Source organism: Pseudomonas sp. GW821-FHT02A11, from assembly GCF_059421985.1.
The window spans coordinates 1-55,905 of the sequence record NZ_JBWKWB010000030.1 but is presented as its reverse complement, the minus strand read 5'-3'; the positions used below and the strand labels follow the sequence as shown (position 1 = coordinate 55,905).

The window sequence follows — 55,905 nt, the reverse complement described above, 5'->3', positions numbered from 1 at the left end:
TGGTGCGATCAACCACGGTCAGGCTCAGCTCGCCGTTACCCTCCTGGGCCGACCAGGCCACGCAGCGGAACGGTTCGAAAGCGTGACCGGCAATCAGCAAAGCATCGTTAAAGCGCAAAGGGGCGTTCATGGAAAGTCCTCAAGTGCCCGTATCAGTTCAGTCCCCGCCGGCGGGCTTCCCGTGCGGTTGGATACTTGTACTGATGACCTGCGGCGGGGGAGAAGTCACAAGAGATTTCAACTTTTTTCAAGTTATTTACAGATACCCGAGCTTTGGTTTCACTCCAAAAGCGACATTTCTTGACGCAAACAGGTGTTTCAACATTGATTCAGTCGGCTGATGACCCGTTTGCTGCTTATTTGCCATCTTTAAGCACGTTTCGATCTTAGGCTTATAGTTAAACGGTCCAAGCGCGTGTCAAATATTTGCTAATGTAACAATCGTGGTCGCCAAGACACTGTTTCTTAATGTTTTTTCCTGCGGAATATCTTTCGAATCCTGGCGCCAAGGAAATCCTTATGCATGAACCGGCATCAATCCGCCGCCTGTTAATTGTCGAGCCGTGCGAAGAATGTCTTCGTTTGATCCCGGGCCTGCGCATCGCCGGCTGGGAGGTTGATACCTGCGCGCTGGAATCGGCAGTGTCTCGCCCGTGTGACGTTGGCCTGATCCGCCTGATGCCGCAGCATTTCGAGCAGCCGCAACTGATCAAGGACCTGATCACCCGCAGCCACACCGAATGGATTGCGGTGCTGACTGCCGATGACCTGCGCAGGGAGTTGATCGGCGATTTCGTCTGTGAATGGTTTTTCGACTTTCATACCTTGCCGTTCGACGTCGCTCGCGTGCAGGTCACCCTGGGGCGTGCCTATGGCATGGCGAGGTTGCGGTCCCAAGGGGCGACCTACGGCAACGGGCCTGAACATGAAATGCTCGGGGAAAGCCGGCCGATCCGCGAGCTGCGTCGTCTGCTGACCAAACTGGCGCCCACCGAATCCCCGGTATTGATCCGTGGCGAAACCGGCACCGGCAAAGAGTTGGTGGCGCGCACGCTGCATCAGCAATCCCAGCGCCGCAATCAGCCGTTCGTGTCGATCAATTGCAGCGCCATCCCCGAGCAACGCCTGCAGGCCGAACTGTTCGGCGAAGCCGACGATTCGCTCACTGGCAGTCATGAGCGCAAGCCCGGGTGCATTGAAACGGCCCATGGCGGTACGTTGTTTCTCGATGAAATTGGCGATCTGCCGCTGGATGTGCAGGCCAACCTGCTGCGCTTTCTGCAAGAGCGCCATATTGAAACCCCGCAAGGGCGTATCGCGGTGGATGTGCGCATTCTGGCGGCGACCCATGTTGACCTTGAGGCAGCGATTCGCAAGAAACACTTTCGCGAAGATCTCTATTACCGCCTCAACGTGTTGCAGGTGGGCACGGCGCCGCTGCGTGAACGGCATGGGGACCTGGCCTTGCTGGCCAATCATTTCGCGCATTTCTACAGTCAGGAAACGGGCAGGCGGGTGCGCAATTTCAGTCAGGACGCACTGGTTGCGATGGGCAAGCACGACTGGCCGGGTAACGTGCGCGAGCTGGAGAACCGTGTACGCAGAGGGCTGGTGCTGGCCGAGGGCAGGCAAATCGAGGCGTTCGATCTGGGGCTGCTGGGCGAGGAAGAAATCAGTTCGAGCATGGGCACGCTGGATGACTACAAATGCCGCGCCGAGCGTCAGGCGTTGTGCGATGTACTGACCCGTCACAGCGACAATCTCAGCGTGGCGGCCAAGGTGCTGGGCATCTCCAGGCCGACGTTTTACCGGTTATTGCACAAGCATCAGATCAGATAGTGAGACGAATCTTGCAGGCTTGCACCACCCTGTGGGAACGATCGCCAACTCAATCCGTCAACAACCGCTCCACCGCCTCAAACGCTCGATCCCTGCGGTAGCTCCAACTGCCTTCGATCACTTCATACCGCTGACCATTGGCCTTGAGCCAGCCCAGACTCGCGTCGAAGAATGCCTGACGCTCGGCCAGCAGGGGCTGGCAGCGCTGGCCATCGCTCACCCATTCCACGCCTTGGGGCGACAGCAGCAGATGCAGGTCGTAGTGGCGGGCAAGCAGTTCCTGATTGAGCCACGCCGGGCAGTCGCCGAACAAGGTGCGGCTCCAGAGGATGTTGCTCAGCAAATGGGTATCGAGAATCAGCAGCTCAGGGGCGCGTGCGCGGGCGGCGTCTTCCCAGGCCAGTTGCCCGCGGGCGATGGCGGGGATGTCGGCGTAGCAGGTGTCACGCTGCTGCTCATCAATGAAATGCCGAACGTATTCGCCCACCAGCTCGCCGCCGAAGCGCTGCTGGATCTGCTCGGCCAGCCAGCTTTTGCCGCTGGATTCAGGGCCCGCCAGAACAAGAACGTTCATCGGGCTTCAACGCGCCAGCGCGGGGTCAGCACGCCAGTCGCGCCATCCCTGCACGGCCAGCAAGGTGAACAATGCATACAAGGCCGCTGTCAGGTACAGCGCTTTATAAAGGAAGAGACCGACGAAAATGACGTCCAGGACAATCCACAACGGCCAGCACTGCAAGCGTTTTTGCGCCATCCACACTTGCGCCACCAGGCTGAAACCGGTCAGCGCCGCGTCGAGCCAGGGTTGTGCGGCATCGGTGAAATGGGCCATCGCCGCCCCCAGCGCCAGGCTGATCACCACGCCTATGGCAAGGCTCAGCGTCAGGGCGCCGCCGCCCAGCGATGTCACTTCGCGGCCGTCGACCCTTGCGCCACGCCGGGTCCATTGCCACCAGCCATACAACTGCAACAAGGCATAGACAACCTGCAGCAGCATGTCCGAGTAGAGCTTCACGTCGTAGAAAATCCAGGTGTAGAGCAGCACCATCACCAGGCCGATCGGCCAGCACCACGGGTTTTGTTTGACCGTCAGCCAGACGGCAATGACGCCCAGTGCTGCGGCGAACAGTTCAAGCCCGGACATGATGACTCCTGCGCAGGGAAGCGAATAAGGGCGGCGATTGTATGCGCTTTGCGGGCGATTGTGGCGAGCAGATTCGTCTGTTCTTGCACACCGGCGCCCTGGCGAACACCTGCCTGAAACGCGCTACAGATCCAGGCCAACGTGCTGCTGTGTGGGGGGCTAGAGCGTTCGTCGCACAGGTCTGGTAGCATCGCGCCGCGTGCGCGTTTGAGCGCAATGTCTTGACTGTTCATGCGTTTTTTACATTCAACGGTTTATCGTGCGCCGGACAGTGCTCGAACCATATCAAGAGGGCCTCGCCACGAGCGGGCCCCATTCTGGGGGAATGATGGATTTTTGGACCGCCACACAGGCGTTGATACTTGGTGTCGTGGAAGGGTTGACGGAGTTCTTGCCGATCTCAAGCACGGGCCACCAGATCATTGTTGCCGATGTCATCGGCTTTGGCGGCGAACGGGCCATGGCGTTCAACATCATCATTCAGCTGGGGGCGATCCTGGCGGTGATGTGGGAATTCCGGCGCAAGATCTTCGAGGTCGTCACGGGGCTGCCGACCCAACCCAAGGCCAGACGCTTCACGGTGAACCTGATCATCGGCGTGCTGCCGGCGGTGGTGCTGGGGGTGATGTTCTCCGACCTGATTCACGAATACCTGTTCAACCCGATCACGGTGGCGGCTGCGCTGGTCGTCGGCGGTTTCATCATGCTCTGGGCCGAGCGCCGCGAGCATGAGGTGCATGCCCAGACCGTCGACGAGATGACCTGGGCCGATGCCTTGAAAGTCGGCTTCGCGCAGTGCCTGGCAATGATCCCCGGCACCTCGCGTTCGGGCTCGACGATCATTGGCGGCCTGCTGTTCGGCCTGTCGCGCAAGACAGCGACCGAGTTCTCGTTCTTCCTGGCCATGCCGACCATGATCGCCGCTTCGCTGTACTCCGGTTACAAGTACCGCAACCTGTTTCAGCCTGACGATTTTGCCGTGTTCGCCGTGGGCTTCATCACCTCGTTCATCTTCGCGATGATTGCGGTGCGCGCGTTGCTCAAGTTCATCGCAACCCACAGTTACGCTGTGTTCGCCTGGTATCGCATCGCCTTCGGCCTGTTGATCCTCGCCACCTGGGTGTTCGGTTGGGTGGACTGGACCAGCGTGCAGGGATGAATCAGCGCTTCAGAGCCCCGCCTGAGCGCTGCGCCGAGAGGTCCCCGGTGCGGCTGCTCACTTTCAAGCTGGCGATGCTCGTCCTCTTGTGTGCCTTGCCGCTGTACGGCGTGATCGCTATCGGCCTGCGCGGCGGGTCATGGCTGGCGCTGGCGGTGTATGCGCTGCCGAGCCTCGCGGTGTTCGTGCTGTACGGCTACGACAAGAAGCAGGCACGGAATCAGGGGCAGCGGGTATCGGAGAACGTCCTGCATGCCGTCGAAATGGCGGGCGGCTGGCCCGGTGCGCTGGTCGCTCAGCAAGTGTTCAGGCACAAGACCCGCAAGGTGTCCTATCAGCTGGTGTTCTGGCTGATCGTGGCCGGGCACCAGTTGTTCTGGATCGACCGCGTGCTGCTGGGCGGCAATTTCATTGCCCGGCATTTGTACTGATCCGCAGGTGGCGCTCAGAGCTTGAGTGCCACTTGGCGGATCTTCGGCAGTTTGCTCACCACCTGTTGATGGGAGCGGGTCAGCAGGTCGCGCAGTTCTTCATCGCCCATGGCGAATGGGTAGGTAAGGGTGATCCAGTGCGCGCGAGCCAGATACGGGGCAGGGCGCACGCCAGGGCGATCGACATAACCCAGAAACAGCTCGGGCCCGACCTTGAATGAGAGGTCGTTGCCCGCCAACCCCATCACCGCGAACATCTTGGTCTCGGCGATGGAGAACACCCGCACGCCTCCCCATTTGTAATCCTCCCTCGCGCCCGGCAGCGTCAGGCAAAAAGCGGCAACGTCCTCGATATCCATGGGGCTTCCTGTTGAAAATGGCGACTGGCGGGTGAGACGTTTTAACAGAAATGCGTGGCCCACTCCCGCGTGCGCTTAGCGCTTTTGAGTTCGTTCAAATGAATGAATCAGACCTCTGGTTTTTAATTTCAGGGCTGTACAGGCGCGAATTCCGCTGCAACGTGATCGATCCACGCCCGCACCGCAGGCAATGTGCCGCGCCGCTGGGTGTAGGCCGCCTGCAAGTTGCCGCTGGGCATTGACCAGTCTGGCAGCACGCGCACCAGGCTGCCGTCGGCCAGTGCATCGCGGCAGTTCATGATCGGCAGCATGGTAATGCCCAGGCCGGCGATCGCCGCCGCTCTGCGGATAGGAAAGTCATCGATGGCCAACCGGGCGTCGAAGATCACTTCCTGACGTCGCCCATCTTTGTGCACCAACTGGTAATGCACCTTGCGATCCGCTTCGATGGCGCCCAGTACCGGCAACCCGCCGAGATCTTCCGGGCGGCGAATGTCCTTGTCGGCGATCAGCGCGGGAGACGCCACCAGGACGGCTTCGGCCGGCGACAGGTGCCGCACGATCAGGCTCGGGTCTTCATCGCCGATATCACGCACGCGTAGCGCGACATCGATGCCCTCGTTGACCAGATCCACCCGTCGGTTCACCAGCACCAGCTCCAGCTGCACCTGGGGATAGCGCACCAGAAACTGCGTCACCACATCGCTCAGGTTCCAATGCGTCATGCCCAGTGGGCAGGACACCCGCAAGCGCCCGCGAGGCTCGGCGGAGAGCGACGCCACGGCCTCATCGGCCATCTCTGCTTCCAGCAGCATCGCCTGGCAGTGCTGCAGATAACGTTCGCCCACCGCCGTCAGCGCCAGTTTGCGCGTGGTGCGCTGCAAGAGGCTGGCGTTCAGGCGCGTTTCCAGCTCGGCTATCCGCCGCGACAGGCGTGATTTGGGAATGCCGAGCGCTCGGCCTGCCGCCGCGAAACCGCCCCATTCGACAACTTGGGCGAAGTAATACAGGTCGGACAGGTGTCGCGGGTCACCGATGGGCACGTGTGCAAAGGCCTTTGGATCAGAAGGTGGAGGGCGAAACATTATGTGACCTGACTCGCCTTGGGTATAGCGCTTGCCGCGCAGGTCCACGGCAGGCTATAGCTATAGCCAAAGGCTTACACGTTGTAGCGCAAAGTCGCCGTATACACCCCGGCGCGCAAGTCGTAGATTGGATCCATCGACTGAAGCGCTGGATGCGCTTCAGAGATCAAGGATGATCTGCCATTGGCCAAGAGCGCCGCCGACAGGATGTTGGAATGGTGTTGATAGCAAAGAACCCGCTCAGGCGGGTTTTTTATTGCCTGATGGTTTTGATTCCCTTCGCAGGCTAACGGGATGTTTGATGGGGGCAACCTTCGCTGGATCAGCCGCCCGCATAGTTGCTATGCGCGACCCAAGCGGCTGTGGCAGGCGCTGGATGCTACAGTCTGCGTTTCCGGATTTCCAGGAGCCTCCCGTGCACCTCATCAAACGTTCCGCTCTCGCATTGTCTTGTCTGCTCCCGCTCATGGCTTTGGCCGACACGCCAGCGCCCGAGGCAGGTTATGGCCAGGAGTTGCAAGGCTTCGCGTACCCGTATCCCGTGCAGCGGTTCCCGTTCGACTCCCAGGGCAAGTCCCTGCAGATGGGCTACATGGACGTCAAACCCACCGGCAAGGCCAATGGCCGCACGGCTGTGCTGATGCATGGCAAGAATTTCTGCGGCGCGACCTGGGAGGACAGCATCAAGGCGCTGAGCGCGGCGGGGTATCGCGTTGTGGTGCCGGATCAGGTGGGATTCTGTACCTCCACCAAGCCCGACAGCTATCAGTACAGCTTCCAGCAACTCGCCACCAACACCCATGCGCTGCTGGCCAGCCTTGGCGTCACCCGCGCCGACATCATCGGCCATTCCACGGGCGGCATGCTCGCGACCCGTTATGCGCTGCTGTTCCCCGAGCAGACTGGCAAGTTGGTACTGGTCAACCCCATTGGCCTGGAAGACTGGAAAGCCCTGGGCGTGCCATGGCGCAGCGTCGATCAATGGTACGAGCGTGAGCTCAAGCTGAATGCCGACGGCATCCGCAAATACGAGCAGAGCACCTATTACGCCGGGCGCTGGAAGCCGGAGTACGATCGCTGGGTCGACATGCTGGCCGGGCTCAACCAGGGGCCGGGGCACCAGGTCGTCGCGTGGAACTCGGCGCTGATCTACGACATGATTTTCACCCAGCCGGTGTTCTACGAATTGCCGAAACTCAAGGTGCCGACGCTGTTGCTCATCGGTGACGCCGACACCACCGCCATTGGCAGCGACATTGCTCCGCCAGACGTGAAAGCCAGGATCGGTCATTACAACGTGCTCGGTAAACAGGCGGCGGCTTTGATTCCAGGCGCCAAACTGATCGAATTCCCCGGCAAGGGGCACGCACCACAGATGGAGGACCCGGCGGGGTTCAACAAGGTGTTGGTCGAGGAGTTGAATCGCAGCTGATTCGCGGGCCACGGCCTACCCTGAATCTGCGATTGTCCTGTTAATAGAACGAACAATCGCATTTTTGCTGACTAATCAGCGATTCGGTTGCAGGGTAGGATGATCCCATCTTGTCGCCTAAGGGCGACGCTCACTTGGGAAGCCCCTCATGAAACTTCTGCACATCGATTCCAGCATCCTCGGCGATCACTCCGCTTCGCGCCAACTGAGCCGCAGCGTCGTTCAATCCTTCACCGCGACCCAGCCGGGGACTGAAGTGGTTTACCGCGACCTGGCCAACGATGCGCTGAACCACTTCTCCGGCGCCACCCTGGCTGCTGCGGGCACTCCGGCTGAAGGTCGCGATGCGGCGCAGAAACTGGAAGTGGAAACCAACGAAGCCACGCTGCAGGAATTCCTGTCGTCGGACGTCGTGGTCATCGGCGCCCCGATGTACAACTTCACCATTCCAAGCCAGCTCAAGGCCTGGATCGACCGCATCACCGTTGCCGGTCGCACCTTCCGCTACACCGAAACCGGCCCTGAAGGCCTGTGCAAGGGCAAGAAAGTGATCATCGTTTCCACCGCCGGTGGCTTGCATGTCGGCCAGCCCACCAGCGTCGGTCACGAAGACCTGCTCAAGGTGCTGTTCGGTTTCATTGGCGTCACCGACCTGCAGTTCGTCTTCGCTCATGGCCTGGCCTATGGTGACGAGCCGCGCGCCAACGCTCTGACCGCAGCGCAGAAGCAGATCGACGAAACCCTGTTCGCCTGATTGCCTGCAATGCGCCGTTGATCGGCGCGTTTGTCGCGAACCGTGACACTGAAAGCCCCGTAACCCCAAGCGTTGAGCCGAAGGGTGACGGGGCTTTCGTCTTGCTGGGGGCGTTTACAGACAAGCGTTCAGCCACCCGACAGCCTTTGCGATTTCTTTGCGGGTAACCTGACGATCAACACAGTAAAATAGCCGCACATTCGGCCAACCCTGCGTGATGTCCGGCCAATGCCCTGGAATTTTTCGAGTTTGGCCCGTCTTGTGCACTATTGATCTAAGAACCTTGCTGAATGTTATCGAGACTCTCCTGTCAGATAACTACAGCCGACGGTTTACAAGGAATTCAGGCCGTATTGGCCTGAATCGGATGACACGGATCGAATGGGTGAGGGGCATTGCAATGATGCGTCTTTGTGCAGTGATGGTAATCAGCCTTCTTGGCAGCCTGTTTTCGGTGCAGGCCAGTGAACGGCACAACTGGAGCGTGGGCTTTCACGAGCTGACCTTCCTCGATCCGCTGGATTCGCAGCCCATGCACGCCTACGCCTTTTATCCTTCCACGGACCCGGACAAAGTCACCCGCGTTCAGGGCTACCCCATTGAAGCCAGCGAAGACGCCGCCATCGCCATGGGCCGCTTCCCGCTGCTGATGCTTTCCCACGGCAATTACGGCACGCCACTGGCCCAGCACGACCTGGCGACATCCTTGGCGCGCAGGGGGTTTGTCGTCGTCGCGGTGTTCCATCCTGGTGACAACTACCTGGACCACAGTCGCCTCGGCAGCCTGAGCAACCTGTACGGCCGACCGTTGCAGATTTCCGAAGCCATCAGCGCGGCATTGCTCGATCCGATGCTGTCGCCTTACATCAGCGCCAAACGCGTGGGTGTCATCGGTTACTCGGCGGGCGGTGAGACGGCGCTGATTCTGGCGGGCGCCCAGCCTGACCTGCAACGCTTGCGCAATTACTGCCTGCAACGGCCTCAGGACATCGACGCCTGCAAGACCCAAGGCGAGCTGCTGGCCGATCGCGACGATCTGCATGCCCAGGCTGACCCGCGCGTGGGCGCGCTGATGCTCATGGCACCGTTGGGCCTGATGTTTGGCCGCAACACCTTGTCGGACGTCCACGTGCCCGTGCTGCTCTACAGCGGCGATGGTGATGAGCTGCTGGCCATCGACAAAAACGCCGAAGCCCTGGCGCGCAAGCTCCCGGAAGTCGCGGATTTCAAACTGCTGGCCGGTGCCGGGCACTTCGTGTTCATGGCACCTTGCGATGACATGCAACGCGCGACCCAACCGGGCCTGTGTACCGATGCCATCGGGGTGGACCGCGAAGACATCCATCGCAACCTGAGCAACGAAGCGGTGGAATTTTTCGGCAGTGCATTGGGCACGCCGATGAACACGGCTGGCATGCAGACGGCCATTCATCAGCAGTGATTGATTAGCAGCTATTCAGTAGCAACAACGCGCTTCGCGTTAGCCGCGAATCACCTTGCCTCGACGCTCGGCAATCTGCCGGGCTTGCCCATCCCGTTGCTTGCCGGTGCGCGCTTCACTGATGAGCGCCGGAATCAACGGGCCTTCGGGCAGATTTTTCCAGAACCGCGTCGGCAGATGCCCCTGCATCACTTTGGGGTTGAGCCGCGCCGGGTTGAAGATATGACTGTAGTAAGTCAACCAAAGCTCGCCGTGAGGGTCGTCGGCGTTACGCGCCAACGATTCCCACGCTGCAGGGCATTGGCGCTTGTGAATCAGCTGCTGACCGTCATAGAACACGGCGTCCTTGGGGGTGGCGATCATCCAGCGATGACGCCCCAGTCGGCCGATGAAATGCTCGCTGGCGGTGTGCAGAATGTCGTGGGCCGGTTCATGCCAGGCCACGTATTCGGGCAGTGTCTGCATCTCCAGCAATGCAGCCTTGACGGCCAGGTCCTTGGGTGCCGGGTCGGCGGGCAGGGCGATGAAGCGCAAAAAGGCATGCAGGTGATGGGCTTCGCGGCTGACCTGTTTGAGCCGTCGATGCAGCTCGCTGCCCAGTTTGTCACCGGCCAGCATCACCGTGCGATCGCCATGACTGACCCGCCACAGCACTTCATACAGCAGGCTCCAGCGTTGCTCGCCGCGATATTGCGCCGCGTTTTGCAGCAATGTCAGCAACTCCAGCGGCACCCGCGCCTGAAACGGCCCGAGGTTTTCCGGGTAATGCGTGTCGCTGGCGAACAGGTCGGCGTCCTCGCGCACGCTCCAGCTCACCTGATCGGGATTGATCTGGTGGCTCAACAGCCAGCGGGCCTGCTGGCGCCAGGTGTCGAACAGATCGTCGCAATCGAGAATGATCATGCCCACAGTGCCATTTGTTGCGGCTGCGGACGGTCGCGCAATTGCTCGCGCAGCAGCACGCTGGTGCTCTCGGCCTGACGCGGGTGGTAATCGCTGGTGATGATGAACGGTTTGGCCTTGGCCAGCACGCAGCGCAGGCGCATCAGGTCTTCATAACGAATGCGCCGCTGGCGACGCAGCTCCACCAACCGTTGCGTGGTGCGAATGCCAATACCGGGAATGCGCGCGATCATCGCCGGTTCCGCGCGGTTCAGGTCCAGCGGAAAGACATCCCGATGCTCCAGCGCCCAGGCCAGTTTCGGGTCGATGTCCAGGGCCAGATCGCCAGGACCTGAAAGCAGTTCGGTGGCTTTGTAACCATAGCTGCGCAGGAGAAAATCAGCCTGATACAGGCGATGTTCGCGCAGCAGCGGCGGGGCAGCCAGCGGCACGCTTTTCGGGCTGTTGGGGATAGGGCTGAACGCTGAGTAATAGACGCGCTTGAGGCGAAAATCGCCATACAGCGATTCGGCAGTGTGCAGCAGGGTGCTGTCGTCGGTTGCATCGGCGCCAACGATCATCTGCGTGCTTTGCCCGGCGGGGGTGAAGCGCGGCGCTCTGGGTTCGTTGAGCACGGTCTGCTGGCCGGTGTAGATGGTGTTCATGGCCTGTTTGATGGAACCCATTTCCTTTTCCGGGGCCAGGGTCTGCAGGCCGATCTGAGTGGGCAGTTCGATGTTCACGCTCAGGCGATCGGCATAACGCCCGGCTTCTTCGATCAAAGCCGGGTCGGCTTCGGGGATGGTCTTGAGGTGGATGTAACCCCTGAACTCATGCTCTTCGCGCAACAGCTTGGCCACCCTGACCAGCTGTTCCATGGTGTAGTCGGCCGAGCGAATAATGCCGGAGCTAAGAAACAGCCCGCTGACGCAATTGCGGCGGTAGAAATCCAGGGTCAGGGTGACGACTTCTTCAGGGCTGAAACGTGCGCGAGGCACATCGCTGGAGCGGCGGTTGACGCAATACTGGCAGTCGTAGAGACAGAAGTTGGTAAGCAGCACCTTGAGCAACGAAACGCAGCGCCCATCTGGCGTGTAGCTGTGGCAAATACCCATGCCGGTGCTGGAGCCAATGCCGGATTTGCCTTCGGAGCTGCGTTTGGGGGCTGCACTGCTGGCGCAGGAAGCGTCGTACTTGGCCGCGTCGGCGAGGATGCTCAGCTTGTCGATCAGCTGCATGACATTTCTCGATACTGTTTTTATATACAGTATCGAGTTCAGTCGTCACGAACAAGGGCCAAGTGAGTGGATGGCGCAGTGATTAACTGATGCGCTGTACCAATTCTTTCAGTTCGCCGAAGTTTTTCACCGGATGGAAGTTGGCGTGGTCAATGAAGTCCGAGAAATCGGTATCACCATAACCGGCTACCTGCGCGCCCGCACCCAGGCCCGCCTGCACACCCGGGATGCTGTCTTCCACCAACAGGCATTCTTCAGGTTTGAGGCCCAGCAGGTCGGCGGCGTGTTCAATGAGGATCGGTGAAGGTTTCCAGGCGTCGACTTCATAGGCGCTGACAATCAGCCCATGAAAAACGTCCAGCAAACCGACGGTGCTCAGGCACGTTTCGATCTTGCTGCGCGGGCCGTTGGAGGCCACGCATTTGGGCAGGTCGAGGCCACGAACGAACTCCACGGCGCCGGGCATTTCTTCGAGTTCGGCCTGTAGCAAGGGCAGGGTACGGGCCCTGAAGCTGTTGACGATCTCGATATTGGGCAACCAGGGGAAGTCCCGGCACAGGCCCTCCATGCACAGCGCGAACTGCACGCCGCGAAAGCGCGCGAGGACTTCATCGACGCTCAGCAAGACCTGATGTTCCTGCAAGATGTCGCGCAGCAAACCGGCAGCCAGACGTTCGCTGTCCACCAGAGTGCCGTCGCAATCGAAAATAACACCAGCAATGTTCAAACAGGATTCTCCCGGGTTCGTGTTCGGGGCGATTGGACCGGCATTATCCAGAAAAGTTGGCGGGCGGGGGTGAAGACTGACCTACGGTCGCTGTTGGCAGACGCAAAACCGTAGCAGCAGGGCGTGCCAGCGGGAGGCAATTTCAAGAGCGCCGCCGCCTTGCCTTCCCGTTTCAGGGAGGCGTGAAAAGATGTCGCGGGCGAGCGAGGGCCTTTCGGCATGCGGTTGTTGTCTCATGACATCGCAAGCTTTGGCGCGGGTGAAGCAGCGTGGCGTTTTCCCGGAAGGCGCGGTCAGCGGCCTTGGGAGTACTCAGGAGGAGGCGCAAGTGCTCAGGTGTGAATCCAAGGCCGTGGGTCGTGTGTGTGAAGCTGATCCGCTATTACGGTCCGGCTGCGCGGCAATGACGATGCTGATATCGCCATCATCGGCCAGCCGGGGGCAGCGCAGGGAGGGTTAATCGAGGAATGTATGGGTTGAGATGACCTCGGCGTAGGCGAAACCGAGCGCCGACATGAATGCCGCATGCACGTGCGCGGCAGGCACTGTGCTGCCGTTGAACTGCAGATCGCGGCTGGCGCAGGCGTCGTGGATCACTTTGACGCTGTAGCCCAAATCCTTCGCCGCGCGGGTGGTGGCATCAATGCACATGTGGCTCATGGAGCCGATGACCACCAGATTGTCTATCCCTTGCTCATGCAGCAGCTGCTTCAATCCGGTCTCGCGGAATGAGTTGGGAAAGTGCTTGAGGATGACGGCTTCCTTATCCTGGTTGATCACCTTGGGGTGCAGCTTCGCGCCCTCGGAGCCTGCGACGAAAAACGGCGCATCGGGGCTGGTGAATTCGTGACGGATGTGCACCACCGGATCGCCTGCCTGGCGGAAGGCTTGGATAATCTTCGCGGCATTGTCGGCGGCGGCATCGGCGCCAACCAAAGGCCATTTGCCGCCAGGGAAGTAGTCGTTCTGGATATCGACTACGATGAGCGCTGTTTTGGACATGTCTGCTTCCTCAGGTGTGTGATGGGGGGCGATGGGTTCAGTATCGATCCGGTCGCGGCTTGCGGGGATTGGCTGCACCGACATTAAGCGAGGGAAAACTGACAATGAGCGTTGAACGGGCAGTCGCCGAGATCGGCCTGCTGATCTACCCCGGCGCGCAGACCGCTGCGGTTCATGGGTTGACCGATCTGTTCGAGGTTGCCAACCGCATGGCCGATGAGCAGCAATCCACGCAGCTGCCGCGCTTGCGGGTCAGTCATTGGCAGGTCGACAGCCGCTGCGAGCCCCAGCGGGTCTTCGACAGTCTGGCTGGTGGCGACAGCGGGCCGTTGGCCGCGGTGCTGATTCCGCCGTCGATCATGGGGCTGCCCGGCACCGAGGCGATGGACGGGTTGTCTCGTTGGGTTTTGGCGCAACACGGCGCGGGCGCGACCATTGGTACGGTGTGTCTGGGGGCGTTCGTGCTGGCGCAAACCGGTCTGCTCGACGGCCGCTCGGCCACCACCCACTGGACCCAGGCCGCGCCTTTGAGCGAGCGCTTTCCCAGGATCAAAGTTCACGCCGACAAGCCGATCATCGACGAAGGCGACATCATCACCACGGCGGGGCTGATGGCGTGGTCGGAACTGGGCCTGCGCTTGGTGGATCGCCTGATGGGCCCGAGCATCGCCACCCGCACCGCGCGTTTTCTGGTCATCGAACACAGCGCCAGCGCCGCGTCCTGCGGTAGCAATTTCGCGCCGATCCTCGGCCATGGCGATGCGGCTGTGCTCAAGGTTCAACACTGGCTGCAGAGCGTTGGGGCTGTGGACGTGTCGATAGCCGAGATGGCACAACGGGCAGGATTGGAGGAGCGCACGCTTCTGCGACGGTTTCGCGCCGCGACCGGCCTCAAACCCACCGAGTACTGTCAGCACCTGAGGGTGGGCAAGGCGCGGGAGATGCTCGAATTCACCCAAAGCACGGTGGATCACATTGCCTGGACAGTGGGATACCAGGACCCGGCCGCCTTTCGCGCAACCTTCAAAAAAATTACCGGCCTTGCCCCCAGCGAATACCGCAACAAATTTGGCGTCGGCGCGCCTGTCGCAGCAGCGCGGGGTTAACGGGTGAGTCACTTGAACGGCCACGTGGTCCAAGCTGGCAGCCCCTTTGTTGAAGATCGAGCGCCCATGCCCGTTAGCGGACTCATTCGCCACACCCGTTCTGCCGTTAGCCTGATGTTGATCACGCTCTTGGCCGCCTGTAGCGCCCAGCGCAATCAGACGCCGCCACCGCCGCCGGATCTGGTGCGCAGCGAAATCGTGCGTCTGTTGCCAGCCAGTGTCAGCGATCGTCAGGGTTGGGCGACCGACATCTATACCGCGTTCGAAAGCCAGAAGATCGACCCTAGCGTGCAGAACCTGTGTTCGGTGCTGGCGGTCACCGAGCAGGAATCCAGCTACCAGGTCGACCCCGCCGTGCCCGGCATGGGCAAGATCGCCCAGGATGAAATCGATCGCCGTGCCAGCAAGGCACATATCCCCAACCTGTTGGTGCGCAGCGCGCTGGATATTCGCTCGCCCACGGGCAAAACCTACAACGAGCGCCTGAGCGCGGCCCGCACCGAGAAGGACCTGAGCCTGATTTTCGATGACTTCATCGGCATGGTGCCGCTGGGCCGCACGCTGTTCGGCAACTTCAACCCGGTGCACACCGCAGGGCCGATGCAGGTCAGCATCGAGTTTGCCGAAAAACAGGCGCGGGATTACCCATACCCGGTTGAACGCTCTATTCGCCACGAGGTGTTCTCCCGTCGTGGCGGCATGTATTTCGGCATCGCCCATCTGCTCGGCTACCCGGTGAGCTACGACAGACCGATCTACCGCTTCGCCGACTTCAACGCTGGCTGGTACGCCAGTCGCAATGCGGCCTTTCAGAGCGCGGTCGCGCGTTTGTCAGGCAGGCGCCTGGCAATGGACGGGGATCTGATCAATTACGGCTTCGGCCCGTCGCTGGGGCAGACGGAACTGGCGGTGCGCAGCCTGCATACGCAGTTGGGCATGCGCAATCCGACCATCCGTAGCGCGCTGGAGAAGGGCGAAACCCAGGAATTCGAAGACACCGATCTTTACAAGCAGGTCTTCACCCTGGCCGACAAGGCCGCGGGCAAGCCACTGCCTCGGGCCATTCTTCCCGGCATCGTGCTGCAAAGCCCGAAGATCACCCGCAAGCTGACCACTGCCTGGTTCGCCCAGCGCGTGGAAGAGCGCCGGGTGCGCTGCATGTCGAGGGCGTCGGGCCAACTGAAGTAGAGCGTTGCGCAACCGCTGGTCATGTTCACGGCACGCTCGCTAGGCTTACGCCTCTAAGCGATATCGCTCGCACTTGTCGGGCCCTGTCGTGAAGAGGCGGTTTTGAACCCTGACCCTGTGACACCTTCGATTATCACCAGCAGTTCGCCGATATCCGAAACGCAGACGGCAGACTCGCTGCTGTTTGGCACCCCCAAGGACCGGCTGGATTTCTATCGCAAGGAAATTCAGTACGAGACGGCTATTCTGTCCAACCGTACCAACGCCTATTTGTCTGCGCAGTCGTTTCTGGTGATTGCGTTTGCTTCGTCGATGGCCAATCTGAATCCTGAGTGGGGCAAGCTGTTTACCCTGGTGGTACCGCCGTTTCTGACATTGTTGGGGTTGATCAGTTCGATGCACGCGTGGCCGGGAATTCGAGCGGCGTACGAGATTATCGATCATTGGCATTTCAAGCAGAGTCAGTTGTTGCACAGTCAGCCAGCGATGGGGCTGGCATACGATGATTCGCCGTTGTTTTGTGAGCATGAGTCGAGTGAGAAGGGGTATCGCAAGTCGCTGTTGTTTTCGATGCGTACGCCCTGGTTGTTCAGTGTGTTCTGGTTTTTGCTGGGCGCGTTTTCGATTTATGCGCAGACGACGGACATGGCGTTTTAGGGTTGTCCCTTGAGCCCGAAGGTCAACAGCGGGAATGGGAGCGCACCCAAAGTTCGCCGGGGGCCTGTGGGAGCGAATTCATTCGCCAACAATGGTTCAGGCGATGGAGATGCGTAGGCCCTGGGAACGAATCGATGGTTTGCGGCGAGCGCGTTTCCTGTGGGAGCGAATTTTGCCCGCCTCACCAGCGTGCGCGCGCTGGCTGAACGGGTGGCCGAACTGCGTTACGACTTGCGCACCCGCGCCACGCCGTTTGGCTCTCCACCGAGCTTCTTCGCTATGTTCGGTAGCGCTTGAGATTCACGCCGACATCAACCTGTGCGTGAGAGCGTCAATTATCTACACTTCCAGTGGAACCTTTGATGCGCGATGATGTTACCTTGACACCAGATGCGGTGAAGGGTATTTCGTCGTCCCAATTCGCATTGATAAAAAATGCTTTCTTTTCAAGGTGTCAGAGAACGATTCCGACTATTCGGAATCAACGCTGGCGCCCTATTCGTATGTCTGCCTGTCGTCGCACACTGGCATTGAATACGACATGCACTTTACTCAGGAGCCCGCCCCATGGCAGTACTGCAGCAAACCACTCTGGACGCCCTCAAACGAACTGAAGCTCAACTCGCAACGAGTTGGCGCTCGGACCTGGAAGCCAGCGGGGCCACGCGCAATCTGAAAGCTGAGGATGTCGATCAGCAAACCCGCGAATTCCTGCGCCTGCTCAACTCAGTGTTGGAAAAAGGCGCTTCGCAAAGCATCACCACTTCGGAATGGGAAGAACCCCGCCAGTTTCTGGAAAAGCTCTCCCACCAGCGCGCGCTGGCCGGACAGGATTCGCAGCAGACCGCCAATTTCATCTTCGCCCTCAAAGGCCCATTGTTCGAGCTGCTGCAACAGGTATACGCCGAACAGCCGGCAATGCTGGCCGAGCAGCTGTGGGAAGTCTCGCAACTGCTGGACGTGTTGGGCCTGCACACCATCCGTACCTTCCAGAAATCCCGTGAATCGGTGATCAAACGTCAGCAGGAAGAACTGCTGGAGCTGTCGACACCGGTGGTCAAGCTGTGGGACGGCGTGCTGGCGCTGCCGATGATCGGTACCCTCGATTCGCAACGCACTCAAGTGGTGATGGAGTCGCTGCTGCAACGCATCGTCGACACCGGCTCGGAAATCGCCATTATCGACATCACCGGTGTGCCGACCGTTGACACACTCGTGGCCCAACATCTTTTGAAAACCGTGACCGCCATTCGCCTGATGGGTGCTGACTGCATCATCAGCGGCGTGCGTCCGCAGATCGCCCAGACCATCGTGCACCTGGGGCTCGATTTGCAGGGTGTCGTGACCAAAGCCAACCTGGCCGACGCTCTGGCGCTGGCCCTGCGTCGTCTGGGCCTGATCGTTAACAAGGCGGTATAAACCCATGGAGCGGATTCCGATTCTGCAGATGGGCGACTTTCTGCTGGTCACCATTCAGGTGGACATGCACGACCAGCTGGCGCTGACGCTGCAGGACGATTTGTCCGAGCGCATCAGCAAGACCTCGGCGCGTGGCGTGTTGATCGACATCTCGGCGCTGGACATGGTCGACTCGTTCATTGGCCGCATGATCGGCATGATTTCCGGCCTGTCGCGGATCATGGACGCCGAAACCGTGCTGGTGGGCATGCAGCCTGCCGTGGCGATCACCCTGGTCGAACTGGGCATGACCTTGCCGGGTGTGAGCACGGCGCTCAACGTCGAGCGGGGCATGACGCTGTTGCGCGAGCGGGCCTATTCCCAATGAACGTCAGCAGCAGCGGCACTCAGGGTATTCATATCGAGCAGGATGTGGTGCTGGCCCGGCAAATGGCCCGCAAGCTGGCTCAGGACTGTGGCATGCGCCTGATCGACCTGACCAAACTGGTAACGGCGGTCAGCGAGCTGGCGCGCAACACCATGGTCTATGGCGGCGGCGGCGACATGGACTGGCAGATCGTCGAGGACGGCACGCGCACCGGTTTGCGCCTGACCTTTCGCGACGAAGGCCCTGGCATTCCCGATCTCAAGCTGGCGATGACCGATGGCTGGACCTCCGGTGGCGGGTTGGGCCTTGGCCTGACCGGCGCCAAGCGGCTGGTCGATGATTTCGAACTGGACACCGCGCCCGGCGCAGGCACTCGGGTGACGATCTGCAAATGGACCTGAGACTGCACAGTCACCTGACGCAAGTGCTGGCGATCGAAGACAGCAGCCAGGTGGGGCACGCCCGACGCATCGCCCAGAAACTCGCCGAGCAATTGGGCTTCGATGACACCGACTGCGGTCGCGTGGCATTGGTGGTGACCGAGCTTGCCAGCAACATTCTCAAGCACGCCAGCAATGGCGAGCTGCACCTGCGCACCCTGGCGGGCGAGGTGCCAGGGGTTGAAGTCATTGCCATTGATCGTGGCCAGGGGTTCGATCTGCAGGACTGCATGCCCGACGGGTTTTCCACCCGAGGCACGCAAGGCATCGGCCTGGGCTCGATCCTGCGTCAGGCCCAGGTTTTCGATGTCCACAGCGACAGCCGTGGCACGGTGTTGTTAACGCGTTTTTATCCCCGTGGCGCAAACGTTCGCGATCTGCGCCTGGGTGTGTCGCAGCACTCCTTGCACGACGATCCGGCGTGTGGCGATGCCTGGGAAGTAGCGATCAACGGGGCACATGTCAGCCTGCTGATGATCGATGGCCTGGGCCATGGCCCCGAGGCTGAGGGTGCCGCCAGGGCGGGCGCGGCGGCGTTCAATCGCGAGCCCTTCGCCGACCTCACTCTGCTACTCGACGACATCCATCACGACATGCGTGGCTCGCGCGGTGGTGCCGTGGCGATTGCGCAATTCGACGGGCAACGGGACAGTCTGGGGTTCATCGGCATTGGCAATATTGGCGCCACGCTGATCGGCGAAGATAAAACCCGGGGTCTGGCCTCGCACCCCGGTATCGTCGGCCTGCAATACCGGAAAATTCAGGCCTTGGGCTACGCTCAATGCGTCGGGCAGTTGTTGGTCCTGTACAGCGACGGCCTGCAATCTCGATGGAATCTTCGCGACTACCCGGGTCTGATGTACCGACACCCGGCCATCATCGCAGCGGTATTGCATCGCGATTTTTGCCGGGGCAGGGATGACGTAACGGTATTGGTGATTGCTCTGGAGAAGCTCGATGACTGACAACCCCGTTCAAGGTGCCGATGTGGCGTCAGCAGAGCTTCAACGTTTGCGCGATGAGGCCCAGGCCTTGCGCGCCGAACTGGATGAAACCAACCAGGGTGTGCTGGCGCTGTACGCCGAGTTGGACACCCAGGCGGAGCAGTTGCGTCAGGCCTCGGATCTGAAAAGCCGCTTTCTGTCGTACATGAGTCACGAGTTTCGCACGCCGCTGGGCTCGATCCTGAGCATCGCTAGCCTGCTCAGCGACGAACTCGACGGCTCGCTGAGCCCCGAGCAGCACAAACAGGTGGCGTTCGTCAGCACCGCCGCGCGGGAGTTGAGCGACATGGTCGACGACCTGCTGGATCTGGCGAAGATCGAAGCCGGGCGCATCACCATTTCGCCCGCCTGGTTTGACATGCTCGACTTGTTCTCGGCGTTGCGCGGGATGTTCCGACCCATCGTTGATACTTCGGCGGTGGACTTGATTTTCGAAGAGCCGGTGGGCCTGCCAAGGCTCTACACCGACGACAAGAAACTCGCGCAGATCCTGCGCAATTTCGTCTCCAATTCTCTGAAATTCACTCAGCGTGGCGAAGTGCGTGTATCAGCGCGGCTGGAGAACGAACAGGAAATCCGCTTTGCCGTCAGCGACACCGGCATCGGCATTCCCCCCGAGCTGCATGCCGCGCTGTTCGAAGACTTCATTCAGGTCGACTCGCCGTTGCAGAAGCGTCTGCGCGGCACCGGCCTGGGGCTGTCGTTGTGCAAGCGGTTTGCGGAGCTGCTGGGCGGTCGGGTCGGGCTGGAGAGTCAGCCAGGGCTGGGCTCTACCTTTTATGTGGTGATTCCATTGGCGGTCGCTCAGGAGCACGGTGATGAAACCTGACAGTCGGCTGCTGATTGTCGATGACAATGCTGCAACCCGTTATGCCTTGCGTCGGCGCATGGAGCGTCAAGGCTTCATCGTCCAGGAGGCCGGGACGGGCACCGAAGGCCTTGCGCTGATCGCCCAGCAGGTTCCGGACGCGCTGATTCTCGACGTTAACCTGCCGGACATGAGCGGCTTCGACATCGTGCGTCAGTTGCGTGCCGAAGCCCGTACCGCGTTGCTGCCGGTGGTGCATGTGTCTGCGGCGTCGATCCAGACCGGCGACATCGTCACGGGCCTTGAGGCGGGCGCCGACGCTTACCTGGTGCATCCTGTCGACCCTGACGTGCTGCTGGCGACCCTGCGCACGCTGCTGCGGGTACGCGATACCGAGGCGGCGCTGCGCGACAGCGAGGACCGTTTCCACGAGATTTTCGTTAACGTGTCGGCGCCCATCGCGGTCATGGACGGCGAACTCAAGGTTCACGAATGCAACCATGCCTTTTCCCGGCTGATTGCCCAAGGCGCGACGGACAACGCGGTGTTGCGCTGTTTCGGCGACGACCAGACGGCTGCCATCGCCGGGCTGCGTGAAGCGCTGGTAGCTGGCGAGCGTTGGAAGGGCACGCTGAGCATGTTGGTGCAGGGCGATCTGCGCGAAACCGAATGGCAGGTCTCGCCGTATCGGGTCGACGGTCTGAGTCTGGTGTTCGTTGAAGACGTCACCGAGCATCGGCGCCGCGAGCAGTCCCACAAGGCGCAGCTCGATACCGTCAGCTCGCAGCTGGCCCATGAAGTGGCCGAGCGTGAGCGCACCGAAGCGCAGCTGTTGCAGGCGCAGAAAATGGATGCCATCGGCAAGCTTACCGGCGGCATTGCCCATGACTTCAACAACCTGCTGACCGGCATTGTCACTGGGCTGGAACTCATCAAGAAACGCACCGCGGACCACCGGCCGGAAAAGGTCATGGCCTATGCTGACGCCGCGCTGGCGTCGGCCAAGAGCGCAGCGACACTGACTCATCGGCTGCTGGCTTTCGCTCGTCAACAACCTTTGGATACGCGCGCCACCGACGTGAATCATCACGTGCGCTCGCTCCAGGAGCTGCTCAGCCGAACCATCGGCAAACGCATCGGCCTGACCCTTGAACTGACCTCGCGCAGCGTCGTGGCCATGGTTGACGGCGGCCAGCTGGAAAGCGCGTTACTCAATCTGGTGATCAACGCCCGGGACGCATTGCCCGGCGGCGGCAATATCACCATCAGCACGTACGAGGCGTATTCCCAAGGCAATTCACGCCTTGAGGATGGGGCTTATATTGCGTTGGCCGTACGCGACGACGGTGCGGGTATCGAGCACCATTTGCTCGACAAAGTGTTCGATCCGTTTTTCACCACCAAGCCTCTTGGCGAGGGCACCGGGCTGGGGCTGTCGACCATCTATGGCTTTGCCCGGCAGTCCGGCGGCGATGTGACCATTCGCAGCGTTGTCGGGCATGGCACCGAAGTGACTTTGATGCTGCCGGCGGCGCTGGATCAGACCGTGGTACCGGTCCCTGGGGCGCCCATCACCGAACTGGGCGCGGGCGAGCATGTCCTTATCGTCGAGGACACTGAATCGGTGCGCATGTTCGTCAACGAGATCCTCACCGACGCAGGCTATCGTTGCACTCAGGCCGGGGATGTCACCACGGCGCTGTCGTTGCTGGAGCACGACGCTTCGATCGACCTGCTGCTGACCGATGTCGGCATGCCCCTGATGAATGGTCGCGAACTGGCGCAACGGATGCGCGGCTGGCGACCGGATGTGCCAGTGCTGTTCATGACCGGTTACGCGGAAAACGCGCTCAATCGCCAGCATTTTCTGGGGGAGGGCATGGACATGATCACCAAGCCTTTCCAGCTGGCGGAGTTCCTCGACAAGGTCAGGACCATGCTGGATGCCTGACACCATGTACCTTTAATGCGACCAGTTGCCATGTAAACGACATAAAGATGCGTGATTTTTGTTACTGTTCACGTTCACTGATTCAGTGCCAGGCCGACTGGCACCCACCTGTGGCGCACTTCGCGTGATGGGACCACAGGTGAAGGAGATTTACCGTTGACCCTCAGTCCGGACCTGCAGCAAAGCGCGATCGACAATTGCGCCCGTGAGCCGATCCAGATCCCCGGCAGCATCCAGCCCCAGGGCTTTTTGCTGGTGATCGACGAAAACACGATGACCATCGGCCAGGTGAGCGCCAACGTCAGCGGCTGGCTGGGCCTGGCGCCCGAGACCCTGATCGGTTCGGCGCTGGATCAGGTGTTCGACCAATGCCCGCGCTTGCTTGACCGCCTGGCTGCATTGCCGGAAGACGACCAGAACCCGTTCCATGTCGGCGACGTGCGCTTTCTTGCAGGCTCCCAGGCGGGCAAGCCTATTGCAATGATGGTGCACCGCCATGACCGGGTGCTGATCGCCGAGTTCGAACCGTCCAGCGACATGACCGCTGCGTACGGCAATGTCTACCCCCTGATGCGCACCTTCATCAGCCAGATGGAGGAGAGCGAGAGCATCGAGGAGTTGTGTCTGCGTTCGGTCTGCGAGGTCAAGCGCATCACCGGATTTGGCCGGGTCAAGGCCTACCGTTTCGACTCTGATGGCAACGGCCTGGTCAACGCTGAAGTGGCCGACGACGGCTATCCGAGCTATCTGGGGCTGAGTTTTCCCGGCACAGACATTCCCGTCCAGGCCCGGGCCTTGTACTTGGCCAACCGTATCCGCGTGATCGAAGACGCCAACTACCAGGCCTCGCCGCTGGTGCCGGTTAACAACCCGGTCACCGGGGCGCCGCTGGACTTGAGCTTCGCCACGCTGCGTAGCGTCTCGCCGGTGCATCTGCAGTACATGCGCAACATGCAGACCCTGGCCTCGATGTCGATTTCCATCGTCGTGCGCGGGCAGTTGTGGGGGTTGATCTCCTGCCACCACGCCACGCCGCGTTCGGTCAGCTTTCAGACCCGCACCGCCTGCGAACTGCTCGGCAGCGTGTTGTCGCTGCAGATCGAAACCAAGGAAGCCCAGGCCAAGACCCAGCGCATGCTGAGCCTGCGTCGGCAGATCGTGCAGATGCTCGCCGCCATGGCGGATCTGGACAGCGTGGTCGGTGGCCTGCGCTCGATGCCGGAGGTGCTGCTGGGCTTCGTCGAGGCGACAGGCGCTGCGGTGATTTCCGAATCAACCGTGGATGTCTACGGCGAGACGCCCGATCGCGAGCAGATTCAGGCCCTGACCGAGTGGCTGAGCCAGCGCAACAGCCATGACGTGTTCCAGTCGGACAACGTCGGCCGTGACATCCCGCAGTTGCCGAAACTGAGCCGTTCGGTCAGCGGCGTGCTGGCCATGGCGATCTCTGAGCTGCATTCGAACTACATCATCTGGTTCCGCCCCGAGCAGGCTCGCGTGGTCAACTGGGCCGGGAAACCGGAGAAAAACGTCAGCGACACTGGCTCACTCAGCCCGCGCCACAGCTTTGCCCTGTGGCAGGAAACCGTCCGCGGCTTTTCCAGACCCTGGGATGAGCTGGACACCGAAGGCGTCGTCGAGCTGCGCGCTGCGGTGCTCGGCATTGTGCTGCGCAAGGCCGAGGAGATGGCCTCGCTGGCCGAGGAATTGAAGAAGTCCAACAAGGAACTCGAAGCGTTTTCCTACAGCGTGTCCCACGACCTGCGCGCACCGTTGCGTCACATTGCCGGTTACGCCGAGCTGCTGGCCGACATCGAAGGCAGCAAGCTGTCCGAGCGCGGCATGCGTTTTCTGGAAAACATCGGCGAGTCGGCGCGTTTCGCCGGAACCCTGGTGGACAACCTGCTGAGTTTTTCGCAGATGGGCCGCTCGGCCATGCGCTACTCGGAGGTGGACGTGAACGCCATGGTCGAAGCGATACGCCGGGAAATGCAGCCCGATTACGAAGGCCGCGACCTGCAATGGCACATCCCCGAGCCGTTGCCGGTGGTGATCGCCGACGCCGCATTCCTGCACCTGGCCATGCGTAATCTGCTGTCCAACGCCATCAAGTACAGCCGCACGCAAAGCGCCGCGGTGATCGAGATCGGCAGTTATGAAGAGGACGGCAAGGTCGTGGTGTACATCCGCGACAACGGTGTGGGCTTTGACATGCAATACGCCAGCAAGCTGTTCGGCGTGTTCCAGCGCCTGCACCGCATGGAAGAATTCGAAGGCACGGGCATTGGCCTGGCCAGCGTACGCCGGATTATCGAACGTCATGATGGTTCCGTCTGGGCCCATGGCGAGCTGGGGCAGGGAGCCACTTTTTACTTTGCGCTGCCCAAGCGCAGTTTGACCGTAACTCTTTGAGTGTCCGAGGAGACGCCCAATGTTAAAACCCATTCTTCTGGTGGAAGACAATCCCAACGACCTGGAGCTGACCCTCGTCGCTCTGGAGCGTAGCCAGTTGGCCAACGAAGTGATCGTGTTGCGTGACGGCGCCGAAGCGCTGGACTATCTCTTCCGGCGCAATGCTTATCATGACCGCGCGGCGGGTAACCCGGCAGTGCTGTTGCTGGACCTGAAACTGCCAAAACTCGACGGTCTTGAAGTGCTCAAGGCGATTCGCGAAAGCGACGAGCTGCGCAGTATTCCGGTGGTCATGCTGACTTCCTCCCGCGAAGAGCCCGACCTTCAACGCGCGTATGCGTTGGGAGTGAACGCTTACGTGGTCAAACCGGTCGAATTCAAGGAATTCGTCTCGGCAATCTCCGATCTCGGGGTTTTCTGGGCCGTTCTCAACGAGCCGCCACCAGGTTCGCTGCGACTGTCACGCCGTCCGGGCTCCTGATTCCCCGGTTTCCAAGGCTTGAGCTGTCCTGCGAAATGCGGGTGGCGAAGGCCTTTGTGCAACAAACGACGACTATTCATGCCGCTATCGCTACTCAAGTTGCTTCTGGTTGAAGACAGTCCGCACGATGCCGAACTGACGCTGCTCACCCTGGAAAACAGTGGGCTGAAAATCGACGCCACGCTGGTCTACAACCACCAGCAAGTGGAGCGCGAGCTGCTGGCCCGGCGTTTCGATCTCATTTTGAGTGACTATCTGCTGCCGGGTTCCTCCGGCCCCGAGGTGCTCAACAGCGCCTTGCGCCTGGCGCCGCAGACCCCCTTCATCTTTCTGTCCGGCATTTTCGGTGAACAACATGCGGTCGAGATGATGCGCATGGGCGCCATCGACTATGTGCTCAAACAGAACCTGAAGATGCTGCCCAAAGCGGTGATTCGCGCAGTCTCTGAGGTGCGCGAGCGGGAAAAACGCCAGCACGCCGAGCAGACCCTCAAGGAAACCGAGATCCGCGCGCATCTGGCCATCGAAGCGGCGGAAATGGGCGTCTGGACGTACGACCCGCGCACCGAAACCCTGCTCTGGGACGAGCGCTGCAAGACCCTCTACGACTTGCCCGTCGATGCGCCGGTAAGCATGGCGTTCATGTTCTCCCGCTGCCACCCCGATGACCGTGACCTGCTGCACAGCAAAGTCATGGCGGCGCTGGCGGCCGACACTGGCTTTCAGATCGAGCATCGCCTGCTGGTCGAAGGCGATGTCGAACGCTGGGTGTTTTCCAACGGCCGCTCGCTGTTCGAAAACGGCCAGTGCGTGCGCTTTACCGGTGTCATGCAGGACATCAGCGAGCGCAAGCAGGCCACTGAGGCGCTGCATCAACTCAACGAAATTCTCAATGAGCGCGTCATGCAGCGTACCCGCGAGCGCGACCGCACCTGGGAGTTGTCCCGGGAGCTGCTGGGCGTGATGCGTTTCGACATGACGCCGATAGCCCTCAACCCGGCCTGGGAAGCGACCTTGGGCTGGACGCGGGCGGATTTCCATACCCAGACCTTGGGTGAGCTGATTCACCTGGACGATCTGGAAGCGACATTGCGCGAGACCGCCAGTGTCGCCAACGGCAACGTCACCACCCGCTTTGTCAACCGCTTGCGCCACGCCGATGGCGGTTACCGCTGGCTGTCCTGGACCATCGTCCCCGACGAGGGCGTGATGTACGCCGCCGTGCGCGACATTTCCAGTGAGCGTGCGGTGATGGATGAGCTGGCGGCGACCAACAAACGCTTGCGCGATCAGATCCGCGAACGTGAGCGGGTCGAGGCGGCGCTGCAACAGATGCAGCGGCTGGAAGTGGTGGGGCAGCTCACTGCGGGCGTGGCTCACGACTTCAACAACCTGCTGACGGTGATCCTCACCAGCGCGAACTTCCTCGCTCGGGATCTGGAAAAGGGCGTCTTCACCAAGTCGCCCCAGCGCCTGGAAAACATTCGTTCAGCCGGGGAGCGCGGCGCCAAGCTGACCAGCCAGCTGCTGTCGTTCTCTCGACGTCAGCGTCTGGAGCCCGTGGCGCTCAACCTCAACGACACCATTGGTGGCATGCGCGAGCTATTGGGTCGTGCGCTGGGCGGCAGCGTGTGGGTCGAGACCGAACTGGCCGACGACTTGTGGAGCGCGCTGGTCGACCCGACCCAGACCGAGATGATCATTCTCAACCTGGCGATCAACGCCCGCGATGCCATGGCCCAAGGCGGCCAATTGCGCTTGAGCACCTGGAACGAGATGGTTTATCGCCTGCCGCAACGCCCTGAAGACCCTGATCCGGGGGCTTATGTAGTGTTGTCGGTGAGTGATTCGGGCTGTGGCATGAGCGAAGAAGTGCTGGCCAAGGCTTTCGAGCCGTTCTTCACCACCAAGGCGGTGGGCAAGGGTTCGGGCCTGGGGCTGGCTCAGGTGTTCGGTTTCGCCAAGCAGTCCGGTGGCGGCGTGAGTATCGACACAGCGGAAAACGCAGGGACCACGATTAAGGTCTACCTGCCCAGCATCGCCCAGACCGCGACGCCAATGGTCAATGTCTCGGACATGCCGGGCCACGCCGACGCCGACGATCTGCATCGCACGATTCTGCTGGTGGACGACGACCCCGACGTGCGCTCGGTGACCTCGATGATGCTCAGCTCGCTGGGCTATTCGGTGGTTGAGGCCGAGAATGGTGACGATGCTTTGAGAAAGATCGACCCGGCCATCGAACTGGTGCTGACCGACTTCGCCATGCCCAACATGACTGGCGCTGAGCTGGCCGAGCTGGTGCGCCGCGAGCACCCGGGTCTGCCGGTGATGTTCATCACCGGGTTTGCCGACATCGACATCCTCGACGTCGACCAGCAGTTGATCGTGCAGAAGCCTTATAAAGAAGAAGAGCTGGCGCGCAAACTGGCCAATGTCTTGATGAAGACCGGAGCGGGCGTGGCGTCCTGAAGCTGCTGACGCTGACGCTGACGCTGACGCTCCGGGTTCGGTTCTGGCCGAACGCCTGCGGCCAGAACCAGAACACACCGTAACCCGAATCAATCATCCCGCGTCAGCACCTCCAGCAGTTCGATCTCGAAAATCAGGTTCGAATGCGGCGTGATGTGCTTGCCCATGCCGCGTTCGCCGTAGGCCAAGTGCGAGGGCACCCGCAGCTTGCGCTTGCCGCCGACCTTCATCCCCATCAAGCCCTGATCCCACCCTTTGATCACCCGACCGGTGCCGATCACGCACTGAAACGGCTTGCCGCGATCCCAGGAAGAGTCGAACACCGTGCCGTCTTCCAGCGTGCCAGTGTACTGGGTGGAGATCAGCGCGCCTTTGACGGCTGCCTTGCCGGTGCCTTCTTGCAGGTCGATGATCTGAAGTTCGTTGTTCATGGTGTCTTTCCCTTGGAAACAGAAGCAGGCGGCGATGCTAAAGGGGCTTGTCATGGCTGGCAATGTTCGCGGCCGCGACGGGAACTGACTGTGGGAGCGAATTCATTCGCGAGACGGCGTAACAGTCGACATAGGTCGTGGCTGATCTGGCGCCTCCCGAATGAATTCGCTCCCACAGGGGGCCATCTGCACGAGTAATAAAAAACGGCGCGCCCTTTGCGGGGCGCGCTGTTTTTGTTCAGCGGATCAAGCGATCATCAGGCGATGACGTCGCTGCTCCACTCCCCATTGACCAGGCGCTTGAGGCCCAGCGGGTTGGCGTTTTGCAGCGCAGCCGGCAGCAGGCTGTCCGGGTAGTTCTGGTAGCAGACCGGACGCAGGAAGCGGTCGATCGCCAAGGTGCCGACCGAGGTGCCACGGGCGTCGGAGGTCGCAGGGTAAGGGCCGCCGTGGACCATGGCATCGCAGACTTCCACGCCAGTCGGGTAGCCGTTGACCAGGATGCGGCCGACCTTGTCTTCCAGCACCGGCACCAGCCACTGGTACTTCTGCAGGTCGGCGGTTTCACCGATCAGGGTCGCGGTCAATTGGCCACGCAGGGCCTGCAGTGCGGCTTTGAGCTCGGCGTCGTCAGCCACTTCGATCAGCAGCGTGGTCGGGCCGAAGACTTCTTCCTGCAGCAGTTCGTCGCCATTGAGCAGCATGCTCACGTCCGCCTTGAACAGCTGCGCCTGAGCCTGACGGCCTTCCTGCGGTTTGCCGGCCAGGTGGGTCACGCTCGGGTGTGCCAGCAGTTTCTGCACGCCTTTGCTGTAGCTGCGCAGGCCGCCTTCGTTGAGCATGGTTTGCGGCACCTGGCCACCCATATGCTCCTTGAGCTGCTCGATAAAGGCGCTCAGGGCAGGGGAGCGAATGCCGATCACCACACCCGGGTTGGTGCAGAACTGGCCCGCGCCCATGACTACGGATGCGGCCAGTTCACTGGCAATGGTCGCGCCACGGGCAGCGAGTGCGCCCGGCAGAAGGACCACCGGGTTGATGCTCGACATCTCGGCGAACACCGGAATCGGCTGTGGACGCTCGGCTGCCAGTTTGCACAGGGCATTGCCGCCATGCAGCGAGCCGGTGAAGCCCACGCCCTGAATGGCCGGGTGCTTGACCAGGCCTTCACCCACACCGCTGCCGAAAATCATGTTGAACACGCCTTTAGGCATGTCGGTTTTCTCGGCGGCGCGAACGATGGCCTGACCGACCAGATCGGCCGTGGCCATGTGGCCGCTGTGGGCCTTGACCACCACAGGACAGCCAGCGGCCAGTGCCGAGGCGGTATCACCACCGGCGGTAGAGAACGCCAGCGGGAAGTTGCTGGCGCCGAACACGGCGATCGGGCCGACACCGATGCGGTACTGGCGCAGGTCAACCCGTGGCAAAGGCTTGCGATCCGGCAGGGCCTGGTCGATGCGCGCGCCAAGGAAGTCGCCGCGACGCAGCACTTTGGCGAACAGGCGCATCTGGCCGCTGGTGCGACCGCGTTCACCCTGGATACGACCGGCCGGCAGCGCGGTTTCCTGGCAAACGAGGGCAACGAAGTCATCACCCAGGGCATCGAGCTCATCGGCGATGGCGTCGAGGAATTCCGCGCGACGGGCCGGGCTCAGCTGGCGGTATTCAACGAAAGCATCCTTGGCCGCCAGGGCCGCAGCGTCGATTTCGCCGTCGGTGGCCTGGTGGAAGGTATAAGGCAGGGCATCGCCAGTGGTGGCATCGAGGCTCTTGTGACGGGCTTCGCCGAGGCCGCTGCGGGCGCCGCCGATGAAGTTCTGGCCGAGAACGTTAGGCATCTGCTTCTCCTGTTATTTTTGGGTCGAAACGGTCAGGCCACGGCCTGACAGGGAATCTGGGGTTGCATGAAGCGTGGGCGACGCTGACAGGACCTGTTGGTCAGTCGATGTTGACGGACATCATACAACTGCAAGATTTCAGCCGCAAGGCACGACTTTTGGGGCAATGAGGCGGTTGATCCAATGGCCGCGCGTCGATCAGGCGATCTGTTCCAGAATATCACGCAGTCGATCCAGTGCCGGGTCGATGTCCAGGGTTTCGACGGCGCCAAAGCCGAGGATCAGGCCATCGCGTCGCGGCACGTCATGAAAGAATCCGGTCAGCGGGTAGAAACCGATTTCCACCTTGCGCGCCAGGCTGACCAGCAGCGGCAGATTGATCGGCACCTTGAACATCACGGCCATGTGAAAGCCGGCCGTGGAGGGAATGGCTTCCATCCACTGCGACAGATCGCCCGCGAAGCGTGCCAGGATTCGCTCACGACGCCCGGCGTAGATGCCATGGCAGCGGCGAATGTGTTTGTTCAACAGGCCTTCGTTGATGAACTTGGTCAGCGCCCATTGCGGCAGGGTGCTGGTGTGCCAGTCAGTCAGTTGCTTGGCTTTGATCACCGCTTCACGAATGGCCTTGGGCAGTACCGCATAGCCCAGTCGCAGCTCGGGGAGCAGGGTCTTGGAGAACGTGCCGACGTACGCGACCACGCCAAACTCATCCATGCTTTGCAGCGAATCAGTTGGCCGTCCTTCGTAGCGGAACTCGCTGTCGTAGTCGTCTTCGATGATGATCGCGCCGATCTGTCGGGCCTTGTCCAGCAGCGCCTGACGCCGTGCCAGGCTCAGGGGCATGCCCAACGGCATCTGGTGCGAGGGGGTGACGTAGATGACGTGAGCATCGTCCGGGATCCGCTCGACGATAATGCCTTCGCTGTCCAGCGGCACGCTCACCACATGGGCGCCCTGAGCGGCGAACAGCTGGCGGGCGGGGGTGTAGCCCGGGTCTTCCATGGCCACGGTGCAGCCGGGTTCGATCAACACCCGGGCGATGAGGTCCAGGGCCTGTTGCGCACCGTTGCACACCACCACGTCGTCGGCCACGCATTTGACGCCCCGGGCAAAGGCGATGTGCCCGGCAATGGCGCTGCGCAGAGGTTGAACGCCTTCGGGCTGACTGTAGAAGCCGCGCGCCTGGGACATCTGGCGCAGCGCATAAAGCGTGCAGCGCCGCCATTCGTCGAGGGGAAACTGCGTCTTGGCCATCGCACCACCAATGAAATCGCAGCGCAGCGTGCCTTCCAAGGTCGGATGACGCAGGGGCAGGGAGATGCTTTCCCAGTCATCCACGCGCTTCTGGCTGGCCAGTCGAGAGGGCCGTTGGCTGCGCGGCGTCGGCGCGCTGCGGGTGTTGACGAAGGTGCCGCTGCCGATCTTGCCCACCAGATAATTTTCGTAGGTCAGGCGGCTGTAGGTGTCCGAGATGGTCTTGCGTGACAGGCCCAGTTGCGTCGCCAGCAAGCGGCTGGGCGGCAGTTGCACGCCAGCGGCCAGGCGCCCGGATTCGATGTTATCGCGCAGTTGTTCATACAGTTGATTGGCCAGGTCCTTGCGGCCTTGAATGACGATGTGCAGTTCCACGTTCAGTTCCCATGCGCCGATCTCGATGGGAAATTCTAGCCAGCGGCCGGGAAAGCGGTATAGCTGCGAAGCAAAAAAGCGCTGAATTGGTCTACTCGCAAGGCTTGGGCTGAGAGCCTTGACGCTCTGGAAACTGACCGTATCGACGACCCGACCATCGGCAAACCGGCGCAATCCCGCTATCCTGCGCGCTGCTTGCTTCCAACCTTTCTTCTGAATGCAGTTCGACGGATATCAAACATGGAGTTCACCAGCGGCTTTTTGCTGAGCCTTTCCCTGTGCCTGGACATTGGCGTAGCCAACATCGCGATGATCACCTTGGCGATGCAGCGCGGCTATTTACAGGGCTTCTGGCTGGGGCTGGGCACCTGCTTCGGTGATCTGTTCTACGCGATCCTGGCGCTGGCGGGCATGACCGTGCTGCTGCAATACGAATGGGTGCGCTGGGCACTGTGGCTTGGCGGCTCGGTCCTGCTGATCTTCTTCGCCGTGAAGATGATCATTTCGGCCTTGAGCAGCCATAGCGGGCTGGCCATGGCCGCCGAAAGCGACAACCGCTCGGGTCTGCGCGAGTTCTCCCGGGGCGTGTTTCTGGCGGTCTCGTCACCCACGGCCATTCTCTGGTTCGCGGCGGTGGGCGGCACGCTGATCTCCCGCGCGGGGGGCCATGGCAGCCTGAGCACGGCGTTCTTTTTGTCGGGGTTCTTCAGCGCGGGCGTGGCCTGGTGCGCGTTCATTTGTTTTGCCGCCAGCCACGGCGGGCGCCTGTTGAGGGACCGCTTGCTGAAGTATTCGTACTGGGTCTCGGCGGCGATCTTCTGTTATTTCGCGGTGTACGTGATTGTGTCCGGGTATCAGGAGTTCATCGTCAACGCTGCGCGGGGGTGAGGGCAGCCCCCACACGTACAGCGCCGGGTTCAGACTCCGTTACCGTGAACTTGGTCCCCGTTGTATCTCTACACGCAACGAACGTTTGCGGCTGTGAGTGCTCATAGACTTAAGCAACGGCGTAGACAGGATCGTCCCGTGCCGCGCGCAGGTGCGGATCGGGCGACCTCTCCATTCCCCTTGAAGACGGAGACCCTATGACCACACCGGACAAGCAGTACGTGGAATGGCTGGTAGAACAGTCAATGCTCCACGCCGCAAAGCAACGCGCCAAACTCTATGGTGGCCAGGGCCGGCTCTGGCAACGACCCTACGCCCAAGCCCGCCCACGGGACGCCTCGGCCAGTGCGTCGGTGTGGTTCACCGCTTACCCCGCGTCGATCATCACCCGCGAGGGCGGCTCCGTGCTGGAGGCGCTGGGGGATGAAAAACTCTGGCACACCCTCTCGGAAATCGGCATTCAGGGCATTCACAACGGCCCGCTGAAAGCCTCCGGGGGGCTCAAGGGTCGCAAGAAAACCCCCAGCATCGACGGCAATTTCGACCGCATCAGCTTCGAAGTCGATACCGAGCTGGGCACCGATGCGCAATTTCTCAACCTCAGCCGCATCGCCGCCGCGCACAACGCGGTGATCGTCGACGACGTGATCCCGTCCCATACCGGCAAGGGCGCGGATTTCCGCCTCGCCGAGCTGGCCTACGAGGACTACCCCGGCCTGTACCATATGGTCGAAATCAAGGAAGAAGACTGGTCGCTGCTGCCGGAGGTGCCGGCAGGGCGTGATGCGGTGAACCTGCCGCCTGCCACGGTCGACGCCCTGCGCGACAAACACTACATCGTTGGCCAGTTGCAGCGGGTGATCTTCTTCGAACCCGGCGTCAAGGAAACCGACTGGAGTGCCACGCCGGTGATTACGGGCGTAGATGGCAAGGACCGGCGCTGGGTCTACCTGCATTACTTCAAGGAAGGCCAGCCGTCGCTGAACTGGCTGGACCCCAGCTTCGCCGCGCAACAGATGATCATCGGCGACGCCCTGCACGCCATCGACGTGATGGGCGCCCGGGTGCTGCGTCTGGACGCCAACGGCTTCCTCGGCGTCGAGCGCAAGGCCGAAGGCACGGCCTGGTCGGAAAGCCATCCGCTGTCGATCACCGGCAACCAGTTGCTGGCCGGGGCCATTCGCAAGGCTGGCGGTTTCAGTTTTCAGGAGCTGAACCTGACCATCGACGACATCGCCGCGATGTCCCATGGCGGCGCCGACCTGTCCTATGACTTCATCAATCGCCCGGCCTACCAGCACGCGCTGCTCACCGGGCGCACCGAGTTTCTGCGCTTGATGCTGCGTCAGGTGCACGAGTTCGGTATCGACCCGGCGTCCTTGATTCACGCCTTGCAGAACCACGATGAGCTGACCCTTGAGCTGGTGCATTTCTGGACGCTGCATGCCCACGATCAGTACCTGTACATGGGCCAGACCTTCCCCGGCAACATTCTGCGCGAGCACATTCGCGAGGAGATGTACGAGCGTCTGGCGGGGGAGCACGCGCCGTATAACCTCAAGTTCGTCACCAACGGTGTGTCCTGCACCACCGCGAGCATCATCACCGCGGCGCTGGGTATTCGCGATCTGGACGCCATCACTCAAGCCGACATTCAGCAGATCCAGCACATTCACCTGCTGCTGGTGATGTTCAATGCCATGCAGCCGGGGGTGTTTGCCTTGTCGGGCTGGGACTTGGTGGGCGCCTTGCCGCTGCCTGCCGAAGATGTCGCGCATCTGATGGGCGATGGCGACACCCGCTGGATTCACCGGGGCGCCTACGATCTGGTGGACCTGGACCCCGACAGTCAGCGTTCCGCCGGCGGCATGCCTCGCGCCAGGACGCTGTATGGCAGCCTGATCGATCAATTGCAGCGGCCTGATTCCTTTGCCTCGCAACTGAAGAAAATCCTCGCCGTGCGACGCGCGTACGACATTGCTGCGAGCCGGCAAATCCTGATCCCCGATGTCGAGCATCCGGGTCTGCTGATCATGGTGCACGAGCTGCCTGCCGGGAAGGGCACGCAGATCACGGCCCTTAACTTCAGCGCCGAGGCCATCGTCGAAACCCTGCACCTGCCCGGCATTGCACCGGGACCTGTGGTGGACATCATCAACGAGCGGGTCGAGGGCGATCTGACCGAGGCCGGCGATTTCACCATTACGCTGGATGCCTACGAAGGCCTGGCCTTGCGGGTGGTGAGCATGGTGGCACCCATGATGTAGCGCCTTCCAGAGAGCCCGCTGATGTCTGCGGTGTGACTCGCTGTGGGAGACGTCGGAGGTTACGAAGGCAGCGAACGCGGTGTGTCAGGATCAAATGGATCGTCTGATACACCGCATTCGCGGCGGTCGCACAGCTCCTGCAGCCCCCACAGGGTTGTCAGTGATGTTCCTTACATCCAGTGGGCATCTCTTCATTTTTACGCTTGAACTCTTCTGGATTGTCCCCGTGTCCACCGCCCAAACTGCGCACACCCCCACGCTCATTCACCTCTGGAGCTACCGCTTCACCTTCCTGCTCTCGGGCATGGCGTTGGGGGCCTGGGCCCCATTGGTGCCGTTCGCCCGGGATCGCGCCGGGCTGGAGGAGGCCCAATTGGGCCTGCTTCTGCTGTGCTTCGGCCTGGGCTCGATGCTGGCCATGCCGCTGGCGGGCATGCTCACGACCCGCAAAGGCTGCCGTGCGGTGGCGCTGGCAGGCGGCGCGCTGATCTGCAGCATGCTGCCGCTGCTGGCGAGCCTGTCATCCTTCGCGGGGCTTACGCTGGCGCTGGCCGCATTCGGCGCGGGACTTGGCAGCATTGATGTCGCGATGAACGTCCAAGGCCTGATGGTCGAGCAGGACCACCGGCGTCCGCTGATGTCCGGTTTTCATGGGCTGTTCAGTCTCGGCGGTATTCTCAGCGCTGCCTTGATGGGCCTGCTGCTGTGGGGCGGGGCATCACCCTTGCTGGCGGTGTGCGTGGTCGTAGCAATCGTCGCGGGTACCTTGCTCTGGCATGCCCGGCATCTGGTGCCTTATGGCGCCGATGACCCCGCGGCAGGATTTACCTGGCCGACAGGTCGAGTGCTGACAGTCGGTTTGTTGTGTTTCGTCGCGCTGTTGGTCGAAGGCGCGATTCTGGACTGGAGCGCAGTGTTCCTCAATCGCGCCCATCAGATCGACCTGACCATCGCAGGCAGCGCTTATGCGGTGTTCTCGCTGGCGATGGCGGCTGGCAGGTTTTCGGGCGATTACCTGAGGAACCGCTTCGGCGCCGTGAAGCTGCTGATCGGCGGAGGCCTGATGGTGATGCTCGGTTTTGCCATGGCCGTGCTGCTGCAACCCTGGCCGCTATTTTTGCTGGGCTTTGCCTTGATCGGGCTGGGGCTGTCCAACACCTTTCCGGTGTACTGCTCCGTCGTCGGCGCGCAGACGGCCATGCCTGCAGGGTTGGCGATCGCGGTCATCACCGGTGTCGGTTATTGCGGCATTCTGCTGGGCCCCGCGCTGATCGGTTTCGCCGCCCATTTCATCGGTTTGCGGGATGCGCTGCTGGGGGTGGGAGCGCTGTTGCTGGCACAGGTGTTGAGCGCACGGGCGATGGCCAGGACCTGAGCGTCGCACAGACCGAAAAACGTCCGCCGCGCCTCTGGTAGACTTCACAGCCTCGCCATTCAGAGGTTTCACATGAACGACACGGTTCGCCTTACCCAGTACAGTCACGGCGCGGGATGTGGCTGCAAGATCTCGCCCAATGTGCTGGAAACCATTTTGAGCGGCAGCGGCGCGCAGAACCTCGATCCCCGCCTGTGGGTCGGCAACGCCTCGCGCGACGACGCGGCGGTGTACGCCATCGATGACGAAAAAGGCGTGGTTTCCACCACCGATTTTTTCATGCCCATCGTCGATGACCCTTACGATTTCGGCCGCATTGCCGCGACCAACGCCATCAGCGATATCTACGCCATGGGCGCCGATCCGTTGATGGCCATCGCGATTCTTGGCTGGCCGGTCAACGTGCTGGCCCCGGAAATCGCCCGAGAGGTGATTCGGGGTGGTCGAGCCGTGTGCGACGCCGCAGGCATTCCCCTCGCAGGCGGTCACTCCATCGATGCGCCTGAGCCGATTTTTGGGTTGGCAGTCACCGGCCTGGTGGAAAAGCGCTTCATGAAACGCAACGACACCGCCACCGTGGGCTGCAAGCTCTTCCTGACCAAGCCTTTGGGTATCGGCATCCTCACCACCGCCGAGAAAAAGGGCCTGTTGCGTGACGAGGACGTGGGCTTGGCGCGTGACGTGATGTGCATGCTGAACAAACCCGGCAGCCGTTTTGCCAGAGTGCCCGGGGTCAAGGCGATGACCGATGTCACCGGTTTCGGGTTGCTGGGGCACTTGGTAGAGATGGCCGACGGCAGCGGCCTTACCGCGTACCTGAACGCCAGCGCCGTACCGCGTCTGGGCAGTGTCGATTTCTACAGTGAGCAGCAGTGCATTCCTGGTGGCACCCATCGCAATTTCGACAGTTATGGCGAGCGCATTGGCTCGCTGACCGAGGCGCAGAAGCTGCTGTTGTGTGACCCGCAGACCAGCGGCGGGCTGTTGATTGCGGTCGAGCCTGCGCAGGAAGCCGAATTTCTCGCTGTGGCCGAAGCGCTGGGGCTGAACCTTTCGCCGATCGGCGAGTTGGGCGAGCGACAGCGACTCGCTGTCGAGGTGTCCTGATGCGCGACAACAGTGCTCATTTTCGCGACATTTTCATTAATGACGTGCCGATGATGGATGTGCGCGCACCGGTAGAGTTCGGTAAAGGCGCGTTCCCAGGGGTGGTCAACCTGCCCCTGATGGATGACCGCGAACGCCAGCAGGTGGGCACCTGTTACAAGGAAAAAGGTCAACAGGCGGCGATCGAGCTGGGCCACAGCCTGGTGTCGGGTGAGCTCAAGCAGACGCGTATCCAGGCCTGGCGCACGTTCGCCAGCCAGCATCCCGACGGTTTCCTGTATTGCTTTCGGGGCGGCCTGCGCTCGCAGATCACCCAGCAATGGCTCAAAACCGAGGCCGGCATCGATTACCCGCGCATCGTCGGCGGCTACAAGGCGATGCGTAATTTTCTGATCGGCACCACCGAGCAGGCGGTCCTGGAGTGTGACCTCGTCCTGCTTGGCGGCATGACCGGCACGGGTAAAACCGAGGTGCTGCATCAACTGAAGAACACGCTGGACCTGGAAGGCCATGCCAACCATCGTGGGTCAAGTTTCGGCAAGCACGCCACGCCGCAGCCTGGGCAAATCGACTTCGAGAACCGCCTGGCCATCGACATCCTCAAAAAGCGGGACGCGGATGTGCACAGCTTCGTCATCGAAGACGAAAGCCGCGTGGTCGGCAGCCGTGCCGTGCCCCTGACGCTGTACCGACGCATGCAGGCAGCGCCGCTGGTGTGGCTGCAAGACAGCGTCGAAGGTCGGGTGGAGCGGATTCTCAAGGATTACGTGGTCGACCTGTGCGCCGAATTCATTGCGGTGGAGGGCATCGAGACGGGGTTCATGGCTTATGCCGAGCGTCTGAGAACGAGCTTGTCGAGCATCGTTCGACGTCTGGGAGGCGAGCGCTATCAGCGGCTTTCGGCAATCATGGACAGCGCGCTGCAGGCCCAGCAACACAACGGGGATGTCGACGAGCACAGGGCGTGGATCAGTGCGCTCTTGAGCGAGTATTACGACCCCATGTACGCCTATCAGCGCGACAGCAAGCAGGCGCGCATCGAGTTTGTCGGTGACCGGCAGGCGGTTGTCGACTACCTCAGGCACAGAAGCCGCCCGCCGCTGTAGCGCTGGGCGGCTTGCGGGACTTCAGCGCGAAATCACAGAACCGCCGCGCCGATCAGTCCGCTGATCACGCCCACCAGCATCGTCAGCACGCCCACCGTGACCAGCACCTTGCTGTCGAAGGACTTGCGCAGCATCAGCAGTGACGGCAGGCTCACGCTGGGCAGGGTCATCAGCAGCGCCACGGCGGGGGCGGTGCCAAGGCCCAAGGCCATCAGGGTCTGCACGATGGGGATCTCGGCCGCCGTGGGGATGACAAACAGCGTGCCGACGATGGCCAGCGGCAGCAACCACAGCAGACTGTTGCCCATGGCGCCGTCCACGTGGGGAAACAACCAGACCCGGGCAGCGCCGAGCACCAGCACGGCAACCACATAGATTGGAATGGTGGTCCAGAACAGCTGCCACAGGGTTCGCGCCCAGCGGTTGAGCAAGCTGCCTTGATCGGGCGCCTCGGCCTCGCTCACCGCCTCCAGCGCTTGTTCAGGCGCTGCTTCGGGTCGCGCCACACGCTGGGCCACCAGTGAAACACCAATCACTAGCACAATCCCCGCCAGCAGGCGCAGCGCCGTGAAACCCCAGCCCAGCACGAAACCCATGAACACCAGCGTCGCCGGATTGAGCACCGGGTTGGCGATCCAGAACGCCAATGCCGCGCCAACGGACACCTTCTGTTTGCGCAAGCCCGCCGCCACCGGCGCCGCGCAGCAACTGCACATCATGCCGGGCAGGGCGAACAGGCCGCCGCGAACCGTAGAGCCCAGCCCTGCGCGCCCGAACATGCGCAGCAGCCAGTCCCGGGGAATCAGTACTTGCAGCAGCGAGCCGAGAATCATCGCCAGCACCGCAGCCTTCCAGATGGCCAGGAAATACACCTGCGCATACGCCAGCGCAGCGGCCCAAGGGGAGGCAGGGTTGTCGTTAATGATCGAACCGCCAAGGGTGTGGGTGTCGGCAGCGACAAAGGATTTCAGGTAGTACGGCGACCATTTGACGTAATACAGGCCAGCGGCGGCGATCAGCAGGAACAGCAGCGGTTTCCACCAGAATGACCAGCCACGGCGGTCTGAAGTCAGGGGAAGTGGGGTCATGACGGGCACCTGATGCGGAAAAAAACAAAGGCGCAGGATACGCGATGGTCGGTCAGTGTAGTAGGTGTTGCTTGGGTGTGTCGCAAGCGTAGACTCTGCTCTTTTGTCAGCGAGACACCCGTGGCGTGCTGCCCGTTTCGCTGTTGTCGGGGAGGATTTCGATGAGCGCGTTTTTTCCTGCCACGCCTGGATACTGCCCGTTGCGTGAGCGCTTTCTCAAGGCGGCATCTGCGGTCGGCGCACAGTTGAGTGAATACCCGCACCCGCTGAGCGGCCCGTTTGGCGAGGCGTTGTTCACCGATGTGGCCTGGGTGGGGGCGCCTGATGCCCAGCGCGTGCTGGTGGCGTTGAGCGGCACCCATGGCGTGGAGGGCTATTACGGCTCCGATTGCCAGAGCCGCTGGCTGGAAGGCCTAAAGGGGCGCGAGCTGCCAAACGGCGTGGCGATTCTGATGATTCACCTCATCAACCCTTGGGGCACGGCGTGGATGCGTCGGGTCAACGAAGACAACCTCGACCAGAACCGCAATTACCTGGACTTCAGTCAGCCGCTGCCGGACAACCGCGCCTATCACGACGTGCACGCCATCTATGCCTGCGAGCAGCTACAGGGCCCGCAGCGTGACAAGGCCGATGCGTTGTTCAACGCCGCGATTGCCGAGCGCGGCTGGTCGGGCCTGATGTCGGTGGTGGAAGCAGGGCAATATGCCTTTGCTGACGGGCTGTTTTACGGCGGCAGCGGGCCAAGCTGGTCCAATCGCACGTTGCGTCACATCGTCGGCACGCATTTGCAAGGTGTCGAGGTCGCTGCCTGTTTCGATCTGCACACCGGCGCCGGGGATTACGGGCATCCGATGCTGATGAGCATCGTCGAGTCGGCCTATCCCGCGCTCGACGACGCGAAGGCCTTGTTCGGGCCGTGGCTGTTCACCCTGATCACCGGCGCCAACAAGGTCAGCGAAACCGGCGTCGCGGCGACCTCCACCGGCTACACCTCGCAGATGCTGCTCAATGCGTTGCCCGGTGTGCACCTGATGCCGTTTGTCATCGAATGCGGCACCTACCCAGGGGACGTTGTGCACGGCCATCTGCGTGACGACCACTGGCTGCACCTGCATGGCGATCCGCTGGACGAAATCGGGCGGCGGATCAAGCAGGGGTTGCTGGAGCAGTTTTACCCGGCGGACCCGGACTGGCAGGAACTGGTGTGGGTCAGGACGCGGCAGGTGTGGGAGCGGGCGTTGGCGGCGTTGCCTGGCATTCGGCGCTGAAGTGCAGGCTTATTCCTGTGGGAGCGAATTCATTCGCGAGAGGACGGTTCAACCGATACATCCCTGTCGGCTGTACTGGCCTCTCGCGAATGAATTCGCTCCCACAGAAAGATAGACCGTAGCGGGACCAACAAAACCGCTCAGGCCTTGACCAGCCGTCGCGTCAGCTCAGGCAGCAGCACCTCGCAGGCATCGCCGATCTTCAGGTTCAGCAGGTCATCCGCCCGCGTCCTGCCCAGATTGATGGCGATCAGCGGTTTGTCCTGATCGACGATGGCCCGGCACAGACGAAACGCTGAAAACGCCATCAACGACGACCCCACCACCAGCAACCCGTCGGCCTGCTCGACCCGCGTCAGGGCTTTAGCGGCTGTCGGCGGCGCAACGTTTTCGCCAAAGAACACCACGTCCGGTTTCATCCGCTGGCCACCGCAATGGGGGCAGTGCGGCACCTGAAAGCGGTCCTCGAACGCGGGGTCCAGCAGGGTATCGCCATCGGGCGCCTGCACGGCATCGATCCCGGCCAAGTAAGGATTCTGCTCCAGCAGGGTCTGCTGAATCACATCGCGTTCAGTGCGTCGGCGGCAATCCAGACACAGCACCCAGTGCAGACTGCCGTGCAGTTCGATCACGTCCTGACTGCCGGCCTGATCGTGCAGCGTGTCGACGTTCTGGGTGATCACACCGCTGATCAGACTGTGCTTTTCAAGGGTGGCCAGGGCTTCGTGAGCGGCATTGGGTTGTGCCGCGCGCACCCGTGGCCAGCCGAGCATCGCTCGGGCCCAATAGCGCCGTCGGGCCTCGGGTGCGTTGAGAAATTCCTGAAACATCATCGGCTGGCGACCCCGACGTACGCCTTCGCTGTCCCGGTAATCGGGGATACCGGAGGAGGTGCTGATGCCCGCGCCGGTCAGCACCGCGAACGAGCGCTCGCTCATCCAGTGCAGCAGGGCGTCGACGTTTGAAAGGGCAGGCGTGGCAGACATGCACAGGTCCTCGTGAGCGGGCAGGGGTAGCTGATACTAAACGAGGTAGGGGATTTGCGTGGGCGAAATGCCGCAATCCAAGGCTGCCGGGGACCCCTGTGGGAGCGAATTCATTCGCGAGAGGCCAGTACAGCCGATGACGATTCATCGTCTGTACGAACGATTCGCGAATGAATTCGCTCCCACCGGTGATCCGTATTACCCATTGCGTCGAACTTAGCTCAACAGTTCAGCAAACGCCTTGTCCGCCTCCAGCACCGCTGGCAACGCGGCAAACAGTGCATCCAGGTCGATCCCCTCGAACAGCGGCCCGTCCACCGCCTGTTGCGCTTGCGGGTTTGCGCCGCCATGGCTGTCCAGTGCGTCGGATACCGTCAGCGCCTGCGCCACGATCCGCGCCTGAGTCGCATCGCCCGGCGCCTGCATCGGCCGGGCCTGGTAAGCAATGGCCTGTTGAATCACCGGCGGCAACTGCCAGCGACGCGCCAGTTCCGCGCCGACTTCCGGGTAGCCGAACCCCAATTGCAGGGTTTCCAGCGCCGCGCGGCTGGTGGTGCCGGTCTTGGTCACGCTGTTGATCCGCTCGGCCACCTGCGGTGCGCCGGTCTGGATCAGCAGCTCGCCGATGTCGTGCATCACCCCGCAGGTAAAGGCGATTTCAGCATCGGCCTTGGATTGCTTGGCCAGCAGACGGCAAATTCCGGCCACCTGGAAGCTTTTCAGCCAAAAGCCCTTGAGGTCGAAACTGGCACTGGCCTTGAACGCGCCGGTCACCGCAGACGCCAGTACCAGCGTGCGCAGGGTGTTGAAACCCAGGCGCATGGCGGCGTCTTCGATGCTGGACGACTCCCGCGCCCCACGAAAACGCGCCGAGTTCGCCAGACGCAGGATCTTCGCCGAGATCACCGGGTCTTTCTCGATATTGCGCGCGATGCTTTCCAGGTTCGACGAGGGATTGTCGAACTGTTGAATCAGGTCCTGAGCCACTTTGGGAATGCTCGGAAGACTGCCCAGATCCGCGAAGAGTTGCTCGATACCCATGGCCTTGCTCCTGTTTCATATGAATAACAAACGATAGGCAAAACTGGCGAATCTGCACGTCAGCCGATCAGCTTTTAATACAAACGGCTGGCTTTGCCTGTATGGCTGCGGTTGCCAGGTGTTGAATTTCGTCAAATACGCGTCGGCCAGCTCGGAGCCACCCGGTGCTTGGCCGCCTCGCGCAGGTGGTCGGGCTTTTTCGAAGGCTGGGACAGGGCGCTGGATGAACTTTTTCTCCTCCTGTGCGCCAGAGGCGGTTTGTCGGGCAAAAAATCAGTAATATGGCGCAACATCGGTGCAGGCCTTGCCAGGCGCCGGGCCTTCACGACCATATTGATGAAACGCCAGCCCCCGCTCGCCGGGCGCAGGCCAGGAAATAGAGGGTGTCATGGGTAACGAAAGCATTAACTGGGACAAGCTGGGTTTCGACTACATCAAGACCGACAAGCGCTACCTGGCTCACTGGCGCGACGGTGAGTGGGACAAAGGCACCCTGACCGAAGACAACGTGCTGCACATCAGCGAAGGTTCGACCGCGCTGCACTATGGTCAGCAGTGCTTCGAGGGCCTGAAGGCCTACCGCGCCAAAGACGGCTCGATCAACCTGTTCCGCCCGGACCAGAACGCCGCGCGCATGCAACGCAGCTGCTCGCGTTTGCTGATGCCTCACGTATCCACCGAACAGTTCATCGAAGCGTGCAAGGACGTGGTCCGCGCCAATGAGCGTTTCATCCCGCCTTATGGCACCGGCGGCGCGCTGTACCTGCGTCCGTTCGTGATCGGCGTGGGCGACAACATCGGCGTGCGCGCCGCCCCTGAGTTCATCTTTTCGGTGTTCTGCATCCCGGTCGGCCCGTACTTCAAGGGTGGCATGAAGCCGCACAACTTCGTGATCTCCAGCTACGACCGCGCCGCGCCACAGGGCACCGGCGCTGCCAAGGTGGGTGGCAACTACGCGGCGAGCATGATGCCGGGCAGCGAAGCCAAGAAAAACGGCTTTGCCGACGCGATCTACCTCGACCCGCTGACGCACTCGAAGATCGAGGAAGTCGGTTCGGCCAACTTCTTCGGTATCACTCACGATGACCAGTTCATCACGCCGAAGTCGCCCTCGGTTCTGCCAGGCATCACCCGCCTGTCGCTGATCGAGCTGGCTGCAAGCCGGCTGGGCCTGAAAGTGACTGAAGGCGAAGTCTTCATCGACAAGATCGACCAGTTCAAAGAGGCCGGTGCGTGCGGTACAGCTGCGGTGATCACGCCGATTGGCGGGATCAGCTACAAAGACAAGCTGCATGTGTTCCACAGCGAGACCGAAGTGGGTCCGGTGACTCAGCGTCTGTACAAAGAGCTGACCGGGATTCAGTTCGGTGAGATCGAAGGGCCGGCGGGCTGGATCGTCAAGGTCTGAATTTGATCGCGGGTTTAGAAAAACGTAAAAAGCCACCGCCTTTGTGCGGTGGTTTTTTTTGGCTGGTTTTTTTGGTTTTTGGGATTTTGGGGTGGGGTGTATATCCGATAAGGCTGGAACACCCCCGATCAAAAAAAAATCAATGCGCCCCTGCCGCCTTGTTCAAATCGCTCTCCGCCCATTCGGTATAAACACAAGCATCCGCCGTCGCCCAGCGCACCCGCACTTGATCCCCCGCCCTGAGCGGCATCCCCGCCGCAGAAAGTGCCTTGACCGTCATCGACGTCCCGCCAGCCGTCATCACCGTGCATGTCTGGCTTTCCCCCAGAAACAGCACTTCGCCGACCTTCGCGCTGACCTCGTTCCAGCCCGTCTGCAACGGCTGCAACGCTGCCTGCTCGACACTCAAGGCCTGGGCTTTTTCAGGGCGGATCATCAGCAACACGTCCTGATCCGTCTGCAGCCCTGCCGTGAGACGAATCGACAGTGGCTGGCCTTCGAACGTCGCCACGCCATTGCCTTGGGCCTTGAGCTTGAGGAAGTTCGAGTTACCCAGAAACGACGCCACAAACGCATTCGGCGGGTTCTGATACAGGTCATACCCCGTGCCCAGCCCGACGATCTTGCCGTGGCTGAAAATCGCGATGCGCTGGGACAGGCGCATGGCTTCTTCTTGATCGTGGGTCACGTAAACGATGGTGATGCCCAGGCGGCGATGCAACTGACGCAGCTCGTCCTGCAGATCTTCACGCAGCTTCTTGTCCAGCGCGCCGAGGGGTTCGTCCATCAGCAGGATGCGTGGCTCGTAGACCAGCGCCCGGGCGATGGCCACGCGCTGTTGCTGGCCGCCGGAGAGTTGCGACGGGCGGCGGTGGGCGAACTGTTCCAGTTGCACCAGCTTGAGCATGGCATCGACGCGCTTGTCCCGCTCGGCGACCGCCAGTTTACGGATGGCCAGGGGGAAGGCGATGTTGTCGCGCACTGACAGATGCGGGAACAGCGAGTAGCGCTGGAACACCATGCCGATGTCGCGTTTGTGCGGCGGCACGTTCACCAGCGATTTACCGGCCACCAGAATCTCGCCGGAGCTTGGCGTTTCGAAGCCCGCCAGCATCGACAGCGTGGTGCTCTTGCCCGAGCCGCTGGAACCGAGAAAGGTCAGGAATTCGCCGTCCTGGATGTCCAGGGAGATGTTGTCCACGGCGGCGAAATCGCCGTAATGCTTGTTCAGGTTGCACAGGCTGACCAGGGTCTGGCCGGGTTGCGCGGAATCTTTGATCACGGCGCTCATGAAGGCATCCTCGCTTCGTTGCGGCGACGCAGGGTCGCGGCGATAAACATGACCAGCACCGACAGGGCGATCAGCAGCGTCGAGGCGACGGCAATCACCGGGGTCAGGTCCTGGCGCAGGGTGGTCCACATCTTGACGGGCAGGGTCTGCAGGTTGGGGCTGGCCATCATCACGCTCAGCACCACTTCATCCCACGACACCAGAAACGCGAACAGGGCGCCGGCGACCATGCCGGGACGAATCCCCGGAAAGGTCACCTTGAACACCGCCTGCATTCGCGACGCGCCGCAAATCACCGCAGCGTCCTCGATGGACTGATCGAACAGCTTCAGCGAGTTGATGATCGAGATAATCGTGAACGGCAACGCGACGATCACGTGGCTGACCACGAAGGAAAACAGCGTGCCGGTGTAGCCGAGCTTGAGAAACAACGCATAGACCGCCACCGCGATGATCACCAGCGGCACGATCATCGGCAGGGTGAAGATGCCGTAGAGCATGTCCCGGCCCGGAAAGCGACCACGCACCAAAGCGAAGGCCGTTGGCAGGCCCAAAGCGACCGCGCAAATGGTGGTCAGGACGGCGACCTTCAGGCTGGCGAATGCGGCGGCCATCCAGTCCGGGTTATTGAAGAACTGCTGATACCACTTCAGCGTCCAGCCTGGCGGCGGAAACACCAGCCACTGCGAGGAGCCGAACGACAGCAGCACGATGAACACGATGGGCAGCAGCAAAAACAGCGCGATCAGGCCTGTGACCGAATACAGGCCCCAGCGCAGGCGCGGGCTCATGGCATTGGGTGTCAGGAGCATGGCGGTTTACCTCGCGTGGTTCGAGCCGACCGGGGATTCCGGTTGCAGCTTGAGGTAGAAGTAGAACAGCACCAGGGTGATCACGATCAGCAACGCGGCGGCGGCACTGGCCAGGCCCCAGTTGAGGAACGACTGCACCTGCTGGACGATGAATTCGGGCAGCATCATGTCCTGGGCGCCGCCGAGCAGGGCCGGGGTCACGTAGTACCCAAGCGACATCACGAACACCATCAGGCCCCCGGAAAACAGTCCCGAGCGGCACAGTGGGAGGAACACCTTGAAGAAATTGGTCCATGGGCTCGCCCCGCAAATGGAGCCGGCCTGCAGCACCATCGGGTCGATGGCGGCCATGGTCGCCTGCAGCGGCAGCACGATGAACGGGATCATGATGTAGCTCATGCCGATCACAACGCCGGTGAGGTTATGCACCATTTCCAACGGCTGATCGATCACGCCAATGGCCATCAACGCCTTGTTGATTACCCCCGACGCTTGCAGCAATACCAGCCAGGAATAGGTGCGCGCCAACAGGCTGGTCCACATCGACAGCAACACGATGTTGAGCATCCAGCGACCCCAACCGCGCGGCACCAGGGTGATCGCCCAGGCCAGGGGAAAGCCCAGCAGCAGGCTGAACAGCGTGACTAACCCTGCCACCGAGAAGGTGTTGAACAGCACCCGTGCGTAGGCCGAGTTGGCGAACAGTTGCTCGTAATTGCCCAGGCCCGGCGTGGGTTCCAGCACGCCGCGCAGCAGCAGGCCAATCAGGGGGGCGAAGAAAAACAGGCCGAGAAACAGCAGGGCGGGCAGCAGGTTGCGGCTGCCTTTCCAGCGTTGCGACAGGGACGCTGTCTGTTTCATGGTCACGGCCTGAGCGGATGCCGCGCCGGCGGTGCTGGACGCACCACCGGCTGGCTGGGTTTGACGGGACGCGAGGGCCGTCATTTTTACTTGACCAGCCATTCGTTCCACCGTGTCGCGATGGCCGGACCGTTCTTGGCCCAGTACGCGAAGTCGAGAGTGATTTGATCGTCAGGATAGGCGGTCGGCAGCTTCTTCGCGAGGCTCGAGTCCAGACGCTGGACGCTGTCCAGGTTGACCGGCGCGTAGGCCGTCAGGTTGGAGAAATCCGCCTGACCCTTGGCGCTTGACGCATCGGCGATCAGCTTCATGGCAGCGTCCTTGTTCTTCGCGCCTTTAGGCACCACCAGGAAATCGGCCATGACCAGGTTCTGTTTCCAGCTCACGCCCACTGGTGCGCCATCTTGCTCAAGGGCGTAGGTGCGGCCGTTCCAGAACTGGCCCAGTGACGCTTCACCGGAGGCCAGCAGTTGCTGGGATTGCGCGCCGCCGCCCCACCAGACGATGTCCTTCTTGATGGTGTCGAGTTTCTTGAAGGCGCGGTCCAGGTCCAGCGGGTAGAGCTTGTCTTTGGGCACGCCGTCGGCCAGCAGGGCCAGTTCGAGAACGCCCGGGCTTGGCCATTTGTACAGCGCGCGCTTGCCGGGGAAGGTCTTGGTGTCGAACAGCGCTGACCAGTCTTCAGGCTTGGCTTTGCCCGACTTGCTCTCGTTGTAGCCGAGCACAAAAGAGAAGAAGAAAGAGCCTACGCCGTGGTCGGAAACGAAGCGTGGGTCGATGCGGTCTTTCTTGACCACGCTGAAGTCCAGCGGCTCAAGCAGACCTTCGGCGGCGGCGCGCAGGGCGAAGTCGGCTTCGACATCGACCACATCCCAGGACACGTTGCCGCTTTCGACCATGGCCTTGAGCTTGCCGTAGTCGGTGGGGCCGTCCTGGACCACGGCAGTGCCGGTGGTCTTGGTGAAGGCGTTGGCCCAGGCCTCTTTTTGCGCATCCTGGGTGGAGCCGCCCCAACTGACGAAGTTGACGCTGTCGGCAGCGATGGCTGCGTGACAAGAGAGCGCCAACACACCTGCTGTCAGGACCGCTGTTGCACGTTGAATCAACACCATTTTCACGCCCTCATTTGTTGTGTTTTTGAGCGGGCCTTCAATTGCCCGCCTGTCGGGAGCAGTGGGCCTTTGGAGGGTGAAATCCTCGGGCCTTGAAAAAAACGGGGCCTGTCAGGGGCTCTTGTTTGGCTGTCCCTTGCGGGCGCACCTGACTGAAAAATGCTTCGGCCTACGGAATGTCATATTATGGTATTCCAAACTTTCTGCAAGCACTTTGCCGCTTGATGCACCTCGTTTTTTTGATTTTTTTTCAAGGACTGGCCCCGTGTTTACGGGGCCAGCGGCATGTTGGCCGGTGAAACGCTTCAGCCGTAACGCAATGCTGTTTCAGCCCGAAAACGGAATGCTTTCAACTACTTCCAGATCGTAGCCGGTCAGTCCTGCGTACCTCAGGGGCGGGCCGAGGTGGCGCAGTTTGCCGACGCCAATGTCTTGCAGGATCTGGGCCCCCGTGCCGACCTCAGAGTAAATCCTGGACTGTGAACGGGTGTACTGGCGTGGCGCCTGCGTCAACTGCGGGATGCGCTCCAGCAGCGCTTGGGAAGACTCGTGATTGGCCAGCACCACGACAACGCCGCGGCCTTCTTCGGCGACCTTTTGCAGGGCGGCCCACAGCGTCCAGTTGGCCGGGCCGTTGTATTCGGCGCCGACCAGATCGCGAAGAGGATCGACCACGTGCACGCGCACCAGCGTCGGTTCCTCGCGACGCACATCGCCCATGACCATTGCCATGTGCACGCCGCCTTCGATGCGGTCTTCATAGCTGATCAGACGGAACGTGCCGTGGACCGTCGGCAGCTCGCGTTCGCCGATACGCACGACCGTGTGCTCGGTGCTCAGGCGGTAATGGATCAGGTCGGCGATGGTGCCGATGCGAATGCCGTGTTTCGCCGCAAAGCGCTCCAGATCCGGCCGGCGGGCCATGGTACCGTCATCGTTCATGACTTCGACGATCACCGAAGCAGGGGAGAACCCGGCCAGACGCGCCAGATCGCAACCGGCTTCAGTGTGACCGGCGCGGGTCAACACGCCGCCCTCGCGGGCACGCAGGGGGAATATGTGGCCGGGCTGAACCACGTTTTCTGCCGTGGCATCGGTAGCGACAGCGGCTTGTACGGTGCGGGCGCGGTCGGCAGCGGAGATGCCTGTGGTCACCCCGGTGGCCGCTTCGATGGACACCGTGAACGCGGTGGAAAACACGCTGCCGTTGCTCGGCACCATCTGTTCAAGGCCAAGGCGCTGACAGTGCTCGTCGGTCAGGGTCAGGCAGATCAACCCACGGGCTTCGTTGGCCATGAAGCTGATGGCTTGAGCGGTGCAACGGTCGGCGGCGAGCAGCAGGTCGCCTTCGTTTTCCCGGTCCTCGTCATCGACCAGCAACACCATCTTGCCCTGGCGGTAATCTTCGATGATGTCTTCGATGCGGTCGAACGCCATACTCGGAATCTCTGTCGTGTGGTAGAAAGCTTTTTATTGAAAAGATGGTATACCATAAGACAAAATATTTCACAGATTCGACCGATTTGAAACCCCATCATTGATCAAAGAGCGAGAGTGCGATGAAGGCTTACTGGATTGCCCACGTGGATATCACCGACCCCACGCAATACGCCGAATACACCCAGCGCGGCCCTGCGGCCTTCAAGAAGTATGGCGGTAAGTTCCTTGCCCGCGGCGGGCGTGCCGAAGCCCTGGAAGGGCGCAAGACGCCGCAACGCACGGTGATCATCGAGTTCGAATCCTATGAGCAGGCGCTGGCCTGTTATCACTCGGACGAGTACCAAGAGGCGATGAGCCACAGGCAGGGCGTGGCCCATGCGGAGATTGTGATCGTCGAGGCGTTTCCCGGCTGATGCTCACTGGACTTGTAGCAGTCCGGCTTGCCGGCGGGAGGCCCCTGAAATCGCTGCCGTCGGCAAGCCGGACTGCTACAGGGAGGGAGCGGTGCTGTTTGGGCATTCACCGAATAAAGTGAATCTTCCCGCTGTCATCATTCCCCACATAAATCCCGTACACCCCGGCCTGTCGCTCGGCGATGTAGCGCTCCAGAATCTGGCGGATGGCGGGGTAGTAGATGCTGTCCCAGGGAATGTCTTCAGGGGCGAAGAACTGGCAGGCAAGGGTTTCGGGGCCGAACTGGTCGGTGACTTCCAGGGCGATGGCGCGAAAGACGATGTACACCTCGCTGATCTGCGGCACGCTGAAGATCGAGTACGGCGAAATGATCTCGGCGCGCACGCCGCTTTCTTCCCACACTTCACGCAGCGCCGCCTGCTCGGTGGTTTCGCCGGCCTCCATGAAGCCTGCCGGCAGCGTCCAGGTGCCGGGGCGCGGCGGGATGGCGCGCTGGCACAGCAGGTACTTGCCCTCGCGCTCGATGATGCAGCCAGCGATGATCTTCGGATTGACGTAGTGGATGTACTGGCAGTTGCCGCACATCAGCCGCGCATGGGTGTCACCGTCGGGCGTTCGCTTAGCCAGGTCAGTGCTGCCACATTGCGGACAGAAGCGCGGCGCGGGCATGTCAGCGTCCTATGCGCGGTTCCTTAAGAACCACGGGTTCGACGATGTCGCGCACCTGAGTGCCATCGTCCTGTTTGGATTTGAGGTAATCGAGCGCCACTTTCGCTGCGCTGCGCACGTGATCCACCGAGGCCTGATGCGCCGCCAGCGGGTCGCCGCTCTTGATCGCCTCGACGATTTTTTCCATCTCGCGGTTGCTTGCGCCGCGACGGTTGTCCTGGGACACCGAGGTCGCCCGCAGGTAGCTGATGCGCGCCTGCAACTGACGCAGCTGGGTCGCGGCAACGTGGTTGCCCGAACCTTCCAGCAGCACGTCGTAGAAGCCTTGCACCGAGTCGAGCACCTGCTGCAGCTCGCCTTCTTCCAGCGCCTTGCTGTTTTCGTTGAGGGCTTTTTCCAGGGCACGAATGTCCTTGGCCTTGGCGCGCAGGGTGAATAGCTGAACGATCAGGCCTTCGAGCACGCAACGCAGCTCGTAGATGTCGCAGGCGTCTTCCAGGGTGATGATGGCCACGCGCGGGCCCTTGGCGTCGGCGAACTCCACCAGGCCTTCGGATTCCAGATGACGCAGGGCTTCGCGAACGGAAGTGCGGCTGACGCCCAGACGATCACACAGGTCGCGCTCGACCAGACGGTCACCGGGCAGCAGTTGAAAATTCATGATCGCGCTGCGCAGTTTATCCAGCACGATTTCCCGCAGCGTGACGGGGTTGCGATTGACCTTGAAGCTGTCGTCGAGTGGCAGGCGTTTCATGGAGTCCGCTCTGAAGATGGCTGTCCGTGCGAAAAAGCGGCTCAGGGAGCACGCGGTCATTCCAGGCAGCCATGGGGGTGGCTAGGGGCCCTCGAGGGCCAAAACGTCGCGCAGTTTATCATGCTGCGAGCCGCCAACCATCAGGCCCGTCGGTCAAGACAGGCCTGATTCCACGCTTTATTCACGAATATCACGTCAAAGTCGGCAATGGCCCCAGTTTGCCCCGGTGATAAACCATCGGCGTCACGGGTTCTTCCGGCAGGATCAGGTTCTTCACCGCGCCAACGATGATCGCGTGATCGCCGCCGTCGTATTCACGCCACAGCTCGCATTCGATGATCGCCGTGGCGCGGATCTTCGATGACGTGCTCAGCAGCGGGTTGCCCAGCTCGCTCAGGTGCCAGTCGATGCCTTTGGCCTTGTCCTTGCCTTTACCGGCAAAGGCGTAGGCCTCGGCTTTTTGATCAGCGGACAGCAAGTGAATCGCAAACTGCTTGCTGTCGCGCAGCACCGGGTAGGTGTCGGAAGCGTAGTTGGGGCAGAACAGCACCAGCGCCGGATCGATCGACAGGGCGCTGAACGCACTGGCGGTGATGCCGACGATGCCGCCGTCCGGGTCCAGAGTGGTGACCACGGTGACGCCGGAGGGAAAGGAGCCCATGACGTCTTTGTAAATGCCAGGTTCGATCATGTCGACAGCCTCTTAGCGCATCACGAATGGATCGGGCATCGGGTCCTGCGAGAGGTTGATCCACACCGTTTTCAGCTCGGTGTAGGCCAGTACCGAATCGATACCGCTCTCGCGACCGTAGCCGCTGTTCTTGAAGCCACCGATCGGCGCCATGGCCGACACGGCGCGGTAGGTGTTGACCCAGATGATCCCCGAGCGCACGTCCCGGGCCAGGCGATGGGCGCGGCCCAGATCGCGGGTCCAGATGCCGGCGGCAAGCCCGAACTGCGAGTCGTTGGCGATGGCCAGCGCTTGGGCTTCGTCCTTGAAACGGATCACCGAGGCGACCGGGCCAAAGACTTCTTCCTGCATGATCTTCATCGAATTGCGGTCGCATTCGAACAACGTCGGCTCGTAGAACCAGCCGTCGCTGCCGGTTTGCGCACGCTTGCCGCCGGTGCGCAGTCGCGCGCCTTCGGCCAGGGCGTCCGCCACCAGACCTTCGACCACGGCCAGTTGCTGGGCGGTGGCCATCGGGCCCATTTCACTGGTTTCGTCCTGCGGGTTGCCGATGCGAATGCGCTGGGCGCGCTCGACCAGACGTGAAACGAATTCGTCGTAGATCTCGTCCTGCACCAACAGCCGCGAACCGGACACGCAACTCTGGCCCGAGGCCGCGTAAATCCCGGCCACCGCGCCATTGATGGCGCTGTCCAGATCGGCGTCGGCAAAGATGATGTTCGGCGACTTGCCGCCCAGTTCCAGCGACAGCTTGGCGAAGTTCTCGGCACTGCTGCGCACCACATGCCGCGCCGTGGCCGCACCACCGGTGAAGGCGATCTTGCGCACCAGCGGGTGGCGGGTGAGGGCGGCGCCGGTGCTCGGGCCGTAGCCGGTGATGACGTTGACCACCCCCGGCGGAATGCCGGCTTCCAGCGCCAGTCGCGCCAGTTCCAGGATCGTTGCCGAAGCATGTTCGGAAGGCTTGAGCACGATGGTGTTGCCTGCGGCCAGTGCCGGGGCGAGCTTGATCGCAGTCAGGTAAAGCGGGCTGTTCCAGGGAATGATCCCGGCCACCACGCCCATGGGTTCGTGCACGGTGTAGGCAAACAGGTCGGGCTTGTCCAGCGGCAGGGTGCCGCCTTCGAGCTTGTCGGCCAGGCCTGCGGTGTAATGGAAAAACTCCGGCAGGTAGCTGACCTGGCCGCGGGTTTCGCGAATCAGCTTGCCGTTGTCGCGGCTTTCCAGCTGGGCCAGATGCTCCTTGTTTTCGGCGATCAGATCACCCAGGCGGCGCAGCAACTTGCCCCGCGCCGTGGCCGTCAGTTTGCGCCACGCCGGGTTTTCGAAAGCGGCTTGCGCAGACTGTACCGCGCGCTCGACGTCGGCTTCATCGGCGTCGGGCAGTTCGGCCCAAGGCTGAGCCAGCGCCGGATTGAGGCTTTCGAAGGTCTTGCCGGACAGCGCATCGACCCATTCGCCGCCAATGCACATCTGAAAACGGGTGAGACTCATGCAACGATCCCCTCTGCCGAAGTGTTTTGCGCGTCTGTCTGCTTGAGAAAGTCCAGCAGCATCTGGTTGACCAGACGCGGCGATTCCACCGGCATCATATGCCGCTGCTCGGCAAGTATCTGCACCTGCGCGCCATGGATGCGCAGGGCCAGCTGCCGTGCCATGTCGGGCGTGGAACCGGGGTCCAGCTCGCCAGTGGCCACCAGCGTCGGCGCCTGGATGCTGCCCAGGTCTTCGGCGCGGTACATGTCCTGGGTGGCGAACAGTTTGTAGGTGGTCAGGTAACCCTGGGGGTCATTGCTGGCCAGCACCTGACGAATCGCCGCGATCTGCGCCGGGTTGGCTGCCTGATACTCGCGACTGAACCAGCGCGTCAGCGCCTCGGCAGCGTTGGCATCCGGGCCATGTTCGGCCGCCTGGCTGGTGCGGGCAATGACGCCTGCGCGCTGCTCGGTGCTGCGATTGAACACGCTGTTGAGAATCACCAGCCCCGACAGATGCTGGGCAAAATGCAGGGCAAACGCCCGCGCCACCAACCCGCCCATCGAGAAACCGATGACCGTGGCACTCGGTACGCCCAGATGCTCCAGCAGTTCGCGCAATTGCTCGGCATAGCCCGGCAGGCCGGTGTCCGGGTCAGGACGCGGGCTCTGGCCATGGCCGAGCATGTCGTAGGCAATGACGCGATAGTGCGGGGCCAGACCGACGATCTGGCCGCCCCACATTTCCTTGTTCAGACCCACCCCGTGAATCAACACCACGGGGTGGCCTTGGCCGGTCGCCAGATAACTGGTGCCGGCCGGGGTGCGTTCAGCGGTGAGCCGAATCATGGATCGCTCCTGCACAGGCCTTGCTTATTAGTATGTGGAAGCGGGTGCATTACTGGGCTTTTTCAACTGCCAGTTCTTCCAGATCGATGTAACGATTGCCGATGCGCGGGTGCAGACGACCACCGTTGGCGGCACCCAGCACGACCACGATTTCGTCGGCCCGCGGCGAGTCTTCGATCTGCATTTCCAGGGTGATGTAGTGCGAGCGAAGGCCTTCGTCGTCCTTGTGCATCATCGGAATCTGAATCGAAGTGCCCGGACCGCCGCGCTTGTTGGTGAAGCTCAGGTAGCTCTTGGCCTTGACGGCTTCGCGGTAATGGTTGCCGAAGCGCAGGGTATGAATGACGGCAGAAGCGTGTTCGATTTCGCCATCGGCGCCGACCACAGCCGCCTTGCCATAGGCCTCGATTTTGTCGGCACCGCCGATCAGGCCGGTCAGACGCTCGACCATCATTGCGCCGAGGTCGGAGCAGTTGGCGCGGATTTCCGGTTTCAGGTCTTCAACGAAACCGCGACCCAGCCAGGGGTTCTTCATTACCACGGCCAGACCGACCATGGTCACTGGCGTGTCAGTGGCCTTGCCGCCTTCGATCAAGGTTTCTTCCTGATAGCTGACGATCTTGCGAATTTCAAAACTCATGAGGGGCTCCCGGGTTCTTGGATGGATTGTGAGTGGAGAGTTGTATTTGGTCTGATGGTATACCATAAGATTGAACGTGCAAGTGGTTTGTGTGAAGTTGTGGCAAAAGGGGACCAAGCGAGCACGGATTTGCCGTTGCCGTTGATCTTGATCTTGATCTTGCTTTTGGGACGCGCCCTCACAGACACCGCAAATCGCGACTTGGGTGCAGGCCGAGTGCAGGCGCCGCGCAGTGGGTCGAGCCGCAGGATGCGGCGAGAGCGCCGGGACAGGGACGTCCGTTTCGGCGCGTGCCCACGGAGCGGGGTCGAAACGAGGGAACCCGACGAAGGAGGGCCAAGCCAGGAGCAGGGCCTTTTTGGTTACTTTTGTGGCTCTTGACAAAAGTGACCCGCCGTAAGGGCGGAAAGGTGAACCAGCGTTCCCGTGTGAACGGATCCACCCCAAAAATTCGGACCGATTTACTGAGCTATTGGCGACGTTGAAATCGGGGGCATATCCGTTCCAGTGGCGGTACAGATATCGGTTCCGCTCTTACAGCGGGTCACTTTTTCCAAGAGCCGAAAAAGTAACCAAAAAGGCTGAACTGACCCCCAAAAGTTGGACAAAAAGCGCTAGAGGCTCATGGCCTGGGTTCGAAACTGCACCGGACTCAGGC

General features: G+C 61.5%; 53 protein-coding genes (1 of these 53 only partly in view). 27 read left to right on the top strand and 26 right to left on the bottom strand.

What is annotated here, in order from left to right; translation table 11 throughout:
- Nucleotides 1–130, bottom strand: partial view of a hypothetical protein gene (locus AC07V9_RS26575; protein ID WP_495018601.1) — the 5' end (the start) only. 137 nt of this gene lie to the left of the window's left edge; only the first 130 of its 267 coding nucleotides appear in the window; the start codon lies at nucleotides 128–130; its stop codon lies off the left edge, out of view.
- Between the two features lie 389 nt (nucleotides 131–519).
- Between AC07V9_RS26575 and AC07V9_RS26570 the strand changes: the two genes are divergently transcribed.
- Entirely contained in the window at nucleotides 520–1,839 is a 1,320-nt protein-coding gene (locus tag AC07V9_RS26570; protein ID WP_495018600.1) for a sigma-54-dependent transcriptional regulator, read from the top strand.
- A gap of 49 nt (nucleotides 1,840–1,888) precedes the next feature.
- On the opposite strand, the gene AC07V9_RS26565 is transcribed toward AC07V9_RS26570, so the two are convergent.
- Nucleotides 1,889–2,413 (bottom strand): AAA family ATPase, encoded by a 525-nt coding sequence (locus tag AC07V9_RS26565; protein WP_495018599.1) that lies wholly within the window; start codon nucleotides 2,411–2,413, stop codon nucleotides 1,889–1,891.
- A gap of 6 nt (nucleotides 2,414–2,419) precedes the next feature.
- Nucleotides 2,420–2,983, bottom strand: a complete 564-nt coding sequence (gene pnuC / locus AC07V9_RS26560; RefSeq protein WP_495018598.1) for a nicotinamide riboside transporter PnuC — start codon at nucleotides 2,981–2,983, stop codon at nucleotides 2,420–2,422.
- Nucleotides 2,984–3,311: 328 nt separating this feature from the next.
- Between pnuC and AC07V9_RS26555 the strand changes: the two genes are divergently transcribed.
- Together AC07V9_RS26555 and AC07V9_RS26550 are read left to right on the top strand one after the other, a co-directional pair.
- Nucleotides 3,312–4,142 (top strand): undecaprenyl-diphosphate phosphatase, encoded by an 831-nt coding sequence (locus AC07V9_RS26555; protein ID WP_495018597.1) that lies wholly within the window; start codon nucleotides 3,312–3,314, stop codon nucleotides 4,140–4,142.
- The gene (locus AC07V9_RS26550; RefSeq protein ID WP_495018596.1) at nucleotides 4,139–4,573 is read left to right on the top strand and encodes a DUF1294 domain-containing protein; all 435 of its coding nucleotides are present in this window, start codon (nucleotides 4,139–4,141) and stop codon (nucleotides 4,571–4,573) included. The genes AC07V9_RS26555 and AC07V9_RS26550 overlap by 4 nt, the downstream gene beginning before the upstream one ends.
- A gap of 14 nt (nucleotides 4,574–4,587) precedes the next feature.
- On the opposite strand, the gene AC07V9_RS26545 is transcribed toward AC07V9_RS26550, so the two are convergent.
- Both AC07V9_RS26545 and AC07V9_RS26540 read right to left on the bottom strand, forming a co-directional pair.
- Nucleotides 4,588–4,932, bottom strand: coding sequence for an MmcQ/YjbR family DNA-binding protein (locus AC07V9_RS26545; RefSeq protein ID WP_495018595.1), 345 nt, complete (start codon nucleotides 4,930–4,932; stop codon nucleotides 4,588–4,590).
- A gap of 128 nt (nucleotides 4,933–5,060) precedes the next feature.
- The gene (locus tag AC07V9_RS26540) at nucleotides 5,061–5,975 is read right to left on the bottom strand and encodes a LysR substrate-binding domain-containing protein (RefSeq protein ID WP_495018594.1); all 915 of its coding nucleotides are present in this window, start codon (nucleotides 5,973–5,975) and stop codon (nucleotides 5,061–5,063) included.
- Between the two features lie 508 nt (nucleotides 5,976–6,483).
- Between AC07V9_RS26540 and AC07V9_RS26535 the strand changes: the two genes are divergently transcribed.
- The 3 genes from AC07V9_RS26535 (at nucleotide 6,484) to AC07V9_RS26525 (ending at nucleotide 9,644) form a co-directional block, all read left to right on the top strand.
- Nucleotides 6,484–7,449: an alpha/beta fold hydrolase gene (locus AC07V9_RS26535; protein WP_495018605.1), complete on the top strand. Its 966-nt coding sequence runs from the start codon at nucleotides 6,484–6,486 to the stop codon at nucleotides 7,447–7,449.
- Between the two features lie 148 nt (nucleotides 7,450–7,597).
- Nucleotides 7,598–8,203 carry an FMN-dependent NADH-azoreductase gene (locus AC07V9_RS26530; RefSeq protein ID WP_495018593.1) on the top strand — a complete coding sequence of 202 codons (606 nt, stop codon included), beginning with the start codon at nucleotides 7,598–7,600 and terminating at the stop codon, nucleotides 8,201–8,203.
- A gap of 400 nt (nucleotides 8,204–8,603) precedes the next feature.
- On the top strand, nucleotides 8,604–9,644 hold the full coding sequence (locus tag AC07V9_RS26525; protein WP_495018592.1) for an alpha/beta hydrolase family protein: 1,041 nt from the start codon (nucleotides 8,604–8,606) through the stop codon (nucleotides 9,642–9,644).
- Between the two features lie 39 nt (nucleotides 9,645–9,683).
- On the opposite strand, the gene AC07V9_RS26520 is transcribed toward AC07V9_RS26525, so the two are convergent.
- From AC07V9_RS26520 to AC07V9_RS26505, 4 genes are all read right to left on the bottom strand, one after another.
- Nucleotides 9,684–10,547 (bottom strand): TIGR03915 family putative DNA repair protein, encoded by an 864-nt coding sequence (locus AC07V9_RS26520; RefSeq protein ID WP_495018591.1) that lies wholly within the window; start codon nucleotides 10,545–10,547, stop codon nucleotides 9,684–9,686.
- On the bottom strand, nucleotides 10,544–11,764 hold the full coding sequence (locus tag AC07V9_RS26515; RefSeq protein WP_495018590.1) for a putative DNA modification/repair radical SAM protein: 1,221 nt from the start codon (nucleotides 11,762–11,764) through the stop codon (nucleotides 10,544–10,546). Before AC07V9_RS26515 ends, AC07V9_RS26520 begins: the two co-directional genes overlap by 4 nt.
- An 82-nt stretch (nucleotides 11,765–11,846) precedes the next feature.
- Nucleotides 11,847–12,491 (bottom strand): HAD family hydrolase, encoded by a 645-nt coding sequence (locus AC07V9_RS26510; protein WP_495018589.1) that lies wholly within the window; start codon nucleotides 12,489–12,491, stop codon nucleotides 11,847–11,849.
- Between the two features lie 456 nt (nucleotides 12,492–12,947).
- A complete protein-coding gene (locus AC07V9_RS26505) occupies nucleotides 12,948–13,493 on the bottom strand; it encodes a cysteine hydrolase family protein (protein WP_495018588.1) in 546 nt (181 codons plus the stop codon).
- Between the two features lie 104 nt (nucleotides 13,494–13,597).
- Here AC07V9_RS26505 and AC07V9_RS26500 point away from each other — a divergent pair, with 104 nt between their 5' ends.
- The 13 genes from AC07V9_RS26500 to AC07V9_RS26440 all read left to right on the top strand — a co-directional run bounded on the left by AC07V9_RS26500 (nucleotide 13,598) and on the right by AC07V9_RS26440 (nucleotide 27,798).
- Nucleotides 13,598–14,599, top strand: a complete 1,002-nt coding sequence (locus tag AC07V9_RS26500) for a GlxA family transcriptional regulator (protein WP_495018587.1) — start codon at nucleotides 13,598–13,600, stop codon at nucleotides 14,597–14,599.
- 114 nt (nucleotides 14,600–14,713) lie between these two features.
- Entirely contained in the window at nucleotides 14,714–15,787 is a 1,074-nt protein-coding gene (locus AC07V9_RS26495; RefSeq protein ID WP_495018604.1) for a DUF1615 domain-containing protein, read from the top strand.
- 129 nt (nucleotides 15,788–15,916) lie between these two features.
- Nucleotides 15,917–16,444, top strand: coding sequence for a hypothetical protein (locus AC07V9_RS26490; protein WP_495018603.1), 528 nt, complete (start codon nucleotides 15,917–15,919; stop codon nucleotides 16,442–16,444).
- A gap of 159 nt (nucleotides 16,445–16,603) precedes the next feature.
- The gene (locus AC07V9_RS26485; RefSeq protein WP_495018586.1) at nucleotides 16,604–16,741 is read left to right on the top strand and encodes a hypothetical protein; all 138 of its coding nucleotides are present in this window, start codon (nucleotides 16,604–16,606) and stop codon (nucleotides 16,739–16,741) included.
- A 270-nt stretch (nucleotides 16,742–17,011) separates the two neighbouring features.
- Nucleotides 17,012–17,863: an STAS domain-containing protein gene (locus AC07V9_RS26480; RefSeq protein WP_495018585.1), complete on the top strand. Its 852-nt coding sequence runs from the start codon at nucleotides 17,012–17,014 to the stop codon at nucleotides 17,861–17,863.
- Nucleotides 17,864–17,867: 4 nt separating this feature from the next.
- Complete coding sequence (locus AC07V9_RS26475; protein ID WP_062381930.1) at nucleotides 17,868–18,230, top strand: STAS domain-containing protein; 363 nt, start codon at nucleotides 17,868–17,870, stop codon at nucleotides 18,228–18,230.
- On the top strand, nucleotides 18,227–18,631 hold the full coding sequence (locus AC07V9_RS26470; RefSeq protein WP_495018584.1) for an anti-sigma regulatory factor: 405 nt from the start codon (nucleotides 18,227–18,229) through the stop codon (nucleotides 18,629–18,631). Before AC07V9_RS26475 ends, AC07V9_RS26470 begins: the two co-directional genes overlap by 4 nt.
- A complete protein-coding gene (locus tag AC07V9_RS26465; RefSeq protein WP_495018583.1) occupies nucleotides 18,622–19,635 on the top strand; it encodes an ATP-binding protein in 1,014 nt (337 codons plus the stop codon). Before AC07V9_RS26470 ends, AC07V9_RS26465 begins: the two co-directional genes overlap by 10 nt.
- Nucleotides 19,628–20,503, top strand: a complete 876-nt coding sequence (locus tag AC07V9_RS26460) for a sensor histidine kinase (RefSeq protein ID WP_495018582.1) — start codon at nucleotides 19,628–19,630, stop codon at nucleotides 20,501–20,503. The genes AC07V9_RS26465 and AC07V9_RS26460 overlap by 8 nt, the downstream gene beginning before the upstream one ends.
- The gene (locus AC07V9_RS26455) at nucleotides 20,493–22,433 is read left to right on the top strand and encodes a PAS domain-containing hybrid sensor histidine kinase/response regulator (protein ID WP_495018581.1); all 1,941 of its coding nucleotides are present in this window, start codon (nucleotides 20,493–20,495) and stop codon (nucleotides 22,431–22,433) included. The genes AC07V9_RS26460 and AC07V9_RS26455 overlap by 11 nt, the downstream gene beginning before the upstream one ends.
- A 156-nt stretch (nucleotides 22,434–22,589) precedes the next feature.
- On the top strand, nucleotides 22,590–24,845 hold the full coding sequence (locus tag AC07V9_RS26450) for an ATP-binding protein (protein ID WP_495018580.1): 2,256 nt from the start codon (nucleotides 22,590–22,592) through the stop codon (nucleotides 24,843–24,845).
- Between the two features lie 19 nt (nucleotides 24,846–24,864).
- Nucleotides 24,865–25,326: a response regulator gene (locus tag AC07V9_RS26445; RefSeq protein WP_495018579.1), complete on the top strand. Its 462-nt coding sequence runs from the start codon at nucleotides 24,865–24,867 to the stop codon at nucleotides 25,324–25,326.
- A gap of 78 nt (nucleotides 25,327–25,404) precedes the next feature.
- On the top strand, nucleotides 25,405–27,798 hold the full coding sequence (locus AC07V9_RS26440) for a response regulator (protein WP_495018578.1): 2,394 nt from the start codon (nucleotides 25,405–25,407) through the stop codon (nucleotides 27,796–27,798).
- Nucleotides 27,799–27,887: 89 nt separating this feature from the next.
- Here the strand turns inward: AC07V9_RS26440 and AC07V9_RS26435 are convergent, their stop codons facing one another.
- The 3 genes from AC07V9_RS26435 to pdxR all read right to left on the bottom strand — a co-directional run bounded on the left by AC07V9_RS26435 (nucleotide 27,888) and on the right by pdxR (nucleotide 31,702).
- Nucleotides 27,888–28,229 (bottom strand): FKBP-type peptidyl-prolyl cis-trans isomerase, encoded by a 342-nt coding sequence (locus AC07V9_RS26435; protein ID WP_495018577.1) that lies wholly within the window; start codon nucleotides 28,227–28,229, stop codon nucleotides 27,888–27,890.
- Nucleotides 28,230–28,486: 257 nt separating this feature from the next.
- Nucleotides 28,487–30,070 (bottom strand): aldehyde dehydrogenase (NADP(+)), encoded by a 1,584-nt coding sequence (locus AC07V9_RS26430; RefSeq protein WP_495018576.1) that lies wholly within the window; start codon nucleotides 30,068–30,070, stop codon nucleotides 28,487–28,489.
- Between the two features lie 198 nt (nucleotides 30,071–30,268).
- Nucleotides 30,269–31,702, bottom strand: coding sequence for a MocR-like pyridoxine biosynthesis transcription factor PdxR (pdxR, locus tag AC07V9_RS26425; RefSeq protein ID WP_495018575.1), 1,434 nt, complete (start codon nucleotides 31,700–31,702; stop codon nucleotides 30,269–30,271).
- 240 nt (nucleotides 31,703–31,942) lie between these two features.
- Between pdxR and AC07V9_RS26420 the strand changes: the two genes are divergently transcribed.
- From AC07V9_RS26420 to mnmH, 5 genes are all read left to right on the top strand, one after another.
- The gene (locus AC07V9_RS26420; RefSeq protein WP_495018574.1) at nucleotides 31,943–32,590 is read left to right on the top strand and encodes a LysE family translocator; all 648 of its coding nucleotides are present in this window, start codon (nucleotides 31,943–31,945) and stop codon (nucleotides 32,588–32,590) included.
- A gap of 197 nt (nucleotides 32,591–32,787) precedes the next feature.
- Entirely contained in the window at nucleotides 32,788–34,857 is a 2,070-nt protein-coding gene (treS, locus tag AC07V9_RS26415; RefSeq protein WP_495018573.1) for a maltose alpha-D-glucosyltransferase, read from the top strand.
- A 226-nt stretch (nucleotides 34,858–35,083) separates the two neighbouring features.
- Entirely contained in the window at nucleotides 35,084–36,232 is a 1,149-nt protein-coding gene (locus AC07V9_RS26410) for an MFS transporter (RefSeq protein ID WP_495018572.1), read from the top strand.
- Between the two features lie 72 nt (nucleotides 36,233–36,304).
- Nucleotides 36,305–37,339, top strand: a complete 1,035-nt coding sequence (gene selD / locus AC07V9_RS26405; RefSeq protein WP_495018571.1) for a selenide, water dikinase SelD — start codon at nucleotides 36,305–36,307, stop codon at nucleotides 37,337–37,339.
- On the top strand, nucleotides 37,339–38,445 hold the full coding sequence (gene mnmH / locus AC07V9_RS26400) for a tRNA 2-selenouridine(34) synthase MnmH (protein ID WP_495018570.1): 1,107 nt from the start codon (nucleotides 37,339–37,341) through the stop codon (nucleotides 38,443–38,445). The genes selD and mnmH overlap by 1 nt, the downstream gene beginning before the upstream one ends.
- Before the next feature lie 32 nt (nucleotides 38,446–38,477).
- Here the strand turns inward: mnmH and AC07V9_RS26395 are convergent, their stop codons facing one another.
- Nucleotides 38,478–39,533, bottom strand: coding sequence for a permease (locus AC07V9_RS26395; RefSeq protein ID WP_495018569.1), 1,056 nt, complete (start codon nucleotides 39,531–39,533; stop codon nucleotides 38,478–38,480).
- 161 nt (nucleotides 39,534–39,694) lie between these two features.
- On the opposite strand from AC07V9_RS26395, the gene AC07V9_RS26390 reads away from it, so the two are divergent.
- A complete protein-coding gene (locus AC07V9_RS26390; protein WP_495018568.1) occupies nucleotides 39,695–40,804 on the top strand; it encodes a DUF2817 domain-containing protein in 1,110 nt (369 codons plus the stop codon).
- Nucleotides 40,805–40,944: 140 nt separating this feature from the next.
- Here AC07V9_RS26390 and AC07V9_RS26385 read toward each other — a convergent pair whose 3' ends face one another.
- Nucleotides 40,945–41,790, bottom strand: a complete 846-nt coding sequence (locus tag AC07V9_RS26385; protein WP_495018567.1) for an NAD-dependent protein deacetylase — start codon at nucleotides 41,788–41,790, stop codon at nucleotides 40,945–40,947.
- Between the two features lie 216 nt (nucleotides 41,791–42,006).
- Nucleotides 42,007–42,831 carry an HDOD domain-containing protein gene (locus tag AC07V9_RS26380; protein WP_495018566.1) on the bottom strand — a complete coding sequence of 275 codons (825 nt, stop codon included), beginning with the start codon at nucleotides 42,829–42,831 and terminating at the stop codon, nucleotides 42,007–42,009.
- A 388-nt stretch (nucleotides 42,832–43,219) separates the two neighbouring features.
- On the opposite strand from AC07V9_RS26380, the gene AC07V9_RS26375 reads away from it, so the two are divergent.
- Nucleotides 43,220–44,239 (top strand): branched-chain amino acid aminotransferase, encoded by a 1,020-nt coding sequence (locus tag AC07V9_RS26375; RefSeq protein WP_495018565.1) that lies wholly within the window; start codon nucleotides 43,220–43,222, stop codon nucleotides 44,237–44,239.
- A gap of 139 nt (nucleotides 44,240–44,378) precedes the next feature.
- Here the strand turns inward: AC07V9_RS26375 and AC07V9_RS26370 are convergent, their stop codons facing one another.
- The 5 genes from AC07V9_RS26370 to ribBA form a co-directional block, all read right to left on the bottom strand.
- Nucleotides 44,379–45,530 carry an ABC transporter ATP-binding protein gene (locus AC07V9_RS26370; RefSeq protein WP_495018564.1) on the bottom strand — a complete coding sequence of 384 codons (1,152 nt, stop codon included), beginning with the start codon at nucleotides 45,528–45,530 and terminating at the stop codon, nucleotides 44,379–44,381.
- Nucleotides 45,527–46,342, bottom strand: a complete 816-nt coding sequence (locus AC07V9_RS26365; protein ID WP_495018563.1) for an ABC transporter permease — start codon at nucleotides 46,340–46,342, stop codon at nucleotides 45,527–45,529. The genes AC07V9_RS26370 and AC07V9_RS26365 overlap by 4 nt, the downstream gene beginning before the upstream one ends.
- 6 nt (nucleotides 46,343–46,348) lie before the next feature.
- Nucleotides 46,349–47,305, bottom strand: coding sequence for an ABC transporter permease (locus AC07V9_RS26360; RefSeq protein ID WP_495018562.1), 957 nt, complete (start codon nucleotides 47,303–47,305; stop codon nucleotides 46,349–46,351).
- On the bottom strand, nucleotides 47,290–48,315 hold the full coding sequence (locus AC07V9_RS26355; protein WP_495018561.1) for an ABC transporter substrate-binding protein: 1,026 nt from the start codon (nucleotides 48,313–48,315) through the stop codon (nucleotides 47,290–47,292). Before AC07V9_RS26355 ends, AC07V9_RS26360 begins: the two co-directional genes overlap by 16 nt.
- 327 nt (nucleotides 48,316–48,642) lie before the next feature.
- Nucleotides 48,643–49,752: a bifunctional 3,4-dihydroxy-2-butanone-4-phosphate synthase/GTP cyclohydrolase II gene (ribBA, locus tag AC07V9_RS26350; protein WP_495018560.1), complete on the bottom strand. Its 1,110-nt coding sequence runs from the start codon at nucleotides 49,750–49,752 to the stop codon at nucleotides 48,643–48,645.
- 122 nt (nucleotides 49,753–49,874) lie between these two features.
- On the opposite strand from ribBA, the gene AC07V9_RS26345 reads away from it, so the two are divergent.
- Nucleotides 49,875–50,168 carry a DUF1330 domain-containing protein gene (locus AC07V9_RS26345; protein WP_495018559.1) on the top strand — a complete coding sequence of 98 codons (294 nt, stop codon included), beginning with the start codon at nucleotides 49,875–49,877 and terminating at the stop codon, nucleotides 50,166–50,168.
- A 106-nt stretch (nucleotides 50,169–50,274) separates the two neighbouring features.
- On the opposite strand, the gene AC07V9_RS26340 is transcribed toward AC07V9_RS26345, so the two are convergent.
- From AC07V9_RS26340 to AC07V9_RS26315, 6 genes are all read right to left on the bottom strand, one after another.
- On the bottom strand, nucleotides 50,275–50,838 hold the full coding sequence (locus tag AC07V9_RS26340; RefSeq protein ID WP_495018558.1) for an NUDIX hydrolase: 564 nt from the start codon (nucleotides 50,836–50,838) through the stop codon (nucleotides 50,275–50,277).
- 1 nt (nucleotide 50,839) lies between these two features.
- Nucleotides 50,840–51,592 (bottom strand): GntR family transcriptional regulator, encoded by a 753-nt coding sequence (locus AC07V9_RS26335; RefSeq protein ID WP_495018557.1) that lies wholly within the window; start codon nucleotides 51,590–51,592, stop codon nucleotides 50,840–50,842.
- Nucleotides 51,593–51,782: 190 nt separating this feature from the next.
- Nucleotides 51,783–52,283: a flavin reductase family protein gene (locus AC07V9_RS26330; protein WP_495018556.1), complete on the bottom strand. Its 501-nt coding sequence runs from the start codon at nucleotides 52,281–52,283 to the stop codon at nucleotides 51,783–51,785.
- Nucleotides 52,284–52,295: 12 nt separating this feature from the next.
- Complete coding sequence (locus tag AC07V9_RS26325) at nucleotides 52,296–53,777, bottom strand: aldehyde dehydrogenase (RefSeq protein ID WP_495018555.1); 1,482 nt, start codon at nucleotides 53,775–53,777, stop codon at nucleotides 52,296–52,298.
- Nucleotides 53,774–54,607: an alpha/beta fold hydrolase gene (locus AC07V9_RS26320; protein ID WP_495018554.1), complete on the bottom strand. Its 834-nt coding sequence runs from the start codon at nucleotides 54,605–54,607 to the stop codon at nucleotides 53,774–53,776. Before AC07V9_RS26320 ends, AC07V9_RS26325 begins: the two co-directional genes overlap by 4 nt.
- 49 nt (nucleotides 54,608–54,656) lie before the next feature.
- Complete coding sequence (locus tag AC07V9_RS26315; protein WP_495018553.1) at nucleotides 54,657–55,247, bottom strand: amino acid synthesis family protein; 591 nt, start codon at nucleotides 55,245–55,247, stop codon at nucleotides 54,657–54,659.
- Between the last annotated feature and the right edge of the window lie 658 nt (nucleotides 55,248–55,905).

Excerpts from the sequence above, each read along its gene's own strand:
- AC07V9_RS26570 (WP_495018600.1), top strand. The coding sequence starts at position 520 with ATGCATGAACCGGCATCAATCCGCCGCCTGTTAATTGTCGAGCCGTGC.
- AC07V9_RS26565 (WP_495018599.1), bottom strand. The coding sequence starts at position 2,413 with ATGAACGTTCTTGTTCTGGCGGGCCCTGAATCCAGCGGCAAAAGCTGG.
- pnuC (WP_495018598.1), bottom strand. The coding sequence starts at position 2,983 with ATGTCCGGGCTTGAACTGTTCGCCGCAGCACTGGGCGTCATTGCCGTC.
- AC07V9_RS26555 (WP_495018597.1), top strand. The coding sequence starts at position 3,312 with ATGGATTTTTGGACCGCCACACAGGCGTTGATACTTGGTGTCGTGGAA.
- AC07V9_RS26550 (WP_495018596.1), top strand. The coding sequence starts at position 4,139 with ATGAATCAGCGCTTCAGAGCCCCGCCTGAGCGCTGCGCCGAGAGGTCC.
- AC07V9_RS26545 (WP_495018595.1), bottom strand. The coding sequence starts at position 4,932 with ATGGATATCGAGGACGTTGCCGCTTTTTGCCTGACGCTGCCGGGCGCG.
- AC07V9_RS26535 (WP_495018605.1), top strand. The coding sequence starts at position 6,484 with ATGGCTTTGGCCGACACGCCAGCGCCCGAGGCAGGTTATGGCCAGGAG.
- AC07V9_RS26530 (WP_495018593.1), top strand. The coding sequence starts at position 7,598 with ATGAAACTTCTGCACATCGATTCCAGCATCCTCGGCGATCACTCCGCT.
- AC07V9_RS26525 (WP_495018592.1), top strand. The coding sequence starts at position 8,604 with ATGATGCGTCTTTGTGCAGTGATGGTAATCAGCCTTCTTGGCAGCCTG.
- AC07V9_RS26520 (WP_495018591.1), bottom strand. The coding sequence starts at position 10,547 with ATGATCATTCTCGATTGCGACGATCTGTTCGACACCTGGCGCCAGCAG.
- AC07V9_RS26515 (WP_495018590.1), bottom strand. The coding sequence starts at position 11,764 with ATGCAGCTGATCGACAAGCTGAGCATCCTCGCCGACGCGGCCAAGTAC.
- AC07V9_RS26505 (WP_495018588.1), bottom strand. The coding sequence starts at position 13,493 with ATGTCCAAAACAGCGCTCATCGTAGTCGATATCCAGAACGACTACTTC.
- AC07V9_RS26500 (WP_495018587.1), top strand. The coding sequence starts at position 13,598 with ATGAGCGTTGAACGGGCAGTCGCCGAGATCGGCCTGCTGATCTACCCC.
- AC07V9_RS26495 (WP_495018604.1), top strand. The coding sequence starts at position 14,714 with ATGTTGATCACGCTCTTGGCCGCCTGTAGCGCCCAGCGCAATCAGACG.
- AC07V9_RS26480 (WP_495018585.1), top strand. The coding sequence starts at position 17,012 with ATGGCAGTACTGCAGCAAACCACTCTGGACGCCCTCAAACGAACTGAA.
- AC07V9_RS26475 (WP_062381930.1), top strand. The coding sequence starts at position 17,868 with ATGGAGCGGATTCCGATTCTGCAGATGGGCGACTTTCTGCTGGTCACC.
- AC07V9_RS26470 (WP_495018584.1), top strand. The coding sequence starts at position 18,227 with ATGAACGTCAGCAGCAGCGGCACTCAGGGTATTCATATCGAGCAGGAT.
- AC07V9_RS26465 (WP_495018583.1), top strand. The coding sequence starts at position 18,622 with ATGGACCTGAGACTGCACAGTCACCTGACGCAAGTGCTGGCGATCGAA.
- AC07V9_RS26460 (WP_495018582.1), top strand. The coding sequence starts at position 19,628 with ATGACTGACAACCCCGTTCAAGGTGCCGATGTGGCGTCAGCAGAGCTT.
- AC07V9_RS26455 (WP_495018581.1), top strand. The coding sequence starts at position 20,493 with ATGAAACCTGACAGTCGGCTGCTGATTGTCGATGACAATGCTGCAACC.
- AC07V9_RS26445 (WP_495018579.1), top strand. The coding sequence starts at position 24,865 with ATGTTAAAACCCATTCTTCTGGTGGAAGACAATCCCAACGACCTGGAG.
- AC07V9_RS26440 (WP_495018578.1), top strand. The coding sequence starts at position 25,405 with ATGCCGCTATCGCTACTCAAGTTGCTTCTGGTTGAAGACAGTCCGCAC.
- AC07V9_RS26435 (WP_495018577.1), bottom strand. The coding sequence starts at position 28,229 with ATGAACAACGAACTTCAGATCATCGACCTGCAAGAAGGCACCGGCAAG.
- AC07V9_RS26430 (WP_495018576.1), bottom strand. The coding sequence starts at position 30,070 with ATGCCTAACGTTCTCGGCCAGAACTTCATCGGCGGCGCCCGCAGCGGC.
- AC07V9_RS26420 (WP_495018574.1), top strand. The coding sequence starts at position 31,943 with ATGGAGTTCACCAGCGGCTTTTTGCTGAGCCTTTCCCTGTGCCTGGAC.
- treS (WP_495018573.1), top strand. The coding sequence starts at position 32,788 with ATGACCACACCGGACAAGCAGTACGTGGAATGGCTGGTAGAACAGTCA.
- selD (WP_495018571.1), top strand. The coding sequence starts at position 36,305 with ATGAACGACACGGTTCGCCTTACCCAGTACAGTCACGGCGCGGGATGT.
- mnmH (WP_495018570.1), top strand. The coding sequence starts at position 37,339 with ATGCGCGACAACAGTGCTCATTTTCGCGACATTTTCATTAATGACGTG.
- AC07V9_RS26395 (WP_495018569.1), bottom strand. The coding sequence starts at position 39,533 with ATGACCCCACTTCCCCTGACTTCAGACCGCCGTGGCTGGTCATTCTGG.
- AC07V9_RS26390 (WP_495018568.1), top strand. The coding sequence starts at position 39,695 with ATGAGCGCGTTTTTTCCTGCCACGCCTGGATACTGCCCGTTGCGTGAG.
- AC07V9_RS26385 (WP_495018567.1), bottom strand. The coding sequence starts at position 41,790 with ATGTCTGCCACGCCTGCCCTTTCAAACGTCGACGCCCTGCTGCACTGG.
- AC07V9_RS26380 (WP_495018566.1), bottom strand. The coding sequence starts at position 42,831 with ATGGGTATCGAGCAACTCTTCGCGGATCTGGGCAGTCTTCCGAGCATT.
- AC07V9_RS26375 (WP_495018565.1), top strand. The coding sequence starts at position 43,220 with ATGGGTAACGAAAGCATTAACTGGGACAAGCTGGGTTTCGACTACATC.
- AC07V9_RS26370 (WP_495018564.1), bottom strand. The coding sequence starts at position 45,530 with ATGAGCGCCGTGATCAAAGATTCCGCGCAACCCGGCCAGACCCTGGTC.
- AC07V9_RS26365 (WP_495018563.1), bottom strand. The coding sequence starts at position 46,342 with ATGCTCCTGACACCCAATGCCATGAGCCCGCGCCTGCGCTGGGGCCTG.
- AC07V9_RS26360 (WP_495018562.1), bottom strand. The coding sequence starts at position 47,305 with ATGGCTGGTCAAGTAAAAATGACGGCCCTCGCGTCCCGTCAAACCCAG.
- AC07V9_RS26355 (WP_495018561.1), bottom strand. The coding sequence starts at position 48,315 with ATGGTGTTGATTCAACGTGCAACAGCGGTCCTGACAGCAGGTGTGTTG.
- ribBA (WP_495018560.1), bottom strand. The coding sequence starts at position 49,752 with ATGGCGTTCGACCGCATCGAAGACATCATCGAAGATTACCGCCAGGGC.
- AC07V9_RS26345 (WP_495018559.1), top strand. The coding sequence starts at position 49,875 with ATGAAGGCTTACTGGATTGCCCACGTGGATATCACCGACCCCACGCAA.
- AC07V9_RS26340 (WP_495018558.1), bottom strand. The coding sequence starts at position 50,838 with ATGCCCGCGCCGCGCTTCTGTCCGCAATGTGGCAGCACTGACCTGGCT.
- AC07V9_RS26335 (WP_495018557.1), bottom strand. The coding sequence starts at position 51,592 with ATGAAACGCCTGCCACTCGACGACAGCTTCAAGGTCAATCGCAACCCC.
- AC07V9_RS26330 (WP_495018556.1), bottom strand. The coding sequence starts at position 52,283 with ATGATCGAACCTGGCATTTACAAAGACGTCATGGGCTCCTTTCCCTCC.
- AC07V9_RS26325 (WP_495018555.1), bottom strand. The coding sequence starts at position 53,777 with ATGAGTCTCACCCGTTTTCAGATGTGCATTGGCGGCGAATGGGTCGAT.
- AC07V9_RS26320 (WP_495018554.1), bottom strand. The coding sequence starts at position 54,607 with ATGATTCGGCTCACCGCTGAACGCACCCCGGCCGGCACCAGTTATCTG.
- AC07V9_RS26315 (WP_495018553.1), bottom strand. The coding sequence starts at position 55,247 with ATGAGTTTTGAAATTCGCAAGATCGTCAGCTATCAGGAAGAAACCTTG.